At 43.5% G+C, this 57,142-nt stretch carries 66 protein-coding genes, 2 tRNA genes and 1 riboswitch (2 of these 69 only partly in view); of the genes, 37 read left to right on the top strand and 31 right to left on the bottom strand.

The annotated features are described in order from the left end of the window. The 6 genes in view from ACFSUO_RS03385 to trpA are tightly spaced (at most 5 nt apart) and all read left to right on the top strand, a layout consistent with a single transcriptional unit that may run on beyond the window. On the top strand, window positions 1-448 hold the 3' portion of the coding sequence (locus ACFSUO_RS03385; RefSeq protein ID WP_382391093.1) for an anthranilate synthase component II. 152 nt of this gene lie to the left of the window's left edge; 448 of the gene's 600 nt are visible here — the last part of the coding sequence; its start codon lies beyond the left edge, outside the window; its stop codon occupies window positions 446-448. Beyond that, window positions 432-1,457: an anthranilate phosphoribosyltransferase gene (gene trpD / locus ACFSUO_RS03380; protein ID WP_382391091.1), complete on the top strand. Its 1,026-nt coding sequence runs from the start codon at window positions 432-434 to the stop codon at window positions 1,455-1,457. Before ACFSUO_RS03385 ends, trpD begins: the two co-directional genes overlap by 17 nt. A gap of 1 nt (window position 1,458) precedes the next feature. After that, window positions 1,459-2,259 (top strand): indole-3-glycerol phosphate synthase TrpC, encoded by an 801-nt coding sequence (gene trpC, locus ACFSUO_RS03375; protein ID WP_382391089.1) that lies wholly within the window; start codon window positions 1,459-1,461, stop codon window positions 2,257-2,259. Then, complete coding sequence (locus tag ACFSUO_RS03370; RefSeq protein WP_382391087.1) at window positions 2,249-2,851, top strand: phosphoribosylanthranilate isomerase; 603 nt, start codon at window positions 2,249-2,251, stop codon at window positions 2,849-2,851. The genes trpC and ACFSUO_RS03370 overlap by 11 nt, the downstream gene beginning before the upstream one ends. A gap of 5 nt (window positions 2,852-2,856) precedes the next feature. Next, the gene (gene trpB / locus ACFSUO_RS03365; protein WP_382391085.1) at window positions 2,857-4,059 is read left to right on the top strand and encodes a tryptophan synthase subunit beta; all 1,203 of its coding nucleotides are present in this window, start codon (window positions 2,857-2,859) and stop codon (window positions 4,057-4,059) included. Further along, window positions 4,056-4,829, top strand: coding sequence for a tryptophan synthase subunit alpha (gene trpA / locus ACFSUO_RS03360; protein ID WP_382391083.1), 774 nt, complete (start codon window positions 4,056-4,058; stop codon window positions 4,827-4,829). Before trpB ends, trpA begins: the two co-directional genes overlap by 4 nt. 47 nt (window positions 4,830-4,876) lie before the next feature. On the opposite strand, the gene ACFSUO_RS03355 is transcribed toward trpA, so the two are convergent. Further along, entirely contained in the window at window positions 4,877-5,074 is a 198-nt protein-coding gene (locus ACFSUO_RS03355) for an SHOCT domain-containing protein (RefSeq protein WP_382391081.1), read from the bottom strand. Window positions 5,075-5,278: 204 nt separating this feature from the next. Between ACFSUO_RS03355 and ACFSUO_RS03350 the strand changes: the two genes are divergently transcribed. From ACFSUO_RS03350 to ACFSUO_RS03320, 7 genes are all read left to right on the top strand, one after another. Next, a tRNA-Thr gene (locus ACFSUO_RS03350) sits at window positions 5,279-5,354 on the top strand. A gap of 3 nt (window positions 5,355-5,357) precedes the next feature. After that, window positions 5,358-5,447: transfer RNA gene (locus ACFSUO_RS03345), tRNA-Ser, on the top strand. Window positions 5,448-5,644: 197 nt separating this feature from the next. After that, entirely contained in the window at window positions 5,645-5,863 is a 219-nt protein-coding gene (locus ACFSUO_RS03340) for a spore coat protein (protein ID WP_382391079.1), read from the top strand. Between the two features lie 295 nt (window positions 5,864-6,158). Then, window positions 6,159-6,584 (top strand): spore coat protein, encoded by a 426-nt coding sequence (locus ACFSUO_RS03335; protein ID WP_382391077.1) that lies wholly within the window; start codon window positions 6,159-6,161, stop codon window positions 6,582-6,584. Between the two features lie 28 nt (window positions 6,585-6,612). Then, window positions 6,613-7,056 (top strand): spore coat protein, encoded by a 444-nt coding sequence (locus tag ACFSUO_RS03330; protein WP_382391075.1) that lies wholly within the window; start codon window positions 6,613-6,615, stop codon window positions 7,054-7,056. A gap of 168 nt (window positions 7,057-7,224) precedes the next feature. Further along, complete coding sequence (locus ACFSUO_RS03325) at window positions 7,225-7,599, top strand: DUF2642 domain-containing protein (RefSeq protein ID WP_382391073.1); 375 nt, start codon at window positions 7,225-7,227, stop codon at window positions 7,597-7,599. Window positions 7,600-7,612: 13 nt separating this feature from the next. Then, window positions 7,613-7,825, top strand: coding sequence for a hypothetical protein (locus ACFSUO_RS03320; protein ID WP_382391071.1), 213 nt, complete (start codon window positions 7,613-7,615; stop codon window positions 7,823-7,825). A gap of 652 nt (window positions 7,826-8,477) precedes the next feature. Here the strand turns inward: ACFSUO_RS03320 and ACFSUO_RS03315 are convergent. After that, entirely contained in the window at window positions 8,478-9,428 is a 951-nt protein-coding gene (locus ACFSUO_RS03315) for a Gfo/Idh/MocA family protein (RefSeq protein WP_382391069.1), read from the bottom strand. 137 nt (window positions 9,429-9,565) lie between these two features. Here ACFSUO_RS03315 and ACFSUO_RS03310 point away from each other — a divergent pair, with 137 nt between their 5' ends. From ACFSUO_RS03310 to ACFSUO_RS03295, 4 genes are read left to right on the top strand one after another with little or no spacing between them, the layout of a single operon-like run. Then, complete coding sequence (locus ACFSUO_RS03310; RefSeq protein WP_382391067.1) at window positions 9,566-10,486, top strand: glycosyltransferase; 921 nt, start codon at window positions 9,566-9,568, stop codon at window positions 10,484-10,486. Between the two features lie 14 nt (window positions 10,487-10,500). Further along, window positions 10,501-11,181, top strand: a complete 681-nt coding sequence (locus tag ACFSUO_RS03305) for an acyltransferase (RefSeq protein WP_382391065.1) — start codon at window positions 10,501-10,503, stop codon at window positions 11,179-11,181. A gap of 24 nt (window positions 11,182-11,205) precedes the next feature. Continuing rightward, complete coding sequence (locus tag ACFSUO_RS03300; RefSeq protein ID WP_382391063.1) at window positions 11,206-12,423, top strand: glycosyltransferase family 4 protein; 1,218 nt, start codon at window positions 11,206-11,208, stop codon at window positions 12,421-12,423. A 14-nt stretch (window positions 12,424-12,437) separates the two neighbouring features. Next, entirely contained in the window at window positions 12,438-13,460 is a 1,023-nt protein-coding gene (locus ACFSUO_RS03295) for a D-glucuronyl C5-epimerase family protein (protein WP_382391061.1), read from the top strand. Window positions 13,461-13,531: 71 nt separating this feature from the next. On the opposite strand, the gene wecB is transcribed toward ACFSUO_RS03295, so the two are convergent. Genes wecB through ACFSUO_RS03280 form a run of 3 tightly spaced genes read right to left on the bottom strand, consistent with a single transcriptional unit; the run spans window position 13,532 to window position 16,357 of the window. Further along, window positions 13,532-14,602: a non-hydrolyzing UDP-N-acetylglucosamine 2-epimerase gene (gene wecB / locus ACFSUO_RS03290; RefSeq protein ID WP_382391059.1), complete on the bottom strand. Its 1,071-nt coding sequence runs from the start codon at window positions 14,600-14,602 to the stop codon at window positions 13,532-13,534. Then, window positions 14,599-15,576, bottom strand: a complete 978-nt coding sequence (locus ACFSUO_RS03285) for a dTDP-glucose 4,6-dehydratase (protein ID WP_382391057.1) — start codon at window positions 15,574-15,576, stop codon at window positions 14,599-14,601. The genes wecB and ACFSUO_RS03285 overlap by 4 nt, the downstream gene beginning before the upstream one ends. Window positions 15,577-15,598: 22 nt before the next feature. Beyond that, window positions 15,599-16,357 (bottom strand): SDR family NAD(P)-dependent oxidoreductase, encoded by a 759-nt coding sequence (locus ACFSUO_RS03280; RefSeq protein ID WP_382391055.1) that lies wholly within the window; start codon window positions 16,355-16,357, stop codon window positions 15,599-15,601. A gap of 130 nt (window positions 16,358-16,487) precedes the next feature. Here ACFSUO_RS03280 and ACFSUO_RS03275 point away from each other — a divergent pair, with 130 nt between their 5' ends. From ACFSUO_RS03275 to ACFSUO_RS03260, 4 genes are all read left to right on the top strand, one after another. Then, window positions 16,488-17,714 (top strand): glycosyltransferase, encoded by a 1,227-nt coding sequence (locus tag ACFSUO_RS03275; RefSeq protein ID WP_382391053.1) that lies wholly within the window; start codon window positions 16,488-16,490, stop codon window positions 17,712-17,714. An 18-nt stretch (window positions 17,715-17,732) separates the two neighbouring features. Next, complete coding sequence (locus ACFSUO_RS03270; RefSeq protein WP_382391051.1) at window positions 17,733-18,746, top strand: glycosyltransferase family 4 protein; 1,014 nt, start codon at window positions 17,733-17,735, stop codon at window positions 18,744-18,746. 111 nt (window positions 18,747-18,857) lie between these two features. Beyond that, complete coding sequence (locus ACFSUO_RS03265) at window positions 18,858-20,168, top strand: nucleotide sugar dehydrogenase (protein WP_382391049.1); 1,311 nt, start codon at window positions 18,858-18,860, stop codon at window positions 20,166-20,168. A gap of 2 nt (window positions 20,169-20,170) precedes the next feature. Further along, on the top strand, window positions 20,171-21,295 hold the full coding sequence (locus tag ACFSUO_RS03260; protein ID WP_382391047.1) for a DegT/DnrJ/EryC1/StrS family aminotransferase: 1,125 nt from the start codon (window positions 20,171-20,173) through the stop codon (window positions 21,293-21,295). Window positions 21,296-21,318: 23 nt separating this feature from the next. Here the strand turns inward: ACFSUO_RS03260 and ACFSUO_RS03255 are convergent, their stop codons facing one another. Then, window positions 21,319-22,578: a glycosyltransferase family 2 protein gene (locus ACFSUO_RS03255; protein WP_382391045.1), complete on the bottom strand. Its 1,260-nt coding sequence runs from the start codon at window positions 22,576-22,578 to the stop codon at window positions 21,319-21,321. 399 nt (window positions 22,579-22,977) lie between these two features. Between ACFSUO_RS03255 and ACFSUO_RS03250 the strand changes: the two genes are divergently transcribed. Continuing rightward, a complete protein-coding gene (locus ACFSUO_RS03250; protein WP_382391043.1) occupies window positions 22,978-23,313 on the top strand; it encodes a thioredoxin family protein in 336 nt (111 codons plus the stop codon). 36 nt (window positions 23,314-23,349) lie between these two features. On the opposite strand, the gene ACFSUO_RS03245 is transcribed toward ACFSUO_RS03250, so the two are convergent. Genes ACFSUO_RS03245 through ACFSUO_RS03230 form a run of 4 tightly spaced genes read right to left on the bottom strand, consistent with a single transcriptional unit; the run spans window position 23,350 to window position 26,477 of the window. Beyond that, a complete protein-coding gene (locus ACFSUO_RS03245) occupies window positions 23,350-24,573 on the bottom strand; it encodes a hypothetical protein (RefSeq protein WP_382391041.1) in 1,224 nt (407 codons plus the stop codon). 12 nt (window positions 24,574-24,585) lie between these two features. After that, complete coding sequence (locus ACFSUO_RS03240; protein WP_382391039.1) at window positions 24,586-25,404, bottom strand: hypothetical protein; 819 nt, start codon at window positions 25,402-25,404, stop codon at window positions 24,586-24,588. Then, window positions 25,401-26,090, bottom strand: coding sequence for an ATP-binding cassette domain-containing protein (locus ACFSUO_RS03235; protein WP_382391037.1), 690 nt, complete (start codon window positions 26,088-26,090; stop codon window positions 25,401-25,403). Before ACFSUO_RS03235 ends, ACFSUO_RS03240 begins: the two co-directional genes overlap by 4 nt. 12 nt (window positions 26,091-26,102) lie before the next feature. Then, the gene (locus ACFSUO_RS03230; RefSeq protein ID WP_382391035.1) at window positions 26,103-26,477 is read right to left on the bottom strand and encodes a GntR family transcriptional regulator; all 375 of its coding nucleotides are present in this window, start codon (window positions 26,475-26,477) and stop codon (window positions 26,103-26,105) included. Window positions 26,478-26,774: 297 nt separating this feature from the next. Here ACFSUO_RS03230 and selD point away from each other — a divergent pair, with 297 nt between their 5' ends. The 3 genes from selD to ACFSUO_RS03215 all read left to right on the top strand — a co-directional run bounded on the left by selD (window position 26,775) and on the right by ACFSUO_RS03215 (window position 29,395). After that, the gene (gene selD / locus ACFSUO_RS03225) at window positions 26,775-27,818 is read left to right on the top strand and encodes a selenide, water dikinase SelD (protein WP_382391033.1); all 1,044 of its coding nucleotides are present in this window, start codon (window positions 26,775-26,777) and stop codon (window positions 27,816-27,818) included. An 18-nt stretch (window positions 27,819-27,836) separates the two neighbouring features. After that, complete coding sequence (gene mnmH / locus ACFSUO_RS03220) at window positions 27,837-28,895, top strand: tRNA 2-selenouridine(34) synthase MnmH (RefSeq protein ID WP_382391031.1); 1,059 nt, start codon at window positions 27,837-27,839, stop codon at window positions 28,893-28,895. A gap of 101 nt (window positions 28,896-28,996) precedes the next feature. Then, a complete protein-coding gene (locus ACFSUO_RS03215) occupies window positions 28,997-29,395 on the top strand; it encodes a hypothetical protein (protein ID WP_382391029.1) in 399 nt (132 codons plus the stop codon). 85 nt (window positions 29,396-29,480) lie between these two features. Here ACFSUO_RS03215 and ACFSUO_RS03210 read toward each other — a convergent pair whose 3' ends face one another. The 7 genes from ACFSUO_RS03210 to ACFSUO_RS03180 form a co-directional block, all read right to left on the bottom strand. Next, window positions 29,481-29,660, bottom strand: coding sequence for a hypothetical protein (locus ACFSUO_RS03210; protein WP_382391027.1), 180 nt, complete (start codon window positions 29,658-29,660; stop codon window positions 29,481-29,483). A gap of 297 nt (window positions 29,661-29,957) precedes the next feature. Then, window positions 29,958-30,650, bottom strand: coding sequence for an LrgB family protein (locus tag ACFSUO_RS03205; RefSeq protein WP_382391025.1), 693 nt, complete (start codon window positions 30,648-30,650; stop codon window positions 29,958-29,960). After that, window positions 30,617-31,024 (bottom strand): CidA/LrgA family protein, encoded by a 408-nt coding sequence (locus tag ACFSUO_RS03200; protein WP_382391023.1) that lies wholly within the window; start codon window positions 31,022-31,024, stop codon window positions 30,617-30,619. The genes ACFSUO_RS03205 and ACFSUO_RS03200 overlap by 34 nt, the downstream gene beginning before the upstream one ends. Before the next feature lie 122 nt (window positions 31,025-31,146). Next, a complete protein-coding gene (locus ACFSUO_RS03195) occupies window positions 31,147-32,094 on the bottom strand; it encodes an MBL fold metallo-hydrolase (protein ID WP_382391021.1) in 948 nt (315 codons plus the stop codon). Between the two features lie 60 nt (window positions 32,095-32,154). Further along, the gene (locus ACFSUO_RS03190; protein ID WP_382391019.1) at window positions 32,155-33,453 is read right to left on the bottom strand and encodes an alpha/beta hydrolase; all 1,299 of its coding nucleotides are present in this window, start codon (window positions 33,451-33,453) and stop codon (window positions 32,155-32,157) included. Window positions 33,454-33,539: 86 nt separating this feature from the next. Next, a complete protein-coding gene (locus tag ACFSUO_RS03185; protein WP_382391017.1) occupies window positions 33,540-34,892 on the bottom strand; it encodes a tripartite tricarboxylate transporter permease in 1,353 nt (450 codons plus the stop codon). Between the two features lie 6 nt (window positions 34,893-34,898). Then, entirely contained in the window at window positions 34,899-35,126 is a 228-nt protein-coding gene (locus tag ACFSUO_RS03180; RefSeq protein ID WP_382391015.1) for a hypothetical protein, read from the bottom strand. 191 nt (window positions 35,127-35,317) lie between these two features. On the opposite strand from ACFSUO_RS03180, the gene ACFSUO_RS03175 reads away from it, so the two are divergent. After that, window positions 35,318-35,929, top strand: a complete 612-nt coding sequence (locus ACFSUO_RS03175) for a spore coat protein (protein WP_382391013.1) — start codon at window positions 35,318-35,320, stop codon at window positions 35,927-35,929. 115 nt (window positions 35,930-36,044) lie between these two features. Here the strand turns inward: ACFSUO_RS03175 and ACFSUO_RS03170 are convergent, their stop codons facing one another. Then, window positions 36,045-36,218: a hypothetical protein gene (locus ACFSUO_RS03170; RefSeq protein ID WP_382391011.1), complete on the bottom strand. Its 174-nt coding sequence runs from the start codon at window positions 36,216-36,218 to the stop codon at window positions 36,045-36,047. 15 nt (window positions 36,219-36,233) lie between these two features. Then, a complete protein-coding gene (locus tag ACFSUO_RS03165) occupies window positions 36,234-38,177 on the bottom strand; it encodes an aconitate hydratase (protein ID WP_382391009.1) in 1,944 nt (647 codons plus the stop codon). Between the two features lie 231 nt (window positions 38,178-38,408). On the opposite strand from ACFSUO_RS03165, the gene ACFSUO_RS03160 reads away from it, so the two are divergent. The 5 genes from ACFSUO_RS03160 (at window position 38,409) to ACFSUO_RS03140 (ending at window position 42,470) form a co-directional block, all read left to right on the top strand. After that, complete coding sequence (locus ACFSUO_RS03160; RefSeq protein ID WP_382391007.1) at window positions 38,409-38,588, top strand: YfhD family protein; 180 nt, start codon at window positions 38,409-38,411, stop codon at window positions 38,586-38,588. Between the two features lie 194 nt (window positions 38,589-38,782). Continuing rightward, on the top strand, window positions 38,783-39,217 hold the full coding sequence (locus ACFSUO_RS03155) for a YueI family protein (protein ID WP_382391005.1): 435 nt from the start codon (window positions 38,783-38,785) through the stop codon (window positions 39,215-39,217). 99 nt (window positions 39,218-39,316) lie between these two features. Then, on the top strand, window positions 39,317-39,568 hold the full coding sequence (locus ACFSUO_RS03150; protein ID WP_382391003.1) for a DNA alkylation repair protein: 252 nt from the start codon (window positions 39,317-39,319) through the stop codon (window positions 39,566-39,568). A gap of 238 nt (window positions 39,569-39,806) precedes the next feature. After that, window positions 39,807-40,145 carry a hypothetical protein gene (locus tag ACFSUO_RS03145; protein WP_382391001.1) on the top strand — a complete coding sequence of 113 codons (339 nt, stop codon included), beginning with the start codon at window positions 39,807-39,809 and terminating at the stop codon, window positions 40,143-40,145. 342 nt (window positions 40,146-40,487) lie between these two features. Further along, window positions 40,488-42,470, top strand: coding sequence for an acetoacetate--CoA ligase (locus ACFSUO_RS03140; protein WP_382390999.1), 1,983 nt, complete (start codon window positions 40,488-40,490; stop codon window positions 42,468-42,470). A 64-nt stretch (window positions 42,471-42,534) separates the two neighbouring features. Here ACFSUO_RS03140 and ACFSUO_RS03135 read toward each other — a convergent pair whose 3' ends face one another. The 5 genes from ACFSUO_RS03135 to ACFSUO_RS03115 all read right to left on the bottom strand — a co-directional run bounded on the left by ACFSUO_RS03135 (window position 42,535) and on the right by ACFSUO_RS03115 (window position 46,997). Further along, on the bottom strand, window positions 42,535-43,410 hold the full coding sequence (locus ACFSUO_RS03135; protein WP_382390997.1) for a hypothetical protein: 876 nt from the start codon (window positions 43,408-43,410) through the stop codon (window positions 42,535-42,537). Further along, the gene (locus ACFSUO_RS03130) at window positions 43,388-44,347 is read right to left on the bottom strand and encodes a WD40/YVTN/BNR-like repeat-containing protein (protein ID WP_382390995.1); all 960 of its coding nucleotides are present in this window, start codon (window positions 44,345-44,347) and stop codon (window positions 43,388-43,390) included. The genes ACFSUO_RS03135 and ACFSUO_RS03130 overlap by 23 nt, the downstream gene beginning before the upstream one ends. 162 nt (window positions 44,348-44,509) lie before the next feature. Next, a complete protein-coding gene (gene panF, locus ACFSUO_RS03125; protein WP_382390993.1) occupies window positions 44,510-45,952 on the bottom strand; it encodes a sodium/pantothenate symporter in 1,443 nt (480 codons plus the stop codon). Further along, the gene (locus tag ACFSUO_RS03120) at window positions 45,949-46,233 is read right to left on the bottom strand and encodes a YhdT family protein (protein ID WP_382390991.1); all 285 of its coding nucleotides are present in this window, start codon (window positions 46,231-46,233) and stop codon (window positions 45,949-45,951) included. Before ACFSUO_RS03120 ends, panF begins: the two co-directional genes overlap by 4 nt. Window positions 46,234-46,568: 335 nt before the next feature. Further along, window positions 46,569-46,997, bottom strand: coding sequence for a DUF4064 domain-containing protein (locus tag ACFSUO_RS03115; RefSeq protein ID WP_382390989.1), 429 nt, complete (start codon window positions 46,995-46,997; stop codon window positions 46,569-46,571). A gap of 201 nt (window positions 46,998-47,198) precedes the next feature. Continuing rightward, a riboswitch (TPP riboswitch) is annotated at window positions 47,199-47,315 on the top strand. Between the two features lie 84 nt (window positions 47,316-47,399). Between ACFSUO_RS03115 and thiW the strand changes: the two genes are divergently transcribed. Genes thiW through thiE form a run of 4 tightly spaced genes read left to right on the top strand, consistent with a single transcriptional unit; the run spans window position 47,400 to window position 50,113 of the window. Continuing rightward, window positions 47,400-47,891: an energy coupling factor transporter S component ThiW gene (gene thiW, locus ACFSUO_RS03110; RefSeq protein WP_382390987.1), complete on the top strand. Its 492-nt coding sequence runs from the start codon at window positions 47,400-47,402 to the stop codon at window positions 47,889-47,891. Between the two features lie 35 nt (window positions 47,892-47,926). After that, window positions 47,927-48,730: a bifunctional hydroxymethylpyrimidine kinase/phosphomethylpyrimidine kinase gene (gene thiD, locus ACFSUO_RS03105; RefSeq protein ID WP_382390985.1), complete on the top strand. Its 804-nt coding sequence runs from the start codon at window positions 47,927-47,929 to the stop codon at window positions 48,728-48,730. After that, a complete protein-coding gene (gene thiM / locus ACFSUO_RS03100) occupies window positions 48,731-49,501 on the top strand; it encodes a hydroxyethylthiazole kinase (protein ID WP_382390983.1) in 771 nt (256 codons plus the stop codon). Window positions 49,502-49,504: 3 nt separating this feature from the next. Then, window positions 49,505-50,113 (top strand): thiamine phosphate synthase, encoded by a 609-nt coding sequence (gene thiE, locus ACFSUO_RS03095; RefSeq protein WP_382390981.1) that lies wholly within the window; start codon window positions 49,505-49,507, stop codon window positions 50,111-50,113. 131 nt (window positions 50,114-50,244) lie between these two features. Here the strand turns inward: thiE and ACFSUO_RS03090 are convergent, their stop codons facing one another. Then, window positions 50,245-50,985: a MerR family transcriptional regulator gene (locus ACFSUO_RS03090; RefSeq protein ID WP_382390979.1), complete on the bottom strand. Its 741-nt coding sequence runs from the start codon at window positions 50,983-50,985 to the stop codon at window positions 50,245-50,247. A gap of 170 nt (window positions 50,986-51,155) precedes the next feature. On the opposite strand from ACFSUO_RS03090, the gene ACFSUO_RS03085 reads away from it, so the two are divergent. Continuing rightward, the gene (locus tag ACFSUO_RS03085; RefSeq protein WP_382390977.1) at window positions 51,156-51,560 is read left to right on the top strand and encodes a hypothetical protein; all 405 of its coding nucleotides are present in this window, start codon (window positions 51,156-51,158) and stop codon (window positions 51,558-51,560) included. On the opposite strand, the gene ACFSUO_RS03080 is transcribed toward ACFSUO_RS03085, so the two are convergent. The 6 genes from ACFSUO_RS03080 to ACFSUO_RS03055 form a co-directional block, all read right to left on the bottom strand. After that, on the bottom strand, window positions 51,557-51,802 hold the full coding sequence (locus tag ACFSUO_RS03080; RefSeq protein ID WP_382390975.1) for a hypothetical protein: 246 nt from the start codon (window positions 51,800-51,802) through the stop codon (window positions 51,557-51,559). The genes ACFSUO_RS03085 and ACFSUO_RS03080 overlap by 4 nt on opposite strands. Then, the gene (locus ACFSUO_RS03075; RefSeq protein WP_382390973.1) at window positions 51,795-52,613 is read right to left on the bottom strand and encodes a squalene/phytoene synthase family protein; all 819 of its coding nucleotides are present in this window, start codon (window positions 52,611-52,613) and stop codon (window positions 51,795-51,797) included. The genes ACFSUO_RS03080 and ACFSUO_RS03075 overlap by 8 nt, the downstream gene beginning before the upstream one ends. A gap of 701 nt (window positions 52,614-53,314) precedes the next feature. Next, window positions 53,315-53,479, bottom strand: coding sequence for a DUF3923 family protein (locus ACFSUO_RS03070; RefSeq protein WP_382390971.1), 165 nt, complete (start codon window positions 53,477-53,479; stop codon window positions 53,315-53,317). 116 nt (window positions 53,480-53,595) lie between these two features. Beyond that, complete coding sequence (locus ACFSUO_RS03065) at window positions 53,596-53,859, bottom strand: hypothetical protein (protein ID WP_382390969.1); 264 nt, start codon at window positions 53,857-53,859, stop codon at window positions 53,596-53,598. A 665-nt stretch (window positions 53,860-54,524) separates the two neighbouring features. After that, window positions 54,525-56,081, bottom strand: a complete 1,557-nt coding sequence (locus ACFSUO_RS03060) for a BCCT family transporter (protein WP_382390967.1) — start codon at window positions 56,079-56,081, stop codon at window positions 54,525-54,527. Between the two features lie 328 nt (window positions 56,082-56,409). Further along, a complete protein-coding gene (locus ACFSUO_RS03055) occupies window positions 56,410-56,595 on the bottom strand; it encodes a hypothetical protein (protein WP_382390965.1) in 186 nt (61 codons plus the stop codon). Window positions 56,596-56,835: 240 nt separating this feature from the next. On the opposite strand from ACFSUO_RS03055, the gene ACFSUO_RS03050 reads away from it, so the two are divergent. Further along, window positions 56,836-57,142: the 5' portion of a YaiI/YqxD family protein gene (locus ACFSUO_RS03050; RefSeq protein WP_382390963.1), read on the top strand. The gene runs 140 nt beyond the window's last position; the window shows 307 of its 447 coding nt (coding positions 1-307); the start codon lies at window positions 56,836-56,838; the stop codon falls past the right edge of the window.

Raw genomic sequence — 57,142 nt, 5'->3', positions numbered from 1 at the left:
CGGTCCCGGAACGCCGGAGAAAGCTGGTATCTGTCCGGAGATTGTTAAGTCCTTTCACAAAACAATTCCGATTCTTGGAATTTGCCTGGGTCACCAGATTATTGCCAGTGCATTGGGCGCCTCAATCACGGAAGCAAAGACCATTAAACATGGTAAAACATCATTGATTACACACAATGGACACGGGCTATTCAGTTACCTCCCGCAACCGCTTGACGTCATGCGGTATCACTCGCTGGTAATTGACCGGACAACACTGCCGAATGAACTAAAAGTTGTTGCTTCATCGCTTGAGGATAACGAAATAATGGCCATTAAACACCGGCAATACCCTGTCTATGGAATACAGTTTCATCCTGAGTCTATAGGCACAGCCACTGGCAGAAAAATGATTCATAACTTTTTAGAAGAAATCGGAAAGGAGTCTTATTATGAAAAGTTATCTTGAAAAACTGATGAACCGGGAAAGCCTGACATTGGAAGAAATGAAACAAGCGGCGGCAACATCTTTTTCCGAGCAGACTACCGAAAGTGAACTCGCCTCATTCCTGACTGCTTTACGGGTCAAAGGAGAAACACCTGAGGAAATCGCCGGCCTTGCCGAAATTATTCGTTCACAATCCGCCCAGACAACCGACATACCAATTTCCGCTATGGATAATTGCGGCACAGGTGGTGATGGTTCCCACAGTTTCAATATCAGCACAACAGCCGCATTTGTCCTGGCCGGCGCAGGAGCCACTGTCGCCAAACACGGCAACCGCAGCATCTCAAGTCGAACGGGAAGCGCGGATGTGCTGGAGCACTTGGGCGTTTCCTTATCCTTCACTAAAGAACATGTCGAGAAGATGCTTACGGAAAACAATATTGCATTTCTGTTTGCGCCAAATGTACACCCCGCCATGAAGCGGTTTATGAGCGTCCGAAAAAACATAGGTATCCCGACCATATTCAATCTGATTGGACCTCTTACAAATCCGGTCGCCCTTGACACCCAGCTACTTGGGGTCTATCGGCGAGATATACTCCCACTGCTTGCACAAACATTGCACCAGCTGGGACGAAAGCGGGCACTTGTTATCAATGGTGCGGGACATATGGACGAAGGTTCTCTCGCAGGTGAGAACCATATCGCGCTGCTTGAGGAAGGCAGCGTCACCTCCTTTACACTTAACCCGGATGAAGTGAATTTACCGGTATATGACAATGATGCAATCAAAGGCGGCAATGCCAAAGACAATGCCCGCATCTTAGTGGACGTCTTGAGCGGAAAACACGGCGCCCACCGCGATACCGTCCTTTTCAATGCAGGACTTGGACTGTTCGCGAATGGCACTGCTGAATCCATTCGGGATGGCATCAGAGTAGCTGAAGAAAGCATTGACAGCGGAGCCGCCATGGAAAAACTCGAGCGGCTGACCGATTACAGCAAAAAGGTATCAAGTGAGGTGATATAACATGACTATTTTAGACCGGATTCTCCGTGAAAAAGAAAAAGAAATTGCACTGCTGAAAGAACAGTCGTTCAATAATAGCATGAATGAATCAAAGCCTGCGGTTAAAGCGGTGCAGTCTTTCCGCAACGCAGAGCATATGAATGTCATCGCAGAAATCAAACGGTCCTCCCCCTCCAAAGGGAAAATAGCTATGATGGTTGACCCCGTGAAACAGGCGAAGTTGTATGAAGCAAGCGGAGCCGATGCCATATCTGTTCTGACAGACGAAACTTTTTTCAATGGATCGATGGATGATTTGCAGGCAGTTCAGAAGGCGGTGGATCTGCCAATTCTCTGCAAAGATTTTTTCCTGGATGAAGTTCAGATTGATCGTGCCAAGGCTGCAGGCGCATCGATTATTTTATTAATTGCTGCTGCCATGTCCGCGGCCAAATTGAAAGATCTGTATCAATATGCATCCGACCAAGGACTCGAGGTACTGTGTGAAGTGCACAACGAACGTGAGATGGAAACAGCGATCGATATAGGAGCGGCTATCATCGGTATCAATAACCGGGACCTGAAAACATTCAAGGTCGACCTGTCCACCACCCGGCACTTAGCAGCCATGGTGAGTGACCCAGACACAGTCCTGATCAGCGAAAGCGGCATGCAGACTTGTGAGGACGCTTCTCAGGCGAGCAAAAATGGTGCACATGGCATCCTTGTCGGGGAGACATTAATGCGTTCCAGTGATGTGACTGCACTGATCAGCTCACTAAAAGTTCCTTTGAAAGAAGGAGGATTCCCAAATGCTCGTTAAAATTTGTGGGATTACTACCATGGAAGGTGCACAAGTGGCCATCCAAGCGGGCACTGACTTTATCGGTTTTGTTTTTGCACCAAGCAAACGGCAGATTACACCGGAAAAAGCAGCCGGAATAAGTGCTGCCCTCCCTTCGTCCGTTAAAAAAGTTGGTGTGTTTGTAAACGAATCAACCGATACCATCGCAAAGATCGCAGGGAAAGTCGGATTAGACTACATCCAGCTTCATGGTGATGAATCCTCCGCCTTTGCCGAACAGCTGTCCTACCCGGTCATCAAGGCCTTTCCAATGACCGGGGAAGGCACCGCGGAATTGGAGTCCTATCCATGCACGTACTGCCTGACCGACAGTTCAACCGGTCCCAATCGCGGGGGTAATGGAACTTCATTCGACTGGAATCAGCTGAGAGACACCTCCCATCGGCAGCAAATTATATTGGCTGGTGGGCTGAACCCAGCCAATGTCCAGTCAGCGATCGCCATTACGAATCCCGGCGGTGTCGATGTATCAAGTGGTGTGGAGACCGATGGCAAAAAAGACCCAGAAAAGATACGCCAATTTATTACCAATGCAAAGATGAAAGGATGATTGAAATGACAACCTACACATTTCCCGATAAAAAAGGAAGATATGGAAATTTTGGCGGCAGATTTGTACCGGAGTTACTGATGCCGGCACTGCTGGAATTAGAGGAATATTACGAAGCGGCAATGAAAGACCCGGACTTCCAATCAGAATTGAACTATTATTTGGAAACCTATGTCGGACGGGAAACACCGCTCTTTCACGCAGCGAACTTGTCCAAAGATCTGGGTGGTCCTTCCATTTATCTTAAACGGGAGGATCTGAACCATACCGGCGCCCATAAAATCAACAATACCATTGGCCAAGCCTTGCTTACTTGCCGAATGGGTAAAAAGAAAGTCGTCGCCGAGACTGGTGCAGGCCAGCACGGTGTTGCGACTGCTACGGTTTGTGCACTGCTCGGACTTGAGTGTATTGTGTTCATGGGGGAAGAAGATATCCGCCGGCAAAAATTGAATGTTTTCCGGATGGAATTGCTCGGTGCAGAAGTGCGTAGTGTAGAACATGGAAGCGGAACATTAAAAGATGCGGTCAACGAAGCACTGCGTTATTGGGTTAGCAATGTGACCGATACCCATTATATTATCGGTTCGGTTGTGGGACCACACCCGTTTCCGAAAATTGTGCGTGATTTTCAATCCGTAATTGGTAAGGAAACGAAGAGACAGTACCAGGAGAAAACAGGTGAACTGCCAGATGCTGTTGTCGCCTCTGTTGGCGGCGGCAGTAACGCTATGGGGATGTTCCACCCATTTATCCAGGATGAGCATGTCACGCTTTATGGCGTGGAAGCAGGTGGAAGCGGTGTCGAAACAAATCAGCATGCCGCCACCCTGACTGCCGGAAGCACAGGTGTCCTGCACGGAACTATGACCCATTTGCTACAGGATGAACATGGCCAGATTGAAGAAGCCACCTCCATTTCGGCAGGTCTCGATTATCCCGGTGTCGGCCCTGAGCACAGCCACTTACACGACATAAATCGTGTCACCTATACATCGGTAACAGATCAGGAAGCAATCGACGCATTCAAACTGCTATCACGTACAGAAGGAATTATACCGGCTTTAGAAAGCGCCCACGCAGTAGCTTATGCGGCCAAATTGGCGAAAGCAATGCTACCATCCGAATCCATGGTTATTTGCTTATCTGGCCGCGGCGATAAAGACGTTGAATCAGTTCAGGATGTACTCGGGAGGGAATGCAAATGAGTAATAACAAACTAGCGGAAGCTTTACAGGCAAAACGCGCAGCAGGTGAAAACATTATTGTCCCATACATTATGGCTGGCGATGGTGGATTGGATATACTTGAAGAACGACTCACCTTTTTACAGGAATGCGGGGCAGCGGCTGTCGAACTCGGCATCCCTTTTTCTGATCCTGTTGCAGATGGCCCAACCATTCAGAATGCCGGAAAACGATCCAGGGAAAATGGAACAACACTTAAAAGCGTACTGGAAAGATTAGCAAGTTTTAAAGAAAAACGGTCGATTCCTGTTATTCTGATGACCTATTTTAATCCCATTTACACGTATGGTGTGGAGAAATTTGCGACCGACAGTGCTAACGCGGGTGTAACTGGTGTTATAATCCCTGATCTGCCCTTGGAGGAAGAGCCAGTCATCATGGATTACTTACAGGAACATTCGATTTCATCGATCCACCTTGCTGCCATGACTAGCCCGGATGATCGGCTAGCTGAAATCGCCAGGCGAACAGAAGGATTTCTTTATGCCGTTTCGGTTAAGGGGACAACCGGCGCCAGAGCGACCCATGAAAGTACCGTTAAAGCCTATTTAGAGAACCTCAAACAAATGACAGATACACCTGTCCTCGCTGGTTTTGGTGTATCTACTCCAGAACAGGCACGTGAGCTGGCTTCCCATTGTGATGGTGTGATTATTGGAAGCAGGATTGTTGACCTGTTTCATAAGGGAGAAACAGAGGAAATAAAAAACCTGATTCAGGAAAGCAGATAATCATTTTTTGTCACTTGCCGGAATACCTTTGGCAAGTGACAATATTTCTAATGCTTTCCCTGCCTTTCTTTGGCATTTTCATATTCCTCTTTCGTGATTTCACCTTTTTCATAACGCTTTCTCATTATTTCCAGTGATCCTTTCCTTCTGGTGTTTTTTCCGCCACGAAAACGGAAAAGGATGACCAACATGACAACCAACACAATAACGGCCAATATTATCCTTATATAACCTTCCACCGTCATGAAATCACCTCCACTTCTACCATTCCCCTGCGCAAATCAATTTAAGCATAAAGAACTGCCTGGACAGGCTGAGCTGCCAGTATTGCTTTATGCTTCAGCACATGTTTTGAAAAATTTAACATTAATAATTTGAAACAAATCCATTGAATCCATAAACAAAATGTATTATTATTTTTAAGTGGAATTAAAAATTGCATGCCTCATGCTGGTGTGGCACAGTTGGTAGCGCGGTTCACTCGTAATGAACAGGTCGGAGGTTCGAGTCCTCTCACCAGCACCATCTGGAGGAGTACCCAAGCCCGGCTGAAGGGGACGCACTCGAAATGCGTTAGGGCGTGTAAGCGCCGCGTGGGTTCGAATCCCACCTCCTCCGTTTTAAAATTTACTCAGAAATCCAAGCAGGTACAGTTATTAGACTGTGCTTTTTTATTTTTCTAAAGACTTACAAGCAGTCCCCCACCTTTTTTCCCGACAAATTTTCACTCCCATAAACTAAGACAACTATACAGTCAAAATATGCTCTTTACCATAGTATAAACCAAAACATGAAGAAAGTGGGTGACGAGGAGTATGGATAATAATTCATCCAAGCATCAGGCAATCCCTGATCAGGTTGTCAACGTCATGATTGATGAGGTATTCCGAAAACACAATGTCAAACCTGATGAAATAGGCAAAAATATATCGAGCGAACAAAAACAAATGCTCAAAGAAATGGTTGAGGACTTAAAAGTACAAGTGGATCAGTTTAATAATGGTGAAAAAGGTACGAATACAACAAATGAATAAGAGTCTATTAAAGAAAACACCTATTTCATAGGTGTTTTCTTTAATTTCACCAAAATACGGTAATCTAGTCAATGTGTACAATCTGATTAATAGGAAAGACCATAGAGTACTATTAACAAAAGAAAGGAGTGTTAAGATGTCAGCATCCAGAAGTTTCGAAGCTTTCAATCCCTATAGCGGTAAAAGTAAATACTTTTATCTAAGGGATAAATACAGACACAAGAAACATCATTGTCATAGTTGTGGAGCTAATGTACCTTCCACCTCCAATGAATGTCACAGCTGCAGAGAAAAAATGGCTCGGGATCATCATCAATACGAAATAATCGAGGCTGACCACAATACCAACGAAGCAGTATCACAAGATGGAGATCAGTATTCCTTTATGGACCAGGAATCGGCTGAAATGATCTGGGTAAAGGAATCGTGCAATATCACCGTTGATTCCACAGACACACAAGTCGGGGTTTCACTTCAGGCAAGTTTGCAGTTAGCGATAACACTTGTCCTGAATATTGCGATTGGAAATACAGATCGAAGTGAAGCAGTATCACAGGATCTTATCCAGTCCTTTAACGCCGATCAAATAAATAAACAAAAAATATTCATTTATAATACCAAAGACGCTACCGTAACAACGAGAGATACGGATCTAGCAGTCAATATTCAAGTATTGCTGCAGCTGCTGCTGGTATTAGTTGTCATGGTCGACATTTTATAAAATCCCAATGGAAGGAGTTGGAGAAACCGTGAGTCATACAACCGAAACAAAGAGATGGCGTGCACTTGATCATTGTCATGACCATCAAAATGAGCCGAATGACGCAACTGCTAACCAAGAAGCAGAACAAGTTGCTTCCAATCAGCAAGTATCCAATGAATGGATTATCATTAAAGATTCCGAAAACATCGATGTAACAACCACTGACAGGCAAGCAGCTATTTCCTTGCAGCTTGGTATTGAAGCTGCAATTGCAGCAGTTATCAATATTGCCATAGGTGATGGTGAGTCAAAAGGCATTACGCAAGACATTAAGCAAGTAATAGGAACACGGCAAGCCAATCACCAAAAAACCATTGTCGAACAATCAAAAGATATTCAGATTACCACGACAGATACCGATATAGCAATTAACATCCAGCTATTATTCCAAGTTCTTGCTGCTATCGTAGCCAGTCTGGATATCCTGTAATGTAAAACTCCGGGGTGATGGAGGCAGTCAAACAAAGCAGCATAGAACCTAACTAGAACCACCAAAACACCCCCACCCCGGAAGAAGGTAAAACTTGGTTTCCTGGCACGTTCCTGCCGGGGGACCACTCAAAACCCTAAAGAAAGGAATGATTAGGAAATGGCTGATTTGACAAATCGCCAGCGAAATCTATTGAACCTGGTCAATCAGTTATCCCAAAATTTGATTAATGATACCAGCAGTGTAAATAGTAATCTCTCCGTTGATCTGCCACGTTTTGACTTTAATGCAGGAGTAAATGTTGACGTCGGTACAGGAAGCGGAACAGATACACCAACTGAACCTGCACCACCCCAAGGGCCTTCAACAGTTAGAGAAGTATTAATGAATTTAGTCAACGAACAAGTAGAGGTTACCACTCCTTTTGGCCCGGTATCCGGGACATTGCTTGCCGTAAAAAATGACTATATCGTCTTGATTGAGGCCGATGGATCGCAGGCACTTGTTCGTATTCCGAAAATTGAACTGGTCAGTGAATTATAAAGGAGGAATTCAAATGTTTCAGGATACGTTTGCAGCTGAAATGGCCAATCGTGTCGGTTCACAGGTTGAAGTAGCAACCGATAACAACTTGATCGAAGGAATTCTCTCAACCGTAACAACGGACTTGGTTCTTGTTATAGAAGTTAATAGCGGCTATGGAGAAAATACAAATCTGTATCTATCCATTGACGCCATCAACTTCGTCCGTTTCCCCGCAGCAGCATAACACTCAAGTTTCAAATCACTTCCGCCTGAATATATGGCATAGAATACCCCGGACCAAAAAGGCCGGGGTATTATTCTAGACTGACTTCCAAATGATTGCTACTACCAGAATGGAACAGTTTACCTAATAGGAAAATCAATGCAATCAGCAGCGTAAACATACAAGGAGGCACTCATATCCCTAGTGAAGGACTTTTCACTTGTTATCCGGCCAGATTCGGGCGCTCATAATGAGTGACCTTTCAACCGTTATCCGGCACGGTTCGGGCATTCATAACACGGATGAGTGACCTTTCAACCGTTACCCGGCACAATTCGGGCATTCATAACACCAATGAGTGACCTTTCAACCGTTACCTGGCACAATTCGGGCGCTCATAACACCGATGAGTGACCTTTCAACCGTTACCTGGCACAATTCGGGCGCTCATAACACCAATGAGTGACCTTTCAACCGTTACCTGGACAGGTTCGGGCATTCATAATCCCAATGAGCTACCTTTCAACCGTACCTAGACTGATTGGGTGGCTCTCATTACCAACACCTCACTAACAAAATAAATAGCAGGGAAATGTTATTGCACATTTCCCTGCTATTTTTATTCCGATTTACCTTATTTAAAAATATTCATTACCTTACCGGCATACAGATATTAATAAAATAACTCATTATGATCAATAATGGCATCCGTGATCTGATTAGCAGTAATTAGTACTTCGCGGCCGTCTTCTCCGGTAATGGAGGGATCTTTATCTGATTTAATGCTGCTGATAAAGTCCAGCAATTGAGGATGTAATGGCTTTATTGACTCCTCAAACTGAATCGTCTTAGTTACTGGTACTGGATTGTTACTAGTCTCTTCAATAAAAGAACCTGTCATTTTGATGGTATTACTCAGTAAGTCCGCTTCCATAAAAGCATCTTTTGTGAGGATTTGCATGTTCCTAACCTTTCTTTTTGACATAAAGCTTGCCGTTAGCTGTGCTGTAATTCCTTGTGAAGATCTTTTAAATGCAACGGCGTGTTTAGGTGTGCCGTCTATAACCTCTCCAAGCGCACAAAACTCAGAGCCATCATCCTTTAGCATCTTGTTTAGAATATAAATATCATGAATCATTAAATCTTTGACAACATCAACGTCTTTGATTCCAGAACCTGACGGGCTGATTCGATGAAAGGTAACGCCAACAATTGATTCATCTGCAAGTAAATGTAAAAGCATTTGAATGAATGGATTGTAAAGCTCAATATGACCCACTTGAAGTTTAACACCTGCTTTTGAGGCTTTATCAATCAAATCGTCAGCCTGCGCAACCGTACTTGTTATTGGTTTTTCCATTAACATATGCACATTATTTCTGATACAGGCCAAGCCAATCTCATAATGAAATTCAGTTGGTACAGCAATACTCACTGCCTCGACTGATTGGAGAAGGTCATCGATTGATTGAAACTGTTGAACGTTATATTTCTCAGCAACCTGACGCCTTTTTTGTTCGTCATTATCGTATACACCAGTAAGCTGGCATTGATCATTCATGGATAAATACGTGCGAACATGATTTTCTCCCATGTTCCCCGTTCCAATCACACCGACTTTCATAGAATATCTCCTCACTCTTTAATAAATTACTAGTTCATTCTATGTCTCCGGATTAGGAACGAAGTAGACTATCATACCAATGAAAGCCAATCTTGGCCTTTGTCCTGCGACACTTTTAGACAAAGAGGTGAGTTTTGATGCATATCCTATTTATTGCCGAAGATACGTCCAGACATCTGAATAAAAATTTTTATTATCTGGAACAGGAGCTGGCCAAGCGGGTACATCTGACCGTATGGCGCAAACCAGGGCATATCAGCTATATTTTAAAACAGCTTGGGGCTCGCCCGGATTTTATTTTGCTGTTAAATGACATGAACCATCGAATATCCCCGATGATTAAAGGACTCGCTCACATTGATATCCCCGCAGGTCTATTTGTTAACGATGTCCACCGTCTTACTAAACTTCGAAAAAACTTTATCGAGAAAAACCAAATTCCTTATGTGTTCACTGCCGTCCGGGATCAGTTTTTAGCAACTTATCCCGAATTTGAAAGAAAAATGGAGTGGCTTCCCCATTTTGTCCACCCCGACATATATAACGACTATAAAATGGAAAAAGACATCGATCTATTAATGATGGGAGCAGTTAATGACATTTATCCGTTGCGGCAAAGGATTCTGAATGCCTATCATAATGATGCCGATTTTGTTTATCACCGTCATCCTGGTTATCGGGATTTTACAGATAAAGAGGAAAGCCAGTATTTTATTGGCCAAACATATGCCCAGGAACTAAACCGGGCCAAGATCTTTTTCACCAGCCCATCTATACTATACTACCCTGTCATCAAGTACTTTGAAGCACTTGCCTGCCGAACACTCCTGCTGGCATCTAGCTTCAAGGAACTGGAGGATTTAGGCTTTATCCCCAATTTTCATTTTGTTCCGATAAACGAACACAACTTTCAAGAAAAAGCGGCATATTATTTAGTAAACCAAGTAGACAGACAAAAAATCACCGATCAGGGATATCGTTTTATCCACACAAGACATACCATTCAGCAACGAGCCGATGAGCTTGTCACACGGATCAAAACGATAGTTGATCAGTAAAAGGAGGAAATCACTTGTCTTCTATTCCTGAAACTGCACAACTCGGAAATCATACTGTCATTGAAGACGATGTTGTCATTGGGAATAATGTTTCTATCGGTCATAACACGGTGATTCTGCGGGGTACATGGATTGGTGATGATGTCACCATTGGCAATAACTGTGTTTTGGGAATCAGACCAGCTGTCAATCAGCGCATGCGAAAATCCGATAATGAGGACAGACAGTTAATTATCCAGTCCGGCACCAAAGTCGGGCATCTGGCCTCCGTCTACTCCGGGACCAAAATTGGCAGAAATGTATTTATTGGCGATCACGCAAGCATTCGGGAAAATGTTTTGATTGATGATAAATCAGTGGTTGGAAGAGCGGCTATTGTTGAGTTAAATAGCAAGATTGGAAAGTTCTGCACCATTCAGACGCTGGCCTATATTACAGGTGATACGACAATGGAGGACAATGTCTTTATCGGCCCATGTGTGTCCATGTCCAATGATAAGTATATGGGGGCTAAAAGCTTCACCTTGAACGGCCCGCTTATTAAAATGGGAGCAAAAATCGGCAATAACGCATCACTGCTGCCTGGTGTGACCATTGGACGCAACAGCATTATTGGCGCCGGCGCTGCCGTTACGAGGGATATAGAAAATAATGTGACAGCTGCTGGCGTCCCTGCAACGAAATTTAACCGCTAGATAGCTACAGGAAAGGTGAATCATATGCCAAAAAAGGTCTGCATGGTTGTTGCTCATCATCCATTTACAGATGCAAGGATTTTTAAAAAAGAGGCTAAAAGCTTACAGAAAAAAGGCTACCATGTCTCCATGATTGTTCCGAGAAAAAATGGTAAATTATTTGATATTGATGGGACCCCTTATACGAAGCGCTTCCAGAGCAAGATTTTTACCTATGAGGGAATTAAGATAGTCACATACCATTCCGAAAGCAGCCAAAAGGCATTGAGTAATGTCTTGAGCGATGAAAATAGCTGGGAAAACCATGGATTTAATAACCAGCTGACCCAACTTGCTATCAGAGAAAATGCTGATATATACCATGCGCATGAATACCTTTCGCTTTTTGCTGGAATAGGCATCAAACGGCTGATGAAAAAAAGAAAAGGAAAAGACGTCAAATTAATCTACGACAGCCATGAACTGACACCCGATCCACTAGACCCGAAGTACTCTCAGGAGAGAAGGACCAATCTGAAACAAAAACTGCTAACAATGCTTAAGGAAGTCGATCATGTTATTACTGTTTCTGATTCCATTAAATCCTGGTATTTATCTCACCGGCCGCAACTCCCTGTTGATGTAATCTATAACTCTCCCCCACTTGCAAAAAACTATGAATCCAAGGATTTTAATTCGGATAGGCTGACCGTCGGCTATGAAGGAAACATAGATGACAAAAAAAGCGGCTGGGAAAAGGTTATCGGCATTTCAGACATTTGCTCAAAGAACGTCGATTTTCATTTTAAAATTATCGGGGGAAACCGGTTCGGCAATTCCACTCCTATACCTGAACACCTTCAATCTCGTATAACATTAACCGGATGGGTCAATTATCATACCATTCCTATGTATATGACGGATGTCGATATTGGCTGGATTGACTTAGAGGATACAGCGTTTTCTCTTAACCGTGATTATTCATTGCCAAATAAATTTTTCAGTTATCTAAATAATGGCATACCCGTAATGGTCAATAATTCTAAAGAAATGAAGGAATTCATTAACAGACACCAGTGCGGCTATGTAATTGAAAAAAAGAACGCAACATCTAGAGATTATGCAGACGCGCTGCTTTCATTGCACAAGGATAAGAGCAAATTACAGCAAATGAGCAAAAATGCCCGTAATATAATGGAAAAACTCTATTCGTGGGAAAACATGGAGAAACGATTGCTTGCAATTTATCAATCGCTACTATAGGGGGGGTGTAATCCTTGGAATCTGAATCAATTCATACTATTAAAGTAACATTGCATGATGAGTTTGAACAAAATGGTAAAAAAATAGGCAATGAGTTATTCATACCTATTTCTTTATTAGAAAAAGGGTACAATATGGAAAAACGATGGAACGATAAAGAGCAAACGTTAAACCTGAACGTAACAACCGCAAACGTATGGGATATTAACCATTATGACAGTACAGGGAATTACCTGCATTATGACAAAAATAAGGTTGAAAACTGGAATGTGACGTTCACTCGCGAAGGAATTCCCAAAACAGTGTATCCACACGGTGCTTACTTTAACCCAGCCACCATCGCTCAATATGGATTGCAGCATTACAGCCTTTATTTAAAAAACAATGACGGGTCTCATAAAAGCAAATTCCTGAAAACGGCTGATTGGTTTATAGATCAGCAGGATTCCCGTGGCGGGTGGGCATATCAATTTGACCATGACTTCTACCCGGACAGACTTAATAAACTAAAAGCCCCCTGGTATTCAGCTATTGGTTTAGGCATGGCGATGTCGGTTCTCTCCCGGGCCTCTTTTCTGACAAAGGACAGGAAGTATAGTTCATGCGCTTTAAAGGCTAAAACGCTTTTCAAAACCCCCTCGACTAAAAATGGTGTGCTTACTAAATTTGAAAACAACTATTTATTTTATGAAGAATGTCCAACAAATCCACCAAGTTACATTTTAAATGGTTTTATGTTTTCATTAATTGGATTATATGATTTATTCAAAGTAACACACAATAGCGAGGCAAAGTGGCTGTATGACAGGGGAATCGTCTCATTAAAAAGAATGCTTCCACTATACGATTTGGGAAACCGTACAGCATATGACCTGACACATTATACAACAGACGGAGGCTATCCGAATGTTGCAAACTGGAGGTACCATATTGGTCATATTCATTTGCTGGCAGCTTTGTATTCGATTGAAAAAGATCCGAAAATGAACGAAACACTGAAAAGGTGGAACGGGTATTTAAAAGGAAAGGTATGCTAATGAATTAAGCAAGAAAAAATAGGCTGAGACGGGTGAAATCCCATCTCAGCCTATTGCCGTTTCCGCTTAACTTAATCATTCACTAATATCCTGGCTATTTGCTGTGCAGCATTGCCATCCCCAAAAATCGGCGGCGATTCGTCAGGTGCATGACACTCCATGACTTGATCCGCTATTTCCTCTCTATTCGCGCCTGCTAAGTGGTTCCACCCCGTTTCCACCGTTTCCGACCATTCCGTTTCATCCCTGAGAGTAACACAAGGAACCTGGAGCATATATGCTTCTTTCTGCAAACCTCCTGAATCTGTAAGAATGACATTTGCATTAGAGGCTAGTGCTAACATATCAAAATAGTTTAACGGATCTGCCAGTTTAATATGAGAGGCAGTGATTAAATCATTTAATCCAAATTCATTTATTTTATTTTTCGTTCCAGGATGCAATGGAAAAACTACCTGCTTGTTTAATTGTTGGAAAGCTTCAAGAATGGATTTTAGGCGTTCGGGGTTCTCGATGTTTTCTGCTCGATGAATGGTTGACAGGTAATAATTACTTTCTGAAAGACCTAATTCCTTTAAAATGGTGGATTGCTGACTGGCATGAGATTTAAAATAAAGAACTGCGTCATACATAATATCCCCTGTCAGATAAACCTGCTTATTAATTCCTTCCTTTTTTAAGTTTTCAATTGCAGCCTGAGAGGGGCAAAAAAGCCAGTTTGACAGGTGATCGGAGACAATCCGGTTGATCTCCTCAGGCATTCTCCTGTTAAAACTGCGCAGCCCGGATTCAATATGAGCTATTGGTATGTGCAGTTTTGATGCAGCCAGACTGCCAGCGAGCGTGGAATTGGTATCACCATAGACCAATACTGCATCCGGATTGACAGATATCATTACCTTCTCCAACGCGGGCAGCATATTACCGGTTTGTTCCCCATGAGTTCCAGACCCGATACCCAAGTAATAATCAGGCTCCGGAATGTTTAACTGTTCAAAGAAAACCGCAGACATGTTGTCATCGTAATGCTGGCCTGTATGAACGATTATTTCATCTGTTTCATTGTTTGATCTTAACGCCTTTGATAACATGCATGCCTTGACAAATTGAGGTCTTGCGCCGACAACTGTTAATACCTTCATGTTTCTTTCCTTTCTTTTTCAGTTTTCACCCAGCTTACTGTATCTGTTATCCCCTTTTTAAAAGGCGTCTTATCATACTGGCCAATTAGTGTCTGTAATTTTTCTGTCGATGCCCGATGACTCTGTACATCTGCGGTTCGTTGTGGCTTTCTGGTAATGTTTCCGTTATAATTCATAACATGTACAATCGTATCAACAACATATTTAATCGATAATTGCTGGCCTGTTGAAATATTAACACTTTCGCCAGGGGAGATGATTGGAAACGTTTTTAATGCAATATCCACCGTATCTTCCACATAAATATAATCCCTTGTCTGCTCACCGTCCCCATGAATCTCTGGAACATCTCCTTCCAATACTTTTTTTATGGTAAGTGGGATAACTCCCGCCATCGGCCCTTCATAATTCTGCCGCGGTCCATAATTATTAAAAGGACGAACAATAAAGGCATCCAAATCAAACATTTTCACATATGACCGTAGCATTAAGTCAGCCGCAGCTTTCCCAGCTGCATAAGGTGTCTGCGGATCAAGCGGGTGCCCTTCGTCCATGGGCTCGTACTTAGATGACCCATATGCTTCTGATGAAGAAAAATGACATAATGATTGGAATTGCCCTTTCAGCTGAAGTTCCAACAAATTCTTTAAAACTACAACATTTGTCAGAAACGTATTAGAGGGGTTGATAAAGGAATAATTCAGTGGCTTTGTAGCACAGTTGAAAACAATGTCGATGTCATGCTTTTCAATGATATAACTTAGTGCCTCCTGATTCTCTGCATCATCTATATGAAGAATTGCACCGTTGTTTAATGCCTGCTCTACATTCTCCTTTGTTCCAATAAAGAGATTATCCATAATGATAATCTGGTTTGCTCCCTCTGTTAATAGTTTATCTGTTAAATGACTCCCAATAAAACCGGCGCCACCTACAACTAAAACATTACGATTTTTTACAGGTTTCCGTTCCAATTTTTCATTCCCTTTCTGCTATTTAATAATTAAGTCTAGATTGTCCGCCATCAACTGTAATTGTGGACCCTACAATCCATGAAGCCCTATCCGATGCTAAGAAAACAGCAGTATCAGCGACCTCTTCCGGTGTCCCAAGCCTGCCAGCCGGTATTTTGTCACGGGCATAGTTTTTTAAATAATCAGGGTCGCGTTCCAGCCTCCGTTCCCATTCTTTATTGGGATGATAAACCGCCCCGGGAGCAATTCCAGCGACACGGACGTTGTTTTTAATCACCTCAGAACTAAAAGATTTTGTAAAACTAATAAGCGCGGCCTTTGAAGCGTTATATGAAGGAGACCCACCAGCTTCTTTGCCGTAGATGGATGCTATATTAATAATGACGCCATCTCCATTATCGATCATGTGCTGGCTCGCTAATTGACTCAATTGAACAGCTGCTATGAAATTCAATTCCATTGCTTCGTTAAATTTACCAGCAGGCGTATTAAGGACTGCATTCCCGTGATTTGCCCCTGCACTATTCACCAGTACATCAATGGTATTAAAATCGTTAACAAATTCACGGACTAACTGTTCTCTGTCTTCCTGTTTTAAAAGGTCTTTCTGATAAATTTGTTGTACTCCTAATTCTTCCTTTGTTTGCAACAATTCATCAGTGCTTCTGGCCACAATCCCAACTACAGCACCCTCACCGAGAAATGCCTTCGCAATTGCCTTCCCTATTCCTCTCGATCCACCGGTTACCAGTACCTTTTTTCCTTTTAGATTTAATTCCATCTTTGTCTCCTTCCTGTAATGCTGCTATTCACTTGCTTTTAATTGTATGAATAAATATAGAAAATCGTTAATACGTTAGCACTAGTGGAAAAAATTTTGGGCTTTGTCTTCGCTTTACGGGAGGTTACTGATGGGGAAACATGTTTGCTTTTTAGTTTCTGAGCATCCGTTTCTGGACGCAAGGATTTTTAAAAAAGAGGCCAAAAGTCTATTGAAGCAAGGCTATCATGTAACAATGATTGTTCCCAGAAAGGATGGTTATCTATTTGATACGGATGGGAGCAGCTTTACAGAAAGATTTCTGGATGAGGCATTTACTTACGAGGGTATAAACGTGATTACATATGGTCAGATAAATATGGAGAAATATTTAAATGAACTTTATCATAACCTTCGTTCCGGCGGCCATTCCCGTTTTAATGATCCACTGACACAGATAGGCATAGAACAGGAGGCTGATATTTATCATGCACACGAATTTATTTCAGCCTATTCCGGTATCGGTATTAAACGGGCTTTAGCTGCAAGCGGAAAACAATGCAAATTAATCTACGACAGTCATGAATTGGAACCTGACCCACTGATGAAACAACCCCGCAAAACGTATCGTACGAAAGAACAAATGGTCAAACACATGATAAAGGAATTAGATTACGTCATTACAGTATCTGATTCCATTAAAGAATGGTACCGTACCATTGATCCACAACTCCCTGTACAAGTGATCTACAATTCCCCTCCATTAGCAGCTAACTATGAGTCCAAAAAAGCGGACAATCCAGAACTCACCCTTGTATATGAAGGGGTTATAAGCCAAAAGCGGGGAAACTTCCAGCAGCTGATGAGTGTACTGGACAGATGCAATAAAAAATTTAAGTTGAAACTCAACATTATCGGCGGAGGCAAGAACTTCGAAAAAGAATACGTTCCAAAAATTCCACCTCACCTAAAAGATAAAGTTTACTATACTGGCTGGGTAGATTATGAATCCATTCCAGAGGTCATGAAGGATGCTGATTTAGGGTGGATTGATCTGGATGCTGCCAATTCCTTGAATAACCGCTTTGCTATGCCAAACAAATTTTTCAGCTACCTGAATAATGGGGTCCCTGTGATCGTTAATCAATGCACAGATATGGAAAAATTGATTGAGGCACATGACTGTGGCTATGTCGTTAAAAAGTTACAAGCCACCACTGAGGATTATGTTCAAGCCCTCGTCCATATGGAATCCAACAGAAACAAAATCCGGAAAAAGAGTATACATGCACGAGAGGCTATGGAAACAACGTATAGCTGGGAACACATGGAAGGAAAAATCTTTGCCATTTATGACCAATTGATTAAAGACATGTAAATCCAAAGTATTGAAAGGATGGTTACCTTGAGAGTACTTCACATACCGTACGGATCTCCAATGATTGAATTGTCCAAAGCACTCCAGTCAAAAGGAATTCAATCTGTATCCTGTCACTTTAATGAACACCCTTTTCATTTCAAACCCGATATCTGCCTGCAGACGAACACACTTTCAAGTCAGGAGCAGAGAAAAAAACGAAAGCAATTTTTAAAGGAATCGATGCTGAACTATGATATTTTTCATTTTCATTTTGGGGAAACATTTTTCGCCGACAAAAGTGATCTGAAAATGCTGAAACGCGCCGGTAAAAAGATGGTTGTTCATCATCATGGGTCAGATATCCGGCGTCCATCCATGGCTAAAAAAAATAATCCTTACGTCAAGGTGAAACCCGAATGGACTGACGAAAAAATAAGCAAAAATGTATCCGCGTTAGCAACCTATATCGATCATGCAATTGTACAGGATTATGAACTGGAAGCCTATATTAACAATTCTTATAAACATGTCCACGTTATCCCGCACACGATTGACGCTAATCAGTATACAGCCCACTATCCAGTCCCCAGCAACAAAACTCCTCTCGTTGTGCACGCCCCTACGTCACGAACTATCAAAGGAACAGAATTCATTCTAAATGCAGTAAACGAGTTGAAGCGTTCTGGCTTTACGTTTCAGTTTAAATTAATTGAGGGGGTATCCAACGACGAGGCTAAAAATCTTCTTAGTCAGGCAGATATTGTTATTGACCAGCTGCGAATAGGTGCCAGCGGCTATATCAGTTCAGAAGCAATGGCCTGTGGGAAACCTGTTATTTGCTATATTAGAGAGGATTTAGTATCAAAATATCCACCCGACCTGCCTATCGTAAATGCCAATCCCGACACCATCACAACTGTATTAAAGAACCTCCTGCAAAATCCGGAGAAATGGCAGGAGTTTGGCATAAAAGGAAGAAAGTACATTGAAAAGTATCACCACGCCCCAATCGTAGCAGATCGCTATATTGACATTTACAAAAATTTATAGGCATTCACCGTAAGAGAACAAACATAGTGAAAAGTCCAGTCGCCTTCACCCTTATTCTCATAAACTATTCAGTAAGCATCTTTCACCGCAGAAATGAGGTTCAGGATCATCATGACAATTCAAAGCCAATCGTATTCAAATGTAGCAGTTGTCGGTCTTGGTAAATTGGGACTGACTTTAGCTGCTGTTTTTGCCAATAACCGTTATAACGTTACCGGGGCTGACATAAATAAAGATGTCGTTGCATCAGTAAATCGTGGGGAATCCCATATTCAAAATGAGCCAGGATTAAATCATTTAGTTTTGAAAGCCCACAAAGATAAAACATTGTCAGCCACAGCGGATACTGTGGAGGCGGTAGCTAAGTCGGATATAATCATTGTGATTGTACCAGTGCTAGTAGACGAACAAGACAATACTGACTACCAATATATGGACCTGGCAATTGAAGATATAGCCAAAGGCATAAAGAAAGACTCGTTAGTTATCATTGAAACAACCTTGCCACCCGGCGATACAGAGCATAGATTTGGCAAAAAAATAGAAGAAGTTTCAGGGCTAAAACCAGGAGAAGATTTCTATCTTGCCAATAGTCCAGAAAGGGTTTATTCCAGCCAGATTATCCACAATTTAAAAAACTATCCAAAGGTCGTTGGCGGAATTAATAAGGAAAGTCTCAAGCTGGCAAGTGATTTTTATAAACAGGCACTTGGCTGTGATTTGATTAAAGTAAGCTCACTCGAAACAGCTGAATTTTCAAAGGTTGCAGAATGTGTGTACCGCGACGTAAACATTGCGCTTGCTAACGAGCTTGCAGTGTTTGCAGAAGAAAAAGGCGTCAATATGGCGGAAGTAATCAGTGCCAGTAATAGTCAGCCCTACTCCAATTTGCATTCTCCCGGCATTGGTGTGGGAGGTCATTGCATTCCCATCTATCCCTACTTTTTCATAAATAAGGGACTGAGTGATGGCCTGACTACTTTATCAAGGGAAATAAACGATAACATGGCTGCTTATGCCATTTCAAAAGTCGAAAAACAAGCAGGTTCAATAGAAGGAAAAAATATTCTCATTCTGGGATTATCTTATAGAGGAAATGTGAAAGAACCGACAAAATCGACTGCCCTGCTCTTAATCAGCCAGATGAGGGACAAAGGTGCACAGCCCTTTGTAAATGACCCGCTATTTTCTGACCGTGAAATCCGACAGTACGGAGCCACCCCATTATCCTTGGACGATACGCGCTGTTCTGAAATGGATGCCATTATCCTGCAGGCTTTTCATCAGGAATACAGTATGATTGACTTCAGCCAATTTCCAAGATGCCAGCTTATTCTTGACGGCCGCAATAAATTCAATAAAAACGAAATATCCCAGCCGGGCATCGCGTATGAAGGAATAGGAAATGAAGGAGGTCTGTAAGAATGCCGGGTAATCATTTCAGCAGCATACCAATGGTTGATTTGCAAGAAGAATTAGCGCTGATTAGGGAGCCTGTACTAGAGGCGGTTACAGAAGTATTGGATAGCGGAGACTATATATTAGGGGAAAAGGGTGAAAAACTGGAAAAATTGACAGCGCAATACGTAGGGGCTTCCTACAGTATTGGAGTCGCAAGTGGCACCGATGCCCTGCAGCTGTCACTGGAAGCACTGGATATCGGACCAGGCGATGACGTTATTACAACCCCGTTTACCTTTTTCGCCACAGCAGGAACGATAGCGAAAACAGGAGCTAGACCAGTTTTTGTCGATATTGAAGAAGAAACCTATAATATAGACCCTTCCAAAATAGAGGAAGTAATAACCCAGAACACAAAAGCAATCATCGTTGTTCATTTGTATGGCAAAGCCACTAATATGAACACCATTATGAAAATCGCAAGAGAGCATAACCTGTTTGTCATAGAAGATGCCTGCCAAGCCATTGGAACAGAGTATGACGGAAAGCGCGTTGGATCAATCGGCGACATCGGCTGTTTCTCCTTCTTTCCATCGAAAAACCTTGGGGCATTTGGAGATGCTGGTCTTGTAACGGCGAATGATCGGAAACTTTATGAAAAGATATTCCAACTGCGCAACCACGGGAGCAGTGAAAAATATCACCATTCACTGATTGGTATGAACAGCCGGCTCGATGAAATCCAAGCGGCTATTTTGCTAGTGAAACTATACTATCTGGATATTTTCCTGCACAAACGAAAAGAAGCCGCCAACATTTATACGGAAAACCTGAAGGACCTTGTAAAAACGCCACCAATTGCAAGCAGCAGGGAACACACTTTTCACCAATATTGCATTGAGTCGGATAAAAGGGATGAACTGGCATTAGACCTTGAAAGTAATGGAATTGACTCAGCTATTTACTATCCCATTCCCTTGCATTTACAGCCGGTATTTGATTACCTTCATTATAAGCAAGGTGATTTTCCGATTGCTGAAAAGGTAGCTGAAAGAATTCTGGCACTTCCAATATCCCCGACTCTATCCTTTCAAAAACAAGACTATATCATTACAACAATACGACGTTTTTTGGAGAACAATGGATGAAAAAATCCATTGTTCTTTTCAGTTTATTCCAGTGTTTTTAAAAAGTCATTCCAGTTCGGGGCATTATTCGTAATACTCTCTTTATGTTCCCGAACATTGTACACCGTAAAATCCTCATACAGGAAACGGTGTTTTTTTAATAATCGGTTCAATACACTGACATCTTCATAAAACATCCCATTTTCAAAGGTGATGACCGGAAATCCCCCTTCTCTTCTTAATGAAGATGTGCGGTATATTCTTGGCCCCAGGGGAAAACGATAAGCCAAAAGGTCACCTTTTCCCTTAATGGCATTTCCCTTGGCAACACCTTTAAAGAGAACGTCCTCTGACAATTGCTTCCACTTTCGTAAATTGCCGTACAGCACCGAAACGTCCTCGGGTGATTCTGCCAGATATGTTTTTATAACGGAAATGGCATCCGGGTCAAGCCAATCATCTGCATCCAATTCCAAGATAAAGTCTGAATGAACAAGCGGCAGTAATTCATTCAAAGCCCTTGCCTTTCCCCCATTCTGCTTGTTGAATACCTTCACCTGCTGTCCATCACGCCATTGCTGAAGCAGCTCAAAGGATTTGTCCGTTGATCCGTCATCCATAATGAGCAGTTCGTCGGGCTGTTCCGTCTGCAGAAGGCATGAGGCAACAGCTGTTTCCACATATGCTTCCATATTATAGTTTGCAATCATAATGGTAAAGCTTGGATCCTGTATATTCGTTTCTTCCAGCTGGTATTTTTGAAGAAACGTTTGCTTTTCGATTGTATTCCTGGAGCTGTTTTTTTTTGCTTGCTTCACAAGCCCCTCACTAAACGTTGTAAGAGAAGGGTCTGCTTTTGCCAGCCAGGAAGGCAGGAGAGCCTCCTTAAATGGCAGCTGGGAAGCTGATAACACCGGATGCTCTTTAAGATATGGCGTGCGAACCAATAACGGCTGATGGATCGTAGTGGCCCGGTTATGATAGAAGGTTCCCAAAACTTCCTTTTGCTGTGGAAGCTGGATAGTTTCAGCAGTTGCCGATGGCGAAATATAATCGGTGCCGTGAAGAAGTAATACATAGGGGGTGTCTATGGTTTTGATTTTCTTGTTCAAACGATCTCCAAGGTCAGTATACCAAACTATTTCAAACCAGCCAGATTCTTGCAATTTAAAAGGCATGTTCTTATCCTGAAAAACAATTACAGATTTTAATCTGGAGCTAACCTTATTTAATGAAGATAATGCTTTATGCAATGCTGCCTGGTCTGAATACTGGAAGAGAATAGCGGTTATATCTTTCAACATACACCCTCCGTTCTGCATGAGAAAGCTTTAGAAGAAAAGAATAGACTGCAATCTATTCCATAGTTCCGATGAGTATATAAACATCCAGTTTCCGGGAAAATAAGCAAGCAGTCCACCGCTTGCAGAAGAATGTGCACGTTTCTTGGTAGATATGCCGATTCAAATAATGTATCTTTGCATAAATATATAGTAATCGAAACAAGTCTTGTTGAGATTCAGCCCATGAATTTACCCTTGGGAAAGACGGCTGATCACCGGCTTTCCCTTTTTCCGTAAAACTGAAAAAGGATTTTTTATCCTAATAACCCTCTTTTTTAAGTTATGCCTAAAATTTTAAAACGATACAATTTACAGATCATCTTCAATTCGGTACTCTTATCATCAGAGGAGGCAATACACATGCGTACATTTTCGGAAATCCACTCCATTACAGAAGTTGATCAATTCATACGGAGTAATCAGCTTGCATTGCTGTTTGTTTCCCGCACAAATTGCAGTGTCTGCCACGGCCTGATGCCTCAAGTGCAGGAACTGATGGACCACTATCCGGAAATCCAGCTGGGTCATATCAATGCAGATCATATGGAAGAAGTTGCCGGCCACTTTTCCATATTTACAGTGCCGGTCATTTTAGTGTTTGTTGACGGGAAGGAATACATCCGGGAGGCCAGAATTGTTCATATGGATAGATTCGAGGAAAAATTGGACAGGATTTATAAAAATATTGCCCAATAAGGAAAAACCCGCTCCTGGTAAGAAGCGGGCCTTCCTTTATTTGATTTGCATACCAGAAAAGTACAATGATTTACCTTCATTGAGAGGTTTTTTGGTCATGATTTTTCCTTTGTACAATACATCACCGGATTTTGTATCGATTATCGTTATCGTTTGAGGGTTTTCCTGATCCATACCAACTGGCGTCGCAAGCACATACATTGTTCCATTCGCTATTTTCAATACCGAATGCGCTTCCCTCTGCTTGGCAGTGTCCTGGGATGGCAGCTCTGTTTGGCTCCCAACCTCTTCCGTTTTTACATTGTACAACGTCAATTGATTCTCGTTCTGCAAATAAAGGGTTGCGTTTTTATACATGATGGCATCTGCACCTGCTAACTCCTCAGGAAGCTTCATCGATTTCTTCTCACCCGTTTCCAGGTTATAGACGACATACTCCTTTTCACCTTTATTGGCTGGTTTTTCCGTAACGGAAGTCTGGTTTCTTTCAGGATCACGTATAATTGGCTCCTCCGTCTTTTCGTATATGACACAGTTATGGGCAGCTTTTATATCCGAACTTGATAATATCCTGATTTTGACGCGTGTATTTTCATTCTGGTTTTCAACAGCTGCAATTTTTTCTTCACCGTTGATTTCCTGTTTCGAGATATCAAAACTATAGACATATTTTGCGCCCCTGCCATTCTTTGGATACATTTGCGAAATGACCTTCAAATTACCATCAACCATTTGTACATCTTCAATGTAAGCATGGTTGTACATGGCCCTGTTGGGTACAGGTACTGTAAATGATGTTGTCTCATCACTTTCTTTATCCAAAACGGCAATATCAAATTCCATGTCACTTGCAGAGCTGCCTATAAACTGATTAATTACTTCTGCATATGCTAGGGTATTTTCTGTTTCAAAGTACGATGCAATATTACCGCCTTTCCCGCGCATGAAACCACGATATTTATCCTGTAGCTGTTTTATTCCCTGGCTGTAGAATCCCCGCTGGAGCCGCTCAAAAAATGATTGCTCACCGGTATAGTTCGATCCTTCCGCTGTAACACGAACACCTTCACCCATACCTCTGGAACTGGTACTATAATGACCGTTTAATACGACTGGCTCCAACTCTTCTTCATTACCACTCATTTTTTCAAATACAACTTCCGGGTAACTGCTTGCTGACAATGTTGACTGTATATAAAACGTCCCGACGGTCAGAACGACAACCGTTACAATCGCAATTAATCTCCAATACCGTTTCATTTTGCATCTCCTTTACACCGTTATTTTTCGCTTCAATAAGAAGTTACCGACCCAAATAGACATGGTGGTCACGATTAACCCCATTACAACCTCCAGTCCAAGTATCTCAAGTGGATAGAAATAGTCACCCATGGACAAAACAGGTAAGATAAAGATTACGACAGAAATCGCAACATAGCCGATTCCCGCGATGATCCCCTTCCATTTAAAACTGCGCTCGAACAATATCGCTGTAAACACAATCGTTAACGCCATGAATCCAGCACCATAATATAGAATAAACTCCGTGAAGGTTTGCGGAACCAGCATTGTCAAGTAGTCCCAATTAATAATCTGACCAACTGTCATATCCGATCTGAAATCTGTTGGCACCAGCCACTTCAATACACTGTTTTCCAGCGGCAAGATAATCAGCTGAACGGAAACAAGTCCCAGCACCATGGCAAAAATAGATATCAATTTTGCCAAGTAAACATTCAGCCGGGCTGTCGGAAGCATCAACAGCCGGTATATGAACGTATTTTTCCCGAACCAGTCACGGTACCAAATCATAAAAACATAGAAGATTAATGCTGCTGCACATATTGCAATTGGTGCCATGAACCATAAGCTCCGTGCAATCGCCATAAACGATATCTGACCGTTTTGTTCAATAAATTGTGCCCGTGACAGCATATCCTCATAAATCGCTGTATTGGCCTCTGACATATACTTATTTGCCTTCACAATAACACCTGTAACCTGTATGATGACCGTCATAGCAATCAGCACAAGGTAGATTTTCATAAACCGGCTTAATTCAAAGTTTACCAATTTTGTTAAACGATTCATTTCTGATACACCTCTCTCATCACATCCACAACCGATTTTCCTTCCGTTTCCCGCACTTCTTCACTATTGAATTCCGTTAAAACTTCCCCTTCATCCAGAAGCACCACTTTATCAAGCAAATGCTCAATATCGCCAATTTCATGCGTCGTAATAATGACACCCCGGTCTTCCACTAGATGACTGGTAAACACTTCCGCAATTTGCTCCCGGCTGAAAATGTCAATTCCAGAAAATGGCTCATCCATCAGCAAATAGTCCACATCAAGCGCCAGCCCCAGCAGCAAATTCACTTTGGCTCGGTTCCCTTTCGATAAATTATTTATTTTCTCGTTTTTACTCAGCTTGAAAAAAGACAATATCTCCGTTGCACGGTCCTGATTCCAGCTGTCATAAAAATCATCCATGAACTGCATCGCCTCCGCTATCGTCATACTTGGCAACATCGTAATTGCATCCGGAATGAATGTAATTTTTTCATAGCTGTTTTTGTTAATGGTTTCACCGTTCATTAGAATCTGTCCGCCATTGATCGGTGTCAGGTTCATAATCGCATTCAATATCGTCGTTTTACCAACACCGTTGATACCAATGATACAAGTGATTTCTCCTTTTTCAGCGGTAAAGGACACACCCTTTAGCACGTTTTTGCGCCCAAATTTTTTCTTAATGTCTTTCACTTCAATCATGCCTGTACCCCCTTATTGATCCTCTTCCGATTCAAATTTTTTCTTCACCCGGTCCACCACGTCATCAATTGGTACTTGAATGGACCGGATGGAATGGACAAACGAATCCACCGCTTCGTCGATCAATTCTTCCCTTACCTGACGCAAGATTGCCTCGTCTTTTGTAATCTTGCTTGGCAAATTCCGCTCAGTATAAATCAAGCCCGCTTCCTCCATTTCCTTGTAAGCCCGCTGTGCAGTGTTCGGATTTATTTTCAGCCGGTTCGCCAGCTCCCTTCTAGAGGGAATCTCTTGCCCCGGCTCCAATATGCCGGTTGCAATCTGTTCCTTAAAATGGCGGATAACCTGCACGTAGACCGGATCCCGTTTATTAAAATTCACACTCATATGCCCAGCTCCTATTTCCCTCAGATGTCTGTCAGCAAGTGTATTAAAAGGTTAATACACTATGATCAAAAAAGCACCTGGCTCAGCCGCCAAGTCCCTCCGGCCACAGCCTTTCAAACAATGTGTATTAAGTGCCTAATACATCTTATATACTGTATTATACGGTTAATACACTTAAGTGTCAACAAGGGGGGGAAAATTTTGGCCGCTTTTAGATATAGTGCCGTTAAAAAGCATACCTATTTAGTCTGTGATAAAATAGATATAAACTTAAATGAACGGAAGGATGATTAATTCATGACTGCGGATATAAAATTAACCTCTTTGTCGTCAAAAGGCGGATGCGGCTGTAAAATTGGACCGGCTGACCTGGAAAATGTACTTCGTTCGCTTCCACAGACGGTACCTAACCCTAATTTGCTTGTCGGCCTGGACACAAGTGATGATGCAGGTGTCTACAAATTAACAGATGACCTTGCCCTTGTTCAGACTGTCGACTTTTTTACGCCAATTGTTGATGACCCGTATGCATTCGGACAAGTGGCTGCTGCCAATGCCATAAGCGACGTATATGCAATGGGCGGCACACCAATTACTGCATTGAACATTGTTGCATACCCAATTTCGACGCTGGCAGAAGATATTTTAGCTGATGTTCTGCGCGGTGCCGGTGATAAATTGGCCGAGGCAGGTGTTTCGCTAGTTGGCGGACATTCAATTGATGACCAAGAACCGAAATTTGGACTTGCCGTCACCGGAACTGTCCATCCCGACAATGTACTGACGAACACCGGTGCCAAACCGGGCGATAAGCTTATTCTGACAAAACCGATTGGGGTCGGAATCATGACAACATCCCTGAAAAATGGACTGCTGTCGGACGAGGAAATAAACCGTGTGACAGGGGTAATGACAACATTGAACAAGACAGCCGCTGAAACGATGAAAAATTACCATGTACATGCCTCGACCGATGTCACCGGGTTTGGACTGCTTGGCCATGCGTCCGAAATTGCGGCAGGCAGCAGCGTGGAAGTCCGCATTGACTCCAATTCGGTACCCGTTCTTCCACGAGTAAAAGAACTGGCCGAAGCTGGATCTGTACCAGGTGGAACGAAAAATAACTACGACCATATTCGCGATATCGTTACCTTCCCACAAAACACCAGCCAGCTAGACAAATGGATACTGTGTGATGCCGTTACCTCCGGGGGCCTCCTGATTTCCGTTGACACGAACGATGCCGAGGCACTAGTGGCAGACCTGCAGGAAAAAGGCGCTGAAGCGAGCATTATAGGCGCTGTTGCTGATGGCAATAATGGACATATCACGGTTGAATAACCAGGGAGTGATGCATCGATGTTTCAAGATATCACGCTTGATGATTTTTTTGAAAAGCAAAAGAAAGGGGAACTAACAGCTATTGACGTTCGCTCACCTAAAGAATTCAAGGAAGCAACCATTCCTGGCAGCGTCAATATCCCAGTGTTTACCGATGACGAGCGCGCAGAAGTCGGCACCCTTTACAAACAAGTAGGAAAAGAAGCCGCCAAACAGCGGGGACTGGAAATTATGTCCGCAAAACTGCCTGATTTCATCGCAAAATTCCAGCAGATTGACACACCGAAAGCTGTCTTCTGCTGGCGCGGCGGCATGCGCAGCCGGACTGCCGCAACCGTCGCTGACCTGATGGGGGTAGACGTCCATCGACTCCAGGGCGGTATCCGCTCCTATCGCCGGTGGGTTGTGAGCGAACTGGAAAAGGCTTCATTTTCACCTAATATCGTTGTTTTAAACGGTAACACCGGGACAGGCAAAACGAAAATCCTGCACCAGCTGTCAGAGAAAGGTTATCCTATCATCGACCTTGAAGGCATGGCCAGTCATAGAGGGTCGATTTTCGGCCATATCGGACTGGAACCAAGCAACCAGAAAAAATTTGACGCACAGCTTGTCCATGCCATGTACCAGTATCAGGATGCGCCATTTGTTTTAATGGAAGGGGAAAGCAGGCGAATCGGCAAAGTAAGCATCCCGGACTTTCTTTACGATAAGAAGGAACAAAGTACACAACTATTCATACACTTGCCTAAGGAAGAGCGTATCCAGAACATTTTAGACGACTACAAACCATGGATCCAGCCTGATGCCTTTCTTGAGGCATATCGGCGCATCCGGAAACGCATCCATACCCCGATTGCCAAACAAATCGATGATAGCTTGAATGCAGGAAGTTATAAACAGACTGTCCAGCTGCTGCTTGATTATTATTATGACCCAAGGTATGAGCATACGGCCGAACAATACCCAAAAGAAAAGACAGCCGTTATTCATGCTTCCAGTACAGAAGATGCAGCGTCGCAAGTGGAAAAGCTGCTTACCGGCAAGTATAAACAGCAATCGAGCGCGCTTCTTTAACCTTTACCAATTTGTCATATGCCGTTCACCTCCAGTTCATAAACTTGCCCTATACTTGTATTATACGCTACGATGTCAGCGGAACTTTACGAAAGGGGATTATGGAATTGGGACATTATAGTAAAATCTTGCTGCGATTCTCGGCTATATTTGCGTTAATTGGTGCTTTTCTCGGATCGCACATGGCCGGTGCGGGCAGCCTTGCATTCAAAACAGTGCACGCGCATATTCTGGTTGTCGGCTGGCTGACACTGTTTGCATGGGCAGTCTACTACAAAATTTTTACCCCAGCCAAAACAATGGTTGCCACCTTTCATGTCTGGTCGGCGATTATTGGAGCAATCGGTCTGACCGTCGGTATGTGGCTCTATTACTTGCGGCCATTTGACCTGGCTGATGGGTTCGTGACCGTCTTCTTTATTGTCGGAGGCTCCATCTTGCTCCTCAGCTTTGTGTTCTTTGCCATACTGACGTTCATGCGGACAGAGGATGGGAAATAGAAACTGGCGCAATCTGAAACAGTACACCATGCCCAAATTTGGTGTGCTGTTTTTGTATAACAGGCCTTTACCGGTTGATATTTCCTCATTTCGGTTGATTCTTGCCACATTCCGGTTGATTCTTCCCGCATTTCGGTTGATTCTTGCCACATTCCGGTTGATTCTTCCTGCATTCTGGTTGAATCTTGCTACATTCCGGTTGATTCTTCCCTATTCTGGTTGATTCCTTGCATATGTAATAGGTGTAGAGGATATCATTATTCACAGACTTGAATCAGCCATCGTTTCACATCCGCAAAACCCAGACTGGACAGATGATTATGATTGGGCTGAACGAATGCTCCCCTACAATCCATATCGCACGCGAGCATTAGTGGTCTTCTTTTTTAAGCAACGGGAAAAGCAAGCTAACGAGCTTCCACAGGATGTGGTGACTTCGACGTTCGACACAGGACGTGCCGGTATTTAGTCGAAGGTCCCCTACCGAAGTGTCATTTTCACCGGACTTTTTGAACAACCTCTTTAATAAAATGATTTTTGTCCCAACCACTTCTCTTTCCTATCAAGCATAGAACAACAACACAATCAGCGGTCCAAAAATGGAACAAGCAATGGCACTTAGCGTCATCGCAACCGAACTCACCGAAGTTGTATAGTCACCATATTCAACAGCCTTTGACGTTCCAATGACATGGGACGCACTTCCGAAAGCCATCCCTTTTGCTAAAGAATCATCTACCCTGAACAAACGAAGAATAGAAGGCCCGACGACTACGCCAGTAAATCCTGCCGTCATAACAAACAGGACAGCAAGTGACGGCAGACCGCCCAGTCCATCAGCGATTTGCATGGCAACAGGGGTTGTTACCGATTTAGGCAAAAGTGAAAAAAGCAGTTCTTCCCTGAAACCGAGCAGCTCCGCCAATAAAAGGCCGCTGGAAATGCCTGTCAGGGATCCGACAAACACCCCACCCAAAATCGGAAATAGATTTTTAACCAAGAGATACCGCTGATTGTATAAAGGATATGCAAGCGCCACGATAGCTGGACCAAGGAGAGCATCAATCCACTGTCCGCCAATCATATACGTGTCATATGGAACTCCCACTAGCAAAAGCAGGAGTACAACGGCAAATGTCGATGTTAAGGCAGGAATAAGGAACGGCAGATTAAATCGGTGATATACCCGAGTCATGAATCGATAAATGAAAACGGTTAGGCTTACGAAGACGATTCCGATAAGTGCTTTTGACAATCCGCTTTCTCCTTTCGCTTTCCCCTGTCCCTTGCCAAAAAACGACTCGTGTGTCCAGCAAAAATCATGACAAGCAGAGTACTGATGATGGTAATGACAAAAAGCCAAACAGTCCGGCCGGCGAAAAGGTTAAAATAATTCATCACACCAGCAGTGGCGGGAACAAATAACAGTGGCAAATAGTCCAATAAAAAGACGGAGCCCGTTTCAACCCACTGAGTAGGACATATTTTCAACAGCAGTGCAGCAAATAGAAGCAATAATCCAACTATACTTCCCGGAATAGGCAAATGCAGAAGACTCTGCAACAGACTGCCGGCAAAATAAAAAATGTATAAGAACGCAACTTGTATCACAATTGTTAAGATTTTCATTTGCATGGTAATTCCCCGGAGTAAAATGCTGAGGAACACCGCCCTCCTTTATTACGCGATGGGAAGGGGGACAGGTCCCTTGTCCCGACTTTTCCAGGATGATGGCCTATCCCAGTCCCTCGTTATTGCTCCAATTTATTAAAATAATCAATAATCCCGAGTGCGCTTACCTGCATATCCAAATTAATCAGTACATAGACATCATGGCTTTCAGGTACACCAAGAAACGACAGCTGTTCCTTCACTCGATCCAGCAGCCTGGCAGCCAGCACATCAGAGCCTTTCCCTTCTGAAATGGTGTTCTCTCCAATCTCCACAAAAATATCCAGCCATTCGGAAACCTGAACAAGTGCTTCATTCACCATTTCTGTCATGCCAAAATGCCCGAAATAAATCCGGTCCACGCCTAATTTCCGGATTCGATTAATGGATGTCTTCATAGCATCCGGGTCAAAATGATTCGGTGAAGTGGAAGGCACAAAGAAGTTAATGCCCTCACGAATCAGCTGCTGGTAGCGGATTCCCACCGTATCACCGGTAAATAAACCATTGCTCACCGGGTCGTAAATACTGAAGTGATGCTTGGCATGGCCTGGTGTATCTAAAAATTCAAGTGTACAGTTCTCCCCAATTGACAGGGTTTTGCCATCCTCTTTTACAAGCAATCGTTCTTCCGGCACCGGAACAATTGGGTCGAATAAATCGCTGAAACTGTCGCCATATACAGCCCTCGCACCTGCAGCCAGTTTTTTCGGATTCACCAAGTGCCTTGCTCCCCTCGGGTGAACCACTACTGTTGCATTTGGACATTCTTTCAATAGCAACCCGGCGCCACCGGCATGATCAAGATGCACATGGGTAACAATAATATATTTCACCTGTTCCAACGTGAAACCCAGGTCATCCAGCCCTTTTTTAATATGACTAACCGACGGACTCGGCCCTGTTTCTATCAATGTCAAGTCGTCCTCATCAATCACATATGTCCCCGTCCGCTCCGACGCGCCCAAATCAAAACCATCGATTAAATGGATGCGCTCATCAAGCTGTACCGGTTCTTTATTTTCCATTTGGTCACCCTCCCCCTTTGCTATCTTTCAGTGACAGTGTGAAAACCGCCGATAAACCTTTTAAAAGTCATTTTCGGTTAAAAATGCCATAATTCCTTCCATCAAGCCATCCGCCAAAGGCAATTCCGGGTTACCGTATGTCTCTCTGTTTCCCTGCTCATCTTCCGGTGCCTCTTTAAGCACGTGGTTCATTTTTTCAAGGATGAGCATTTCCGCATTCGGGCGAGATTCCTGAAGCAACTCTGCCTCACTGACCGGAACCTGTAAATCGCGGCCGCCACCAACCAGCAGTACCGGTATATCCAGTTCGGCTATTTCCTTCCTTGGGTCATAGTCCATCCACGAAGCCATAAAGGCCTGCACGGACGGCCGGAACAGCCCCTGCAATTCCTTGTTTATTTGCTGGACCTTTTCGCCCTGTTTAAGCTTCTCTAAAATGTCTTTCGCATTCTTAAGCGAATCGTCTGATAACTGTGCTTTCAATTGTTCGTACAACACATTATCAATCGAGCGGCCGGCACCTGCAAGCGAAATGAATGCATCGGCATTTCCATTCTGCGCAGCCAGCATTCCGACTAGCGAGCCTTGGCTGTGACCGATAATACCGACTTTGCTAAAAGAGTCATCTTCTGAGAGTAGTTCGGTCCATGCTGCTGCATCATCAACAAATTGGTCAAACCGCAGTTCCTTTTCCGGAATTGCTGCCTCCAAGTTTTTCCCAACACCGCGTTTATCATAGCGCAAACTGGCGATACCGCTCTTAGCCAAGTCTTCCGCCAGCATTTTCAGGCTATTATTTTTGCCTTGAATGCCGCCAGAATTGCCATTACGGTCAGTCGGCCCCGATCCTGGGATAATGAGCATTACCGGAAATGGACCGTCACCCTCTGGCGTTTCCAGCTCACCGTAGAGTGATCCTTCATTCGTCTTGACACTTAAAAAGTTTCCGTCACCCTCTTGAACAAGGTCGCCTTTGGTTAGCTGAAATGGAAAGGACTGACCGCTCTGACTGAAATCCCCTTTAATGGTACCGTCCGACCATTTACCGTCGAACGCTAGCTGCTGTCCCTGGACTTCCATAAAAAAAGACACATCCTGCCCATTCACCGTGACAGAGGAAAACGGATAATCACTGATACCCTGTACCGGAATGCTGATTGTTCCAGCCCACTCTTCCTTCTTTTGAAATTGTACAATAATATCGAGTGACTGACCGGGTACATCAATAGATCCCGTCCACTTTCCGGAAACATCGGCAGTCTCTTTATCGTTGTCTCCGGCATCATCACTGCATGCTGTAAAAAAAGCCACAAAAATCACCACTGTCAGCAAAAAACAAACCGTTTTCTTCACAAGCATCCCTCGCTTCCACTACTGTTCCTAATCATACGGACAGCAAGTGGGAAATGTTTCATATTAAAAGCCAGCACTGACCACTATTCCGATTAAAACAGCAGTGAAACTAGCCATGGAGCAGCATACAGTGTCATAAACTGCACACCATAATTAACACCTTTTCTATGCAAAAAGCCTGCTACAAGGCCAATCACCAGTACACCAACAATATTGAGCACGCCTGCATCCATATACGCAAGCATTACGACAAGACCGAAAAAGAGTCCAAGCATCGCCTCGTGGGGAATGTACCGGAAAACAAATGCACAAATCGGCTGTGCAAACTTAACCGTAATGTAAAAAGTGATAATGATGGCGACTGCAGCGCCAATTACTGTAGCAATGACAAAATCATTCATCGACAATATATGGTGCAAATTATGCTCATACGTAAAAACCGGCGGCGCATTAAACAATGCATGCCCTGGACCCAATGCGGTTGGAGACAGCGGATAACCAATAGCTATCAGCGGGACCAGTGTGCCGGAAAGATACGCCGCATTGGTAAGTCCGTCCATACTTGATATCGCCCTGGCAGCACGCTTGACCGGATCCTTGATTCTGCTTGCAATTGTCTCCCCAAGAAATATTGTCATCCCCACTGGACTCATGAAAAATGTCAGAACCCCGAAAACCGAGCTGACAGCGCTGGAGATCGTCTCACGCTTGTCCAATATTCGAAATGGGTTCGGGAATCCTTTTTCTGGCTTGGTCTTTGCCATTTTAATTTCTTTTATACCATAACGCGGCAAGCTCCGTCTTACTTTACCATTCGTCAGTTCAAATAATTTCAGGATCACTGGCCCGATCGTGATTCCTAGAAAAAATGACGTAAAAACAGTCGTATCTCGGGGAACAACACCAACTTCCCAATACAAATGGCGCAACCCCTGTATAATAAAAGCAAACGGTACAATCGACAATAATGCGAACCAGCGATTTTTCGCCATTAATGCCAGGAAAACAGCACCTAAGAAAAATATCTGACTGGAGTACTGTTCAATCACATCCGCAAGCGGTACTAATGCCGATGCCAAAAGCAGGCTGAGCGGAACTGAAACGATGGTGCCAATAACCGAACCTGATGCCATTTTTCGTATACTTATATCCGGTTTCCCATACTTTTTCAGTACCATCGCATGGTCCACCATTGGAGCGGACATAACACCGCCGGGGATTCCCGCGATGGCAACCGGTATGGAATCAGTCAGCTTTTTGGCTATTATAGCCGCAATAAAAAATGTCAAAATGATAATAGGCTCTAGCCCAGAGATAACAAGCAACAATGTGACCGGAGCTAGAACAGCGGTTTCATCCGTACCAGGAGCGATACCGATGATTGTATACAATGCTGCACCAAGCACAGCCGCTACACCCATTTGCAAAATTAATCCAATATCCATCGTTCTTTATCCCTCATCTATATACTTGAATTTTCGTTTGGGCTTTACAAGGATGGCACTAACGATAAAACCTGCCACCGCACCAACCAGGCCGAAGATAAGCGGCTCTTGTCCACCAGGTGCAAGCAAGTATCCGCCAAGTGATGTCCCACTGCAAATGATGAGGCTTATAGCCAAGTCCCTGATGCTGACAAGATCCTCCCATACTTCGATATTATTTTCAGTTTCAGGCAAATTTCAGCAACCCCTTTTGTGTCAGTTTCTTTGTTGAAAAATCTTTTCTTATTTATAAATTATACCTGTTCAACATTGTTTAATGAAGAAACGTCCCTTAAAAATTTGGCAAAAAACATTGCAGGAGTTGCGCACATAATCAGTCAGCCCCTGCTAAAACTAATATCGAATACTTTTAGGAGGTTATGTTGATGCAAAACCAGCAGCAAAATTTCACGAACACGACACAATTGCCACCGCAGCAGCACTATGGCGGACATGATATGTTTGATGCACATGAGGCATTGTCATCCCTGGTGAGCGGGATTAATCAGTGTGTCATTTTCGAACAGCATATCCAAGATCCGGAACTGCTATCAATGTCCCAAAAACACCGGGCATTCTGCAGCCAACTGTACAACACTATCCTGGATACGTTTCAAACCGGACAGGATCCGGCAGTTGATACTAAATCCTATAAAATGGATCAAAGCAATGATGTTGTATATGGTATGCAGCCTCCAGCTCAGCCAACTACACCGATGCAGTCGGCTAATGAGTTAAACGACCAAACCATTTCCGGCTTTATGATGGGCTCCATGAAATCAGCTGCATCAGCATTTACAATGTCATCTCTGGAAATGTCCAACCCGGTGCTGCGCCGTGTTCTCGCAGACAGTGTCCCGAACCTGGTTGAAATGGCCTATGAAGTATTCCTTTATCAAAACAAAAATCAATATTATCAGGTACCACAATTGCAGCAGCAGGACATGCAGGCATTCCAGCAAAGCTATGCACCAATCCAGGGTACCATGCCACATTAAACTTGAAGCAGAAATGGAACCAGCTCTTTGCTGGTTCCATTTTTTTGCTGTCAGAAAAAAGCAGCACTATTAAATAAGCCTGTTTGCACTCGGGCAAACAGGCTGACTTCCCTTTTTAATCGAGGAGCCGATTCATTTCATCAACAGACATAATTCGGGCTGACCTGTGGATATCCTCTATATCGTACGACCCATCCCCATCACAAACACTGCAACGGTATTGCCAGCCCTCATCGTCCGACAGCATCCCTGTTCCTTCACAGGCCTTGCACGTGTAACCTCGATCCACTATACACCCTCCTTGTTATTGCCGGTCTTTTGCCCAGTTGATAATACCGCCTTTAAGCATAATGTCAACCTGGCGCTCAGACAGGCTGTGCTTGACTTTAATCTGTTCATCCTTATCTTTTACGCTAATGAAAAATTCATTCCCCTGCTGAATTTTATTCCGTATATCATCCAGTACAAGCACATCACCGGAGGAAAGTTTCTCATAGTCATCTTCATTAACAAAAGTTAACGGCAATACACCGAAGTTAACAAGGTTTTGCCAGTGGATTCGGGCAAAGTCTTTCACAAGAGCTACGCGTAAGCCTAAATACCTCGGGGCAAGCGCGGCATGTTCACGGCTTGATCCCTGACCGTAGTTATAACCGCCTACTATCGCGTGGCCACCTTTTTCAACCGTTTCTTTTCCACGTTTGTAATACGTGTCATCAATAATTTCGAATGTGAATTTGCTGATTTCAGGCAGGTTACTCCGGTATGGCAGAACTCTTGCTCCACCTGCAAGAATTTCGTCAGTAGATATGTTATCATTCATTTTCAGCAAAATTGGCAGTTCGAAACGGTCCGGCATTTCATCCATTGCCGGGATGGATGCGATGTTCGGGCCTTTCTTCAATTCAACATTTTTTGCTTCGTCATATGGAAGTGGTGCATCGAGCAAATCCATGTTCGCTTCTGCATGTTTTGGCTCTTTAATCTTCGGATAATCATCTTCCAATGTGCGCGGGTCGGTAATCACACCTGTCAGTGCAGATGCAGCTGCTGTTTCCGGGCTGCACAGGAATACACTGTCCTCTTTTGTTCCCGAACGTCCAGGGAAGTTCCTTGGAGTTGTACGGAGGCTGTTCCTGCCTGTTGCTGGAGCCTGCCCCATGCCGATACAGCCGTTACACCCGGCCTGATGCAAGCGGGCGCCGGATCGCAAAAGGCTCGCAATATGACTTTCACTTACTAAGTCAGTCAGCATTTGTCTCGACGTTGGGTTAATGTCATAGGAAACCCCATCCGCGATGTTTTTCCCTTTCACAATCTCTGCGGCGATGGCAAAGTCACGGAAACCCGGGTTTGCTGACGATCCGATATAAGACTGATAAATCGTTGTGCCAGCGAGCTCACTGACAGGAACAACATTTCCGGGGCTGGAAGGCTTTGCGATAAGCGGCTCAAGTTCGGAAAGGTCAATTTCTTCCAAAATATCATAGGTCGCATCTTTATCAGCGGTTAGCTCAACCCAGTCATCTTCCCGGTCCTGTGTCTTCAAAAAGCGTTTTATTTCTTTGTCCGATGGGAATACCGTTCCAGTTGCACCCAGTTCCGCACCCATATTGGCGATGACGTGACGGTCCATTGCACTTAAATTCTCCACACCAGGGCCGAAATACTCGATAACTTTGCCGACACCGCCCTTTACGTCATGCCTGCGGAGAAGCTCCAGAATAACATCCTTTGCACTTACCCAGTCCGGCAACTTTCCGGTAAGTTTAACCCCCCATACTTCCGGCATCTTAACGTAAAAAGGTTCACCAGCAATCGCCATGGCTACATCAATTCCGCCGGCGCCCATGGCAAGCATCCCCATACAACCATTGGCACACGTATGGCTGTCAGAACCGAGAAGTGTTTTTCCCGGCTTCGCCAACCGCTGCATATGTACGGGGTGGCTCACACCATTCCCTGGTCTAGAGTAATGCACGCCGAAACGCTGTGCTGCACTTTCCAGGAATAAGTGGTCATCAGGGTTCTTACTGTCTTCTTGAATCAGGTTGTGGTCGACATATTGCGCAGACGCCTCGGTTTTCGCATGATCAAGGTTCATGGCTTCCAGCTCAAGCATGACAAGCGTGCCGGTAGCATCCTGGGTTAGCGTCTGGTCGATCTTCAAGCCGATCTCTTTCCCAGGGGTCATCTCACCGTCCATCAGATGATCCTTAATTAGCTTCTGGGTAATATTCAACGACATTGAATACCTCCTTATATTTTACACCTTCCTATACACCATTAGTATATGAAGGTTGCTCCATAATTATTTGCGAATAAAATTGCTCTATTCCTCTATATACCACCAAATGAATAAACGTAAACATCCAGGGTATGGAAATAAACTGGCTTATTTTTCAACACAATATACATTCATCATTTGATTTATCCCGGACATACTATGCGTGAATCACTTTAAAAGGAGTGGTTATTGATGGGTCGAGATGAACACCGCACGAATCGCAGAGGAAGACAACGACTGGCACAGACTCCTGAATATGCCAAAACAGACAATAAAGCAGTTGAATTCTCAGAGGAATTTGCCGACCACGATGACAAAGAGGCACAAGCAAGAATGCGGGCAGCCTATGAACGGTTGAACAATAAAAAGTAATACAACAAAAGTGTCCCAGGGGTCCCTGGGACACTTTTTTGGTGTGGGTGCGGTGGGGGTGCCTGTCGGTGGGGGTGCCTGTCGGTGGGGGTGCCTGTCACCGCCCGAATTTTGTCGAATTTTGTCATTTGGTAATAACCAAGTGTTTATAATAATATAAAATGAAAGTACCAAGTTTAAAATGAGGTGGGTTTATGGAGAAAAAGAATGTAGACGATTATCTCACAGAAGGCATTTACGGTCCAAAGGAGACAAAGCGATCCGAACGGGAAAAATTCCTTGGAACCATTAGGGAAAGGATTGTCATTGCACTCACAAAAGGCCAGGTTATGTCGGATAAAGGGCTCACAAAATTGGATGAAGCAATGCAACAAAATAAAGATGCCAAATTACTGATCAACGGTGACGTCTCATACAGATTTTTAAAGGAAGAAAAAGCATTGGCCAACAAATACGATATCCCCTACACAGAGATTATAAATAAAGAAGCCGAAACCGACATTGGTGCCGTGCTGACTTATGACCATGCCATTGATAAAGAACACATTTTTATTGAAGACGAACCAGTGGGGGAAAAGAACCAAGAGGATGATACATTTTTTTCTAAAATAAAACGGTGGTTTGGTTGAAGCAGTGCCTGTCACCGCCCGAGTTTTGTCGAATCTTAACCGTTGGGATGTTTATAAATTAACCCAATTCAAGGCATGATAGGATTGGAGGTGTTTTAAGTGACACAGCAATACCTTTGTCCGAACTGCAAGACGAATCGGTCACGGTTCAACATAATCGAGCAGGTTGCCAATCCGGTAAAACTAGACCCGCAAACCGGTGACGTACTGAACGACTATCAAGACAGCCAGCCGGAAATCTTCCATCAAGTATACAACGGCCCGGCATACCGAATACAGTGTGGGTCCTGCGGGCTGATTGAAGATGAACATACATTTATTAAATTCGCCGAGCACGACCGGAACAGCTGATGGCGGTGCCTGTCACCACCCGAGTTTTGTCGAATTTTGTCAATATACCCAAGAACCTCAAGTCATCGACCCCGAATCCTTCGAGAATAACATTTATACCTCCCCACCGTTTAAGTGGGGTGTTTTTTCTCTGGAAGATTCAACTTAACTGTTCCTATTTCTGTAACTCAATTTTGTTGCTCCCTGTGTCATCGCATGCTATAGTGTAAACAAGCTTATTGAAAAGGAGGTGAGAGGGTTGGAAAACATGCTCCAGCAGTTAATGGATGAAATGAAGGATATCAAGGTCAATATGGCGACCAAAGAGGACATCAATTACGTTAAAAAAGATATTGAACAACTTGATGGAAGCGTCAATTACATTCAAGGGGACATCAAACAAATTAAAGGGAATATCAAACAACTTGAAGAAAAAATCGATCAAAATGCAGAAGGAATTGATCGCAATTTCAGTCAAGTCGCGTTGAATTCAGAAAAGTTACACTGTCTATATAAAAGCAGTGAACGACAGGATAAATCGCTGGAAACCCTTGCTTTACGTTCCATTGAGCATGAAACAAAACTAAGAAATTTATAGAAAGAGAAGTACCTCAAAACACTTGTATTTTGCGCAGGAGTGACTTTCCTCGACAACCCCTAATCGGTTCATTCTCGTAGGCTTTGAGTTCACAAATGATCTGGCTTTCATCTTCCTTTCAACGGCTACGCACATTACTACAGTAATCATTGAAGAATATTCCTTTCCATTTTCCGGCTCTCAATTCAACAGACCTTTCTCAAATATCATTCGAATTATTCAGCTGCCTCTGCCTATTCCGAAACCCCATCCAAATAAAAGACAACGACAGTCAACCTTTACACATAGAAAACGGTTTCATATAATAGTTATAATCGAAGAACTAAGGGAGGGGGCAGAAATTTGAGTGAAATAAAGGAAGGAACACTGCTGTGGGAGCCGAGCGAGAAACGAAAACAGCAGTCCAATATCTATCATTACATGAATTGGCTGAAAGAACATAAAAACAAGACCTTTAACGATTATCATACACTCTGGAAGTGGTCGGTCGAGGAACTGGAAGATTTCTGGACCTCCATCTGGGAATACTTTGACATCCAGGCAAAACAGCCATATGAAACCGTGCTCACATCGCACGAAATGCCCGGAGCTAAGTGGTTTCCTGAGGCAACCATTAATTACGCCGAGCATGTTTTTCGAAACTGGGATGACAATGAACCTGCCATCATCCACGCCTCCGAACTCCGGGGGACGGAAGAAGTAACATGGCAGCAGCTTTACCGGGATACATCTGCCATGCAGCAGACGATGAAAAAACTCGGCGTCACCAAGGGCGACCGTGTTGTTGCCTATGTGGCGAATACCTATGAATCTATCGTGGCCTTTCTGGCAACCGCAAGCCTTGGTGCCATCTGGTCCAGTGCATCCCCTGAGTTCGGGACGCAAAGTGTCATTGACCGCTTCAAACAGATCGAACCAAAATTAATGGTAACCGTTGACGGCTATCGCTACGGCGGAAAGGATTTTGACCGGACTTCCGTGATAGAGGATATACAATCTGAACTGCCGGGGCTCGAAGCTACCATTGTTATCCCTTACTTAGACGAGAACCCGAACACTGGCCAATTAAAAAAGACCATCTTATGGAAGGATGCCACAAACACACCAGGAACATTGACATACGAATATGTGAACTTTAACGACCCATTATGGGTATTATTTTCGTCAGGGACAACCGGCAAACCGAAACCGATTGTTCAGAGTCAGGGCGGTATATTGCTCGAACACCTGAAGGCTTTGACCTTCCATGCGGACCTTAGCAAAGGTGATCGTTTCTTCTGGTTTACAACAACCGGTTGGATGATGTGGAATTTCCTTGTCGGTGGACTCTTAACCGGCAGCACAATTATTTTGTACGATGGAAATCCAGGATATCCGGACAAAAAGATGCTGTGGAAATTCGCCCAGGACACAAAAATGACCTTGTTCGGAACAAGTGCCAGCTTTATTACCGGCTGCATGAAGGACGGACTGGAGCCCGGCAAAGAGTTCGATTTGACCCGTCTTGAAAGCATCAGCTCAACCGGATCCCCGCTGCCGCCGGAAGGGTTTCAATGGTGCTATGACAACGTGAAGGAAGACCTCTGGATTGCCTCAGCAAGCGGCGGAACCGATGTATGCACAGCATTCATTCTCGGAGCACCCATTTTGCCGGTGTATGCCGGTGAGCTGCAGTGCCGCGGCCTGGGGGCAAAAATCGAAAGTTTTGATGACGACGCAAAGCCGCAAATCGAGGAAGTCGGCGAGCTTGTACTAACTGAACCATTCCCGTCCATGCCGATTTATTTCTGGAATGATCCGGATGGCAGCCGTCTTCACGATAGTTACTTCGACGTATTCCCAGGTATTTGGCGGCACGGTGATTATTTGAAGGTCACCGACCGGCATACATGCGTCATTTACGGACGATCCGATGCCACCATTAACCGCGGTGGTATCCGTATTGGCACAAGTGAAATTTATCGAGCCGTTGATCATGTCAGGGAAGTGAGTGACAGCCTGATCGTCGATGTTCCTAAAGGTGATGGTGATTCGTATACACCACTGTTTGTCATGATGAAAGACGGCACGGATCTGACCGAATATATAAAGAAAACAATCAAAAATGAAATCCGGACACAATGTTCACCAAGACACGTGCCAAGCGGAATCTATCAGGTACCAGACCTGCCAAAAACACTAAACGGCAAAAAGCTGGAAATTCCAATAAAGAAAATACTGATGGGCAAACCCGTTGACCAGGTCGTTAATAAAGGATCCTTGAGCAACCAGGGCGCACTGGATTATTTTGTCCGGTTTGCGGAAGAACGATTTGAAATAAAGTAATTAGAAAGAGGATGTCTCGATGGCATCCTCTTTAAATAAATGGTTTGTTAGTCTACTAAGTTTTTCACCCACCCGTGTTAAATGTGTTGGACGTCTTAAATTGCAGTGTTATGGGCTTATTTTCTTTCATGGTTGCTTTATATAAACTAATATTACCAGATGGCGGTGTGGAAGCTGCAGAATCAACTTTAAAATTCTCATTTAACGATATGGTCCAGACAGCTTCATCGTCTTTCATCAATACAACAGCAAGTGTCCCAAACTGCTGAATGTGATCCCAATCAAACAATTCTGTTTCACCATTTTGCGTAACAGTAATCCCCTCTTGGTCACTGATAACCTCAGCATTACCGCCTTCCCACTTACCATGAATTTCGGCTCCAACATAATAATACGATCGGCCACTGCCACGATCACCATAAGTACCGATGAATTGCTGAGTCTTATGGTCAGCCGTTTTATACGTTACTGCTGCAACATCATTCGCTAACCATTCCACTTTCATTTTGCCATTTGTTTGATAAGGCAATTTTTCTTTCGGACGAGCAAGAATACCGTAATAGGACCTATAGTAAACTGCCTCCCCACTCGTTGTATTCTCTTTAATCGATAATACATGTTTAAAATCAGGTGAGAGGCTTGTTGTATTTTTGATTTCTTGGTTACTTGCAACAAGCATCCCCCCATTAACCATAATGAAAAGAATGACAACACTAACACCAATCCATTTCCACTTTTCAATTAATGGGAGGAGAAGCAAAATGGCCAGAGCTAAACAAATAACACAGAAAATATTAATGATGTAAAACAGCCGATTATCAATATACTCTACTTGAAAGCGTTCATGTACGAAAAAGTATCCCATTTGCAAACAGAAAAAGCCAATAGCAAACAAGAAAAGTAGCCATCCAGCAATTTTAATAAGGTTCTTCTGTTTCATTTGGCTTTACCTCCATTGAAAACTCCCACGTTTTACCGTTATCCGTTGAAATGAATTTACCCTTCACTTTTCCACCTTCATAATCACCATTCGGTCCTTGATTAAGGAGAACCGCCAAATGATCGCCTTCTTTAAAAGGCATCTCCGCGCTAACAAATACTTTGTCATATTCTTCCGGCACGTTAAATTTTGCCTTATTCCAGGTGTTTCCGGCATCTTGGGTTACATAAACATCCGGTGCTTGAGGATTAATAGTTCCAAACGATAGAAATCCCGTATTTTCATCGGTAAACCCACCGTCTGAAATCAATCTTGTTACATCGGAATTATTTGTTTCCTCCCATGTTTTTCCGCCGTCATAGGTTAGAAAAACACTGGAATATTCTTGTGACATCGTGCGCCCGCCGGAAATAATGACATAGCCAAAGTTTTCATTGAGAAATGCTATTTTCCGAAACCGCATGGCAGGAAAATGCTCCGTAACAACTGCCTCTTGCCACGTTTCACCTTGATCAAGTGAATACGTCAGTAAAATTTCTTTATCATTCCAGTCCGATCCCTCTGCATACAAAAATGCAGTACGATCCTCCGTTAGAATATAGCTATTTTCAATCAGTTCCTGTTTATTTCCGCGATATTCTCCGTCAAATAATTTATCTTTTTCAATAGGAACGGTAATCCAATTGTTCCCTTTATCAAATGTGATGCTTAACTGATCGTTTTGTAAAGAATAGTCGATGGCGTCTTCTGCATACAGTGGTTGTTCTTTATCGGATTGTTGTTGTTCTGATTTATTTTTCGATTCCCCGTTATGTTCCCATTCAATTGTTTGAGGGCGCTGCGGAGGTGTTATCTGAGTAGACGTTTGATAAAAGATGGTAGCAATGATTAAGCCAATCATCATTAGACCAGACGCACCAAAGACAAGGTTTTTCAAAGCGTAGACTCCTTTTTGCCGTTATTAATAGGAATTTTCCATTACAAATATTTTCCTTTTAAACTTTTATTTCAAGGAATTTCTAAAAATCATTGTATTTTTTTCGGACTCATGAACGGGGTGAATTCCGTCCATCACGCAATTCACCCTGTTTCCGTCAAGCTATAATGCTTCCTGCCCCAGCACTTTCTGCCGCGTCCCCAAACTCACAGCCACATACGCAACGAACGCGAGCACGACCGGCAGTACGACTGAATGCAGTCCGAATGGCTTAGGGAAAAATGTATCCGACAGAATATACAACCCGACACCGGTTACCATGGAGGCAAGTGCCCCGTATTTATTTCCTTTTTTCCAGTACAGCCCCATCACGATCGGCCAAATAAATGCCGCCTCAAGACCGCCAAACGCGAACAGATTCAGCCAGATAATTAAATCAGGCGGATTAAGTGCCATCAAGAAGACGATAACACCCAGAATTGCTGTTATACCGATACTCAGTCGTTTCACCCGCTGCTGGGATGCTTTGGGTTCCACATAATTTAAATAAACATCTTTTACGATTGCGGAACTCACCAGCAACAGTAAGGAATCCACCGTTGACATAATTGCTGCCATAGGTGCCGCTAGTACTATACCTGCCAGCCAGTTTGGCAAAACTTCCAGCGCAATGAGCGGCATAACCTTATCTCCCACTTCGATGCCTGGCAGGATCGGCCGAGCAAACACACCAATCAAATGCATGTTTAGCATAATCACACCGACAACAATTGTCCCGATAATCAACGCGCGATGCATCGAACGGGAATCTTTATAGGACATCGCCCTGACTGCTATCTGCGGCAAAGCGACAACCCCGACACCGACAAGAATCCAGAACGACGATACAAATGCCGGTGACAGGCCGCCATCCGCACCGTATGGGGTGATCAGATTTGGATTTTCAGCAGTGAGATCGGATATAATATTGGAAATACCGCCTCCAGCAACAATAGTCGCTACCAGCAAGATAAGCGTGCCGGCAAACATGATTGTCCCTTGAATAGCATCCGTCAGCGCTACGGCCCGGAAACCGCCGATAGTCACATAAATCAAAACGAACAGCGCAAAAATAAATAAGGCTGTCGTATATGGGATACCGACCAATGATTCAATCAGACGGGCCCCGCCAATCCACTGGGCTGCCATTGCAGAAAATAAAAAGATAATAATACTGAATGCCGAAAACAGGACAACCCATTTGGACCGGTAACGCTCCTTCAAAAAATCAACCATGGTCAGCGCTTTATATTTTCGCGTAACAATCGCAAATTTTTTACCTAGTACCATTAACACAAAATACCCTGTCGATACTTGTGTCATCGCTAAAAGTACCCAGCCAAGCCCTTCCGTATATGCCGTTCCCGGACCGCCAATAAAACTGCTGGCACTGCCATAGGTAGCTGTCATCGTCATCGCCAGAACGAACCCGCCGAGACTCCTTCCGCCCAAGAAATAGTCCTGCATAAATGTATTGGACGCTTTGATATACTTCCCGGCCCACATGCCAACGCCAAATATAACCAGCAACAACCCGATTAATGGAACTAATGCCTGCCAATTCATGTCTCTTCTCCCTCTTCTTCAAATGAAACTTCCACAAACCATTTCTTCACCACAATCGTGACCAGTACTGCCATCACAATGAACCCGAGCACACAGCTATAAAAGAACCACGCCGGCAGTCCGAAAACATACGTGTAGTCGGACGGATCCTCCCCGCCAAGTCCATAGGCAAACGCAAACCACCAAATAAAATTAAAGATAGCCAGTCCCACCCCAAATAAAGCTTCCCGGTTGGCAACTTTATACCGTGGGTCGCTCTCGGACGTATTTTTTTTCTTCACTCCCATGTACCTCCTTTTAACGCTTTCCAAAATTCGAGCCCAATTTACAAACTACCTCTTATTAATATAACGGATAGAATAGCTGATTGTAAATATTCGAAAAACTCCTTTCACCCTATCATAAAGCCGGGATTCAAAACACAAGCAAAATAGACGGAAATGTCGTACATGAAATAATTGATATCAAAAGAGAAGAATTGAAGAAAAAATGGGTTTATGTGTGTTTTGTGGTCGTGATTAACTCGAATATTCGTTTATGACTATTAAGCTGAATTTCCTTCTTTTTCATCAATATTAAAAAGAGTAACCATTTGAGTTACTCTTTTTTAACAGGTCTATTCCACTGTTATTGGTTCTTGCTTTTTCCGTGCCAGACACATAATGCCCGCAATCAGGTAGAATAATCCACTGAATATTCCGGCGCCAGCGGTTACAACCGCACCAAGAACGGCAGTCACAATCAAAATAATACCGGCAGCTTTTGGATTTTTGTCACCCTTCATAAGCACAATGGAGACGATCCCCAAAATAAGTGCCAGCACTGAAACAATAATCAGAAACCAGCCGCCGCCCTGGAACATTTCCAGCATAGCATCCATATCACCTGCTGCCACTTCCGGCTGTTGCTGCCTGACTTCTTCTTTCGTCTGATCCCAAATTGCTTCATTGTTAAAGAGCCAAACCATAAATGCACCGACCGCGGCAAAGAAACCATAAATCAAAATGCCAACGATGGTTAGTACAATTTCTCCTGTTCTGTTCATGCCTATACCTCCCCGAGTCATCTTCTGCTACTCTATGCATTCCTTGGGCTGCATTATTCGAGTCAGCATGCTTTCTTGATTGTATCATAAATCCATTGTTGCTTTCCTCCATTAAATAGTGGAAACTTGTTTGAAACTTTGAAAAAGACATGACAAACTTACCTTACTTTGTTACACTTAAGTGGACTAAAAATATAATGCGAGAACTACTAGGGGTGCCCAGCAATCGTGGGCTGAGAGGAAAGGCGTTCTGAGCTTTCCGACTCTTACGGACCTGATCTGGTTAATACCAGCGTAGGGAAGTAGTCTGACAGAATTGCTATCAGCTATTTCAAGCCAGGTCCAGTCTATGGATCTGGCTTTTTTCGTTTGGATCCACCCCTTACCGAAAGGAGGGTCTACGTGAATCGGACACGGTTATTAACGACGATGGCCGTTTTTGTAGCAATTGGAACACTTGGTGCACAGCTCTTATGGTTTCCGGCCGGTGTCGCCAAGGCTTACCCGGTGCAGCACGCGGTCAACGTCATGGTCGCTGTCACACTTGGCCCCGGTCCGGCGGTTGTGATTGCCTTCATGATTGGCCTGCTCCGGAACATGCTTGGCCTTGGTACATTATTAGCTTTTCCCGGCGGCATGATTGGTGCCTTTCTAGCAGGTTACCTCTACAAAAAAACCGACAAAATAGCAATGGCTGCGGTCGGGGAAGCCGTGGGTACAGGAATAATTGGTGCACTGTTTGCTGTTCCATTTGCACGCGTGCTATTGGGCAGTTCTGCTGGTGCCCTTTTCTTCCTTCCTTCGTTTCTAGTCAGCAGTGTAACCGGGGCATTAATCGGCTGGTTTGTTGTATCCAAAGTCAAACAAGCCAGAATCATGGAAAACCATGTTTAAAAAAGAACTCCTTAAACAGAAAGGATGATCCATTCATGAACAAAGTCGAATCAGCATTAACCATAGCCGGCACAGACCCGAGCGGCGGCGCCGGTATCCAGGCCGACCTGAAAACCTTCCAGGAATTACAAACGTATGGGATGTCCGTCATTACATCGGTCGTCGCCCAAAATACAACAGGTGTCCAAGATGTGCAGCATATGTCAGGATCTATGATTAAGGAGCAGCTGGTGTCCGTCATTTCCGATATCCCATTCCAGGCATTTAAAACCGGCATGCTAGCTAACATTGAAATCATGGATGCCGTTGCAGAAAAGATTTGTGGATTGACTGTACCATATGTCATGGATCCCGTGATGGTAGCAGCCAGCGGTGATCCGCTAATTTCAGATGATGCCCAAACGTATTTGTGCGAAAAATTGCTCCCCCTGACGACGGTCACAACACCGAACATCCCAGAAGCAGAAGCAATCACCGGCCAAACAATCACAACACCGGAAGATATGCAGCAGGCAGCCAAACAGATTGTGCATGATTTTGGCGCGAGTGCCGCACTTGTCAAAGGCGGTCATATGCGAGGGAAAGCGGTGGACTTTTTATATGATGGGGATCGGATGCACACTTTTTCGGCAGACCGGATTGACACAAAAAACACACATGGAACCGGCTGCACCTATTCAGCAGCTATTACCGCTTATATTAGTCACGGGTATACATTACCGGAATCCGTGAAAAATGCTAAAGATTACGTAACCGCGGCCATTCGCCATTCACTTTCCATTGGCAACGGAAGCGGTCCTACCAACCATTGGGCACAGCGGATGGAAAGGGTGAAATAGATGAATCAAACAATCATCCAAGAGGTGCGTGAAACAACGCCGTTGATACACCATCTTACCAACCAGGTCGTAATGAACTTTTCAGCAAACGGCCTGCTGTCATTTGGAGCTGCACCAGTCATGGCAAAAGCTGAAGAAGAAACCGCTGAAATGGCTGCCAATGCAAATGGCCTCTTACTTAATATCGGCACCTTAACGTCACAAGAGCTTCCTGCCATGATTAATGCAGGTAAAACTGCCAATGAACGAGGGATCCCTGTTGTTCTGGACCCGGTCGGTGTCGCAGCAACCCCATTCCGGACCAATGCGGTAAAGAGGATTTTAAGTGACGTACAGCCAACGATCATCAAAGGAAATGCAGGAGAGCTTGCTCATCTCGTCGAAATTCCGTGGGAAACAAAAGGCGTCGAATCGGTTGGGGATGGCAATGCTGATGAGATTGCATTAAAGGTGGCCGAAACCTATCAATCTGCCGCAATTGTTACCGGAAAAACTGATGTCATATGCATCGGCAGCGAAGTCGTTCATAATCACACCGGCCATCCGATTTTAGGTAAAATAACAGGGGCTGGATGTCTGCTGGGCTCGATTTTAACAGCTTGCCTGACAACCAACAAATCTATTGAACAGCAAGCATTAACGGCCGTCCAATTTTACGGGTTGGCCGCAGAATACGCTGCTGAAAGGCCGGATGTCAACGGGCCGGGAACTTTTCTCTCCCATTTTATTGATGCATTAGCCTATGACCCTGCAAAACTGGAAAGGGAGTAATCAATGAATCTTAGAAAATACTTCATCATGGGAAGTCAGAACTGTAACCGCCGCGACCCTGCAGATATTCTGAACGAAGCAGCTAATGCCGGGATTACCGCTTTTCAATTCCGGGAAAAAGGAAAAGGTTCGCTATCCGGTCAGGACAAACGAAAATTGGGTTATAAACTCAGGGATATCTGCACCAGGCATCATGTATTGTTTTTTGTCAATGATGATATCGAATTAGCCGAAGCACTGGATGCGGATGGCGTCCACGTCGGTCAGGACGATATGCCGCTGGAAAAATTACGGGAGATATTTCCGGATAAAATCATCGGCTTATCTGTATCCAAGCAGAACGAAGCCGACAATAGCCCTATTCAACTGGCCGATTATCTCGGTGCAGGACCAGTTTTTGCCACATCCACAAAAGATGATGCAAAACAAGCAGTCAGTCCCGATTGGATTACAACATTGAAACGGCACTATCCCGGCATGCCGATTGTTGGAATTGGCGGGATCACAGACAGAAACGCTGCCACTGTCATGAACGCCGGTGCGGACGGGGTTGCCGTTATTTCAGCGATTACGAAAGCTGATGATATAAAAGCAGCTGTCGAAAACCTGTAATCATATCAGAAGGCCGCAGTATTGTATGCTGCGGCTTATACTTATAATCGTCTTCCACTAGTAAAAGGTGTCTTATCATTTTCTAATGATAAGACACCTTTTTGTAATTGGATTCGATTGTAATAGTGACATTACTTTTTATTCCGGTCTGCATACACCGCCATGGCATCACGCATGAAAACAGTCAAGCCTTCACCATATTTATCAATATTTTTCGTGAAACGCTCGTCATCGACATACATTTGGCCGAGTCCTTTGAATGCATCAAGCGAGTAACTGCCGATCTTATTTAAGTAGTCATACCAAACTTTGATTGCTGCTTGCGCCTCATCTGAATCAGGGGATTTATGGCGAATGGCTGCAAGGTCTTGATAAATATCGTCAAACTCTTCACCCAATACTTTTTGTTCATCTTTGGACATCTTGTCGATTTTTGCATTCGATTCGTCAACAACTTTGTCGCCCCAGCGTTCGCGTGCCTCCTGTTCGTACGGGTTATGGCTAAAATCAAAGCCGGCAAACTTTTCTTTATCACTCATCTGAATCGCTCCTTTCGTGTGATGGATGGTCTTATCAATTGTTGCAATCATGTTATCCAAGCGGGCACGCTCTTCAAGCAGCATGTTTCGCTGGACCTGAAGCGCCTCCTCCCTGTCAAATGATGGACTATTGATAATGTCCTTTATCTTTTTCAAAGGGAAGCCAAGTTTTCTAAAAAATAGTATTTGCTGCAATGTTTCAAGATTCTTTTCTGAATAAATCCTGTAACCGGACTCCGTTGTTTGTTCTGGTTTCAGCAGTCCGATCGCATCGTAATGATGCAATGTACGCACACTGATTCCAACTAGTTCAGCCACTTCTTTCACTTTCATTATTTAGCCTCCCTTTAGGATTTACTATAAAACCATGACGTAACGTGAGGGTCAACAGTGAAATACACACCTTAAGCGCCCATACATTTTTAGACGAATCCCCATATACTGAAGAGAAGAATTTTTAGGGAGGAATTTAAAGATGAACCATAACCAGCCGCCATTTGGCGATGAAAGAATATTCAATTTTCCATGGTTTCAGGACGGTGGGCCGGGCGGAGGGCCTCCATTCGGCGGACCGGGGCAAACGGGTGGTGGACCACCATTTGGCGGACCACCTGGGCAACCGGGAGGCGGAGGACCAGCTAATTTTCCAGGCGGACAGCAGCAAATCAGCCCGCCGAATTCACCACCGCCATCATTCACACCGCAACAGCCTCCAATGCAGCAGGCGCAGGGAGGGATTAGTACTTTCGCAGTTGACCCCGGTGCCATTAGAGGATGCTTGTTTCAATTCACGTATATCTGGTTACGATGGGATTCTTTTTGGTTTTTCCCAGTATATATCGGAAGGCGCTCTATTGCGGGATTCAGATGGCAGAGGAACCGCTGGGTATTCTATGGCGTTGATTTAGACCGTATCCAATCTTTTCAGTGTTACTAGGGCGTTTACTGGTATGCCTGTTTTACTGGTGCCTGTCACCACCCGAGTTTTGTCAGTTTTCGTCGAATGAATCTGGCGGTTTGGCATCTTTTTGGATGTGGTCGGCGGTATCGCCATTATCGTGTTTTCAGCAGCCATTCTGTACCTGGGTGTCAAAGGCTTGCTCAATAAATAAAACAAGAGACCGCAATTAAGCGGTCTCTTCTTATTCACTCTTCATGTCCTCCACAATGGTTTCCACTTCATCTCTGGATATCTTTTCGCGGCCTTCTTTCAGGGCTTTCACCGTCCGTTTGGCCAAAGCTAGCGGAATTCTGCAAAACAGGAGGATGTTTCGGGTTTTGATCGCTTTCATGTACTCGTCAGCTTGGGCGAGGTTATTCTCGGTATAGCGGAACATATCATCCCGTGTCCAGCCATCAGGTACAAAATTCACACCGCGTTCACTGTCTTCATCCTGGTTCCGCAAAATGTTCACAGCCTGCAGCCCGCGTCCATAGCCAATGGCCAGATCACGGTCAGTCTCCGTTCCATCATACCAGAACCAAATGTCCGACAGCATGACACCTACGAGCCCGGCTACATAATATGTATAGTCATCCAGGTCTTCCTTATCCTTTACATTCCAGCCCTTTTCTGCCCAGTCAGCCATCCCAGATGCCATAATACTCGTCGATTCTTTTACTTTATCAACAATCCCATCCGGGCAAAGGTGGATCCAGTCACCTAATCGCAGTGTCACTTCCGGCAGACGCGATTCATACGGCTGAAGCATGGCACGGTATGCTTCATCATCAAATTCGCCCTCTAATAGATCACTCGTATACCTGAGCAGGTGCTGTTTTGTCCCCGAATCCAATCCTTCATGATCCTCTATTTCATCCACAGCACGCATGCATAAATACGCTGAACCTACTGTTTGTTTTAAAGGTGATTTCAGCAAAGTAATCGGTATGTAAAAGGTTCTGCTTGTATCCTTAAGCATTTGGATGGCATCTTTTTGCAATTGTTTCGCTTGTTTCAACCGTTACGCCTCCCTTGATACCATTTATTATAACAAAAAATGCGCATTAATCACATCAATTGCATGCTGCTAAAAAAGGGCTCCCTAAGTAGTACACTTACCGTAGAGAAAACTCCAAATATCAGTATAATTATCTTATGAAAATAGAAATATGTTATAATAAAATACAATAGACCGGTTTCGCATGAGGGGTTTGGTAGCACTGTCGATCTGCCGTTAGTCTTCGTTGGGAGGCTCTCCCCAGAGAGGGAGGTGCTTGGACATTGTTTTTTACTTTTTTGTTCCATCTGTTCATATAGAGATGAAATAACTGCATCACGGTGATACGGGGGGAGTTTACTTGTTGTACGTCTTTCCTTCATTTTATTGTGATAAAGCTTATAAAGCTCCGGAACTATCCAATTCTTTTGACTCTCTTTCAATTGTGAAAAACGTTTGTTTGTTTGAAGAAGCTTCCCATTTACCTTTATATGGTTTTTCATCAAGAACCTTCCTTTAAATCTTACTTATTTTTACTTAATTACTATTGTCTCACTTCATTAGAAAAAGAGCCTCTCCACTTATTGCAGAAAAGCGCCTCGATTCCCGAACAGTCATTTCTAATATTCGCTGGATTGCCTAAGATTGCTGTTCGTTTTGATCTCTTTTGTTTTTTATGACTAGCATTGCATCTAACCAACCAATTTGAACGAGCAAAGGGATTAAAAAGGTACTGCTAAAACCAAAATATTTAACATAATGATTTTCGGAGTTTGAATTGCACCAGCCGCATCTACATCTTTTTGTGCTAATAAAATCGACCCTGCTGCAAATAAGGCCAACCAGAAAGCATTTACAATCCACCAAGCAATCCAAGAGAATTTCACAACACACCTCTTTTTATGAGATAATAGGATAAAAGATCCGGCCCTTTGAAAGCAAGATTGGCACAAGTCTTATTCAATTCTCGCGCCCGTTTAGTGAATAAAGCAGATCACTACATTCACGATGTAGTTTCTCTTTTCTTTGAAATTACCATTTCAGTTAGAATAGCAATAAATGACATTATCCCGATTCCTACAACCGTATATTCAAAAGCCGATTCCCATTCACTTGAATAAAGGGTATATATCGTTATGGTTCCCACCAATATAGCCATTGCCAACTGTGTAGTGAATTTACTACTTGGTTCTTCTTTTTTGAAAAATTGAGTTTTAGTAACAGTTAAAAACAGGATTATAGCCAACAATGCAAGTAAAATTATCATCTTTATTCACCTCTTTAACTCCCAAGTATTATTCAATCAAACGGCTCTACAATGGCAAATGGGCACTGTCTTTTATTCCAGAAATACTGCACCCGTTTGCTTAACTATTTTGATTTGAAAAATAACTATATAAACCAAACAAAAAGAATAGTGATAACTATGCTTTGCGAAAGATAAATTATGAAACCACCTTTTTTCGTACTCCTTGCTCTATTGGGAAAATAGGTGTTCAAGATAAAACTAATAACCCCCAAGATTGCGAAGGTTAGTATGAAAGTAAAAATCGTTTGCAATACCATTTTATTTCTCTCCAAATCATTATTTATTTCCACTTATTTTAACATAAATATCCTGATCCCTTTGAAAAGGTCTACAACAATATGGCCCGTTTATGGCTAAAATTATTAAAATGCATCTCTCTTTTTGCACTTTATACGCTAAATTAGCTCTTATATTAAAAGGTGTTTTAGCAATGCTTTTAGGGCAATGACAACAGATATTGTCATTTTGCTATTTATGGCGTTAATACCAATGATGAAGTATTAAATTACTTATCCTAACGTTGTCATATCAATAAAAAATAGTGAACTAAATTCTATGTGATGATGGATAACCTTATAAAAAAACTTCGGCACTCGCTATAGACGAAGCGAGTACCGAGTGTTCTAGTGATCAATTTTAATTGGCCTTCCTCTTCTTGGTCTTTCCCACATGAGGCCTTGTTCTAGCGCCATCTTTTTGGCGATTTGCGGTGCGTTCCACAATGGCGGCAATAATAGAAACGACACAGGCACAGCGGTGATAACAATCGAGTTTTGAATAGCCGTTATGCTGCCTTCCCCAATGGTCAGAATTACCATGGTCGTACCACCGAAAATTAATGCCCAGAATACGCGCAGCCACCTCGCAGGATGATCATTTCCGGTCAGTGTTACAGCAACTGTGTACGACATCGTATCAGTAGTCGTTGCCACAAAAACAATGGATATGGCCAAAAATGCAACTGCTATAATAGTCCCTATTGGCAGTTGATCCATGATGGCCATGACGGCAGCGGGCATTCCTGCCTCATTTAAGGCCCCTGAAATCGATCCTGGATTCTCTATTTCAAAAAAGACCCCTGTACCACCTACAACAGAAAACCAGAAATTCGTGACAAGCGGTGCCACTATCGATACTGCAATAATCAGTTCCCTTATGGTTCTTCCACGAGAAATTCGACTTATAAATATGATTAGCATTGGGCCATAGCCGATGAACCAGCCCCAGAAAAAGAGTGTCCATGAACCCAGCCAGGCACTATCGCCACGGTAAAAGTTCATCGTGAGCATGTTTTGCAGATGAACACCTGTACCGCCGACGAATGCATCAATAATAAACAATGTCGGTCCAATAATCAGTATGATAAAACCTAAAAGGAATGTCATGCCAACATTAATACGGCTTAAAATAAGGATTCCTCTATCAACCCCTGTAGCAGCTGAAATCGCCGCAATCACTACAAGAACCACGACAACCAGAATACTTACTGTTACGGTATTTGGCACATTAAATAAATGGTTAAGGCCATATGCTATCTGTAATCCAAGGAAACCCAATGGCCCCAATGTTCCCGCTGCCGTTGCGATAATGGAAGAAATATCAGCTGCGGAGCCAAGAATACTCTTGTGAAATATTTTCTCCCCGAAAACCGGGTATAATAACGCTCTTGGTCGCATCGGGTAGCCTTTGCTGTAGTGCACATACATCATCACAATGGTAGACAGTGTCCCCAAAATTGCCCAGGCGAAAAATCCCCAATGCATAAATGCCTGCGCAAAAGCAGCTGGTATATTGTTAAACTCCCCACCGCCAAATAATGGGGGAGTCGTCATGTAATGGTACATTGGCTCAGCTGCTGCCCAGAATACACCTCCGCTAGCAAGAAGAGTTACTAAAATCATCGCAACCCAGCGATAGTAGCTATACTTTGGTTTATCCATTTTACCTAAACGAACCTTACCAAATCTCGAAAAACCCAAAAATATCCCAATTGCAAAGTTACCAAACAATAAAACCTGCCAATAAGCTCCAAACAGATTTGCGGAATAATCAAATAGCGTCGTAATCCATTTTCCGACTGCTTCACTGTTGATGAACGATAAAATAATAAATAAAATCAGGAATCCGCCACTTACCGCAAATGCTGTCCAATCTGTTTTAACTTTCTGTGGTTCTTGCAAAGTTTTCCTCCCATTTTTAGGAGCAAGTGTCTCCAACATTATCGAAATGCTGTCTTAACGACCGTTGGATGGAAAATGATTATCTCACACACCACGATCAATCATAGCTAAACCCATCGGCTTGCCCGTGTTATTTTCATACATAGTTTTTCATTATAGTTTTGAATGGATGAATCGTCAACAATGAAAATCGCAAGCAATTAAAGAGAGGCTGCTTTCTAAAAGTTTTTCACTTTTTACATGAAGATATGCGCTGAGCGACCTGAACACACGTGGACAGTGACCCAGCCAGTAGAAGTAGTATTCCCACATCCCGTAAAATTATTTTTCAAGCACGTTTTCCAAACAATGCCATGGCCAGAAATCCGACCCCCATCCCGAGCATAACTCCAACCCCCGTATCACCTGCCATCATGCCAATACCAATGCCTACGAAAAGACAGCCCGTAAAGGCAATTCCACCGCGCTCATAATTCAGGTCATCCCCTCCATTTTTTATCTTTGCTATACACATATTATTTAATTCGTTCTATATCGATATGTTCCTTTATTTACGGGCACAACCAAAAAAACTTAATAATACGAGAGATTTATATGCCTTAACGCTCCATTTTAGTCATACAATTTTAAATGACTTCCTTTTTCAACGTAATGAAAGTATTATCACTATAATAAAAAAAGAGATCCTTACGTGGGAATGGTCTCATAATGTTATATTTGCTAAAATTGCCGTATAAAGATGGAGGCGATGTTCGTGAAAATATATGTCGATGCAGATGCTTGTCCTGTCAAACAAACCATTATAACAGTTGCCCGGGAATATGAAATTCCTGTCGTGCTTGTGAAAAGCTTTTCCCACTTTTCCCACGATGATGAACAGCCCGGCGTAGAAACCATTTATGTAGATACGGGGGCTGAGGCTGCGGACTACCGGATTATGCAACTGGCGAACAAGGGGGACATAATCATCACCCAGGACTATGGGCTGGCGTCTCTGGCTCTTTCCAAAGAGTGTGTCGTGCTCCATCATAAAGGGTTTGTCTACACGAACCAAAACATCG

Source organism: Lentibacillus juripiscarius (genome assembly GCF_042685205.1).
In the GTDB taxonomy this organism is placed as follows: domain Bacteria; phylum Bacillota; class Bacilli; order Bacillales; family Amphibacillaceae; genus Lentibacillus; species Lentibacillus juripiscarius.
This window is presented reverse-complemented; position numbering and strand designations above follow the sequence as displayed.

Coding starts and splice junctions, on each gene's coding strand:
- thiE (WP_382390981.1), top strand. CDS start 49,505: ATGAATCTTAGAAAATACTTCATCATGGGAAGTCAGAACTGTAACCGC.
- ACFSUO_RS03190 (WP_382391019.1), bottom strand. CDS start 33,453: ATGCTTGTGAAGAAAACGGTTTGTTTTTTGCTGACAGTGGTGATTTTT.
- ACFSUO_RS03055 (WP_382390965.1), bottom strand. CDS start 56,595: ATGTGTATAGCAAAGATAAAAAATGGAGGGGATGACCTGAATTATGAG.
- ACFSUO_RS03280 (WP_382391055.1), bottom strand. CDS start 16,357: ATGGAATTAAATCTAAAAGGAAAAAAGGTACTGGTAACCGGTGGATCG.
- ACFSUO_RS03265 (WP_382391049.1), top strand. CDS start 18,858: ATGACAATTCAAAGCCAATCGTATTCAAATGTAGCAGTTGTCGGTCTT.
- ACFSUO_RS03310 (WP_382391067.1), top strand. CDS start 9,566: ATGCATATCCTATTTATTGCCGAAGATACGTCCAGACATCTGAATAAA.
- trpB (WP_382391085.1), top strand. CDS start 2,857: ATGACAACCTACACATTTCCCGATAAAAAAGGAAGATATGGAAATTTT.
- ACFSUO_RS03160 (WP_382391007.1), top strand. CDS start 38,409: ATGGGTCGAGATGAACACCGCACGAATCGCAGAGGAAGACAACGACTG.
- ACFSUO_RS03250 (WP_382391043.1), top strand. CDS start 22,978: ATGCGTACATTTTCGGAAATCCACTCCATTACAGAAGTTGATCAATTC.
- ACFSUO_RS03340 (WP_382391079.1), top strand. CDS start 5,645: ATGGATAATAATTCATCCAAGCATCAGGCAATCCCTGATCAGGTTGTC.
- ACFSUO_RS03335 (WP_382391077.1), top strand. CDS start 6,159: ATGGCTCGGGATCATCATCAATACGAAATAATCGAGGCTGACCACAAT.
- ACFSUO_RS03115 (WP_382390989.1), bottom strand. CDS start 46,997: ATGAACAGAACAGGAGAAATTGTACTAACCATCGTTGGCATTTTGATT.
- trpA (WP_382391083.1), top strand. CDS start 4,056: ATGAGTAATAACAAACTAGCGGAAGCTTTACAGGCAAAACGCGCAGCA.
- ACFSUO_RS03370 (WP_382391087.1), top strand. CDS start 2,249: ATGCTCGTTAAAATTTGTGGGATTACTACCATGGAAGGTGCACAAGTG.
- ACFSUO_RS03185 (WP_382391017.1), bottom strand. CDS start 34,892: ATGGATATTGGATTAATTTTGCAAATGGGTGTAGCGGCTGTGCTTGGT.
- mnmH (WP_382391031.1), top strand. CDS start 27,837: ATGTTTCAAGATATCACGCTTGATGATTTTTTTGAAAAGCAAAAGAAA.
- ACFSUO_RS03300 (WP_382391063.1), top strand. CDS start 11,206: ATGCCAAAAAAGGTCTGCATGGTTGTTGCTCATCATCCATTTACAGAT.
- ACFSUO_RS03320 (WP_382391071.1), top strand. CDS start 7,613: ATGTTTCAGGATACGTTTGCAGCTGAAATGGCCAATCGTGTCGGTTCA.
- ACFSUO_RS03270 (WP_382391051.1), top strand. CDS start 17,733: ATGGTTACCTTGAGAGTACTTCACATACCGTACGGATCTCCAATGATT.
- ACFSUO_RS03065 (WP_382390969.1), bottom strand. CDS start 53,859: ATGATAATTTTACTTGCATTGTTGGCTATAATCCTGTTTTTAACTGTT.
- trpC (WP_382391089.1), top strand. CDS start 1,459: ATGACTATTTTAGACCGGATTCTCCGTGAAAAAGAAAAAGAAATTGCA.
- ACFSUO_RS03085 (WP_382390977.1), top strand. CDS start 51,156: ATGAAAGAATATTCAATTTTCCATGGTTTCAGGACGGTGGGCCGGGCG.
- ACFSUO_RS03165 (WP_382391009.1), bottom strand. CDS start 38,177: ATGTCGTTGAATATTACCCAGAAGCTAATTAAGGATCATCTGATGGAC.
- ACFSUO_RS03240 (WP_382391039.1), bottom strand. CDS start 25,404: ATGAATCGTTTAACAAAATTGGTAAACTTTGAATTAAGCCGGTTTATG.
- ACFSUO_RS03155 (WP_382391005.1), top strand. CDS start 38,783: ATGGAGAAAAAGAATGTAGACGATTATCTCACAGAAGGCATTTACGGT.
- trpD (WP_382391091.1), top strand. CDS start 432: ATGAAAAGTTATCTTGAAAAACTGATGAACCGGGAAAGCCTGACATTG.
- ACFSUO_RS03275 (WP_382391053.1), top strand. CDS start 16,488: ATGGGGAAACATGTTTGCTTTTTAGTTTCTGAGCATCCGTTTCTGGAC.
- ACFSUO_RS03315 (WP_382391069.1), bottom strand. CDS start 9,428: ATGAAAGTCGGTGTGATTGGAACGGGGAACATGGGAGAAAATCATGTT.
- ACFSUO_RS03200 (WP_382391023.1), bottom strand. CDS start 31,024: ATGAAAATCTTAACAATTGTGATACAAGTTGCGTTCTTATACATTTTT.
- ACFSUO_RS03245 (WP_382391041.1), bottom strand. CDS start 24,573: ATGAAACGGTATTGGAGATTAATTGCGATTGTAACGGTTGTCGTTCTG.
- ACFSUO_RS03235 (WP_382391037.1), bottom strand. CDS start 26,090: ATGATTGAAGTGAAAGACATTAAGAAAAAATTTGGGCGCAAAAACGTG.
- ACFSUO_RS03355 (WP_382391081.1), bottom strand. CDS start 5,074: ATGACGGTGGAAGGTTATATAAGGATAATATTGGCCGTTATTGTGTTG.
- ACFSUO_RS03175 (WP_382391013.1), top strand. CDS start 35,318: ATGCAAAACCAGCAGCAAAATTTCACGAACACGACACAATTGCCACCG.
- thiM (WP_382390983.1), top strand. CDS start 48,731: ATGAATCAAACAATCATCCAAGAGGTGCGTGAAACAACGCCGTTGATA.
- ACFSUO_RS03215 (WP_382391029.1), top strand. CDS start 28,997: ATGGAATTGGGACATTATAGTAAAATCTTGCTGCGATTCTCGGCTATA.
- ACFSUO_RS03195 (WP_382391021.1), bottom strand. CDS start 32,094: ATGGAAAATAAAGAACCGGTACAGCTTGATGAGCGCATCCATTTAATC.
- wecB (WP_382391059.1), bottom strand. CDS start 14,602: ATGAAGGTATTAACAGTTGTCGGCGCAAGACCTCAATTTGTCAAGGCA.
- ACFSUO_RS03135 (WP_382390997.1), bottom strand. CDS start 43,410: ATGAAACAGAAGAACCTTATTAAAATTGCTGGATGGCTACTTTTCTTG.
- thiD (WP_382390985.1), top strand. CDS start 47,927: ATGAACAAAGTCGAATCAGCATTAACCATAGCCGGCACAGACCCGAGC.
- panF (WP_382390993.1), bottom strand. CDS start 45,952: ATGAATTGGCAGGCATTAGTTCCATTAATCGGGTTGTTGCTGGTTATA.
- ACFSUO_RS03255 (WP_382391045.1), bottom strand. CDS start 22,578: ATGTTGAAAGATATAACCGCTATTCTCTTCCAGTATTCAGACCAGGCA.
- selD (WP_382391033.1), top strand. CDS start 26,775: ATGACTGCGGATATAAAATTAACCTCTTTGTCGTCAAAAGGCGGATGC.
- ACFSUO_RS03260 (WP_382391047.1), top strand. CDS start 20,171: ATGCCGGGTAATCATTTCAGCAGCATACCAATGGTTGATTTGCAAGAA.
- ACFSUO_RS03090 (WP_382390979.1), bottom strand. CDS start 50,985: ATGAAAGTGAAAGAAGTGGCTGAACTAGTTGGAATCAGTGTGCGTACA.
- ACFSUO_RS03230 (WP_382391035.1), bottom strand. CDS start 26,477: ATGAGTGTGAATTTTAATAAACGGGATCCGGTCTACGTGCAGGTTATC.